The organism is Microbulbifer sp. HZ11 (assembly GCF_000708675.1).
In the GTDB taxonomy this organism is placed as follows: domain Bacteria; phylum Pseudomonadota; class Gammaproteobacteria; order Pseudomonadales; family Cellvibrionaceae; genus Microbulbifer.
This window is the reverse complement of record NZ_JELR01000002.1, coordinates 402,545-460,215: the sequence shown is the minus strand read 5'-3', so window position 1 is coordinate 460,215 and position 57,671 is coordinate 402,545. Positions and strand designations below refer to the sequence as shown.

The following is a 57,671-nucleotide window of genomic DNA, read 5'->3' as shown; positions in this document are numbered from 1 at the left end:
CAATCTCGCGCTGCTGCGGCATCTGCCGGAGCTGGCTCCGCAAGGGGTACCCATTCTGGTGGGCATGTCGCGCAAATCCATGATTGGTCGCCTGCTCGGGCGTGAAGTGGATGAGCGCCTGCCCGGCAGCCTGGCGTTGGCCATGCTGTCTGCCCAGCGCGGTGCCGCCATAATCCGCGTGCACGACGTCGCGGCCACTGCCGATGTGCTGAAATTACAACAGCTAGTCGACACCGCCCTATAGGAGTAGGAGCCTGCCCTGCAAGCCGGTGTCTCAGAGCGCAGCAACCCAGACCAAAATTAGCGATTAGAGAAAGAGAAGTAAGATTACGATGACCAGAAAATATTTCGGCACAGACGGCATCCGCGGCCTGGTCGGCGAAGGCGCCATCACCCCAGACTTTATGCTGCGCCTCGGCTACGCCGCCGGCAAAGTGCTCGGTGCCAACCCGAAAGGCAAAGGCCGCAGTCGTATCCTGATCGGCAAGGACACCCGCGTATCCGGCTACATGTTTGAAGCCGCTCTGGAAGCGGGGCTCATCAACGCCGGTGTCGACGTGGGCCTGTTGGGCCCCATGCCCACCCCCGCTATCGCCTATCTCACCCGCACCTTTCACGCCCAGGCGGGAATCGTGATCAGTGCCTCCCACAATCCCTATCAAGATAACGGCATCAAGTTCTTCAGCGCCGATGGCAGCAAACTGCCGGATGACGTCGAGGCGCAGATTGAAGCCGCTCTGGACCTGCCCATGGAAACCGCCACGGACCTGGGCAAGGCCTGGCGTATCGATGACGCCGTGGGCCGCTATATCGAGTTCTGTAAAGCCAGCACCCCCTGGGCCTATTCTCTGCAGGGCCTGAACATCGTGCTGGATTGCGCCAACGGCGCCACCTACCACATCGCGCCCAAGGTATTCCGCGAGCTGGGTGCCGAAGTACACGCCATCGGAGTACAGCCGGACGGTCTCAATATCAATCTGGAGTGCGGTTCCACCAAGCCGGAACAGCTGCAGAAAGCCGTGGTCGAACGCGGCGCTGACCTGGGTATCGCCTTTGACGGTGACGGCGACCGGGTGATGTTTGTGGATAAAGACGGCAATCTGGTGGATGGGGATCAGCTGCTGTTCCTGATCGCTATCCATCGTCAGCAGTTCCTCGGCGGCTGTACCGGCGTGGTGGGCACTCAGATGAGCAACTTCGGCTTCGAGCTGGCCCTCAAGGAACGCAAAATTCCCTTCGCCCGCGCCAAGGTCGGCGACCGCTATGTGCTGGAACTGATGCACAAAAACGATTGGACCCTGGGTGGCGAATCCTCCGGGCATATCGTCTGTACCGACGTCACTACCACCGGCGATGGCATCATCTCTGCATTGCAGGTATTGCGCGCAGTCAGCGATTTTGGGGAATCTCTCGATCAGCTCACCCGCAGAATGGAAATGCTGCCGCAACATATGATCAATGTACGCCTCGCCAGCCGCGACGGCGTGCTGGAGCACGGTGATGTAAAGGCTGCGGTGACCCAGGCGGAATCCACCCTCGCCGACACCGGCCGGGTACTGTTGCGCCCATCCGGGACTGAGCCGCTGATACGGGTCATGGTTGAGGGTAAGGACCCGTCGCTCGTTCAACAGCTGGCGGGTGACATCGCCCAGGTGGTCGAACGGGTCGGTAACGCCTGATTGCACCAACGCCGGCACCGCCAACCGGAAGCCATTGAAAAGCAATGGAAAAACCAATAAATATCCGGAATCGCTGGTTGTATGTTACCGGCAATACCGCTAAGATTTGCGCCCCTTGGAGGAGCACCCATGCGTAAAACCCTGGTCGCTGCCAACTGGAAAATGCACGGCACCAAAGCATTTGCCGAGCAGCTGTTGGCGGAGTTGAATAGCGGACTCGAGTCTGGCAGCTGCTCCTCTCAGGTAGTGATCTGTCCGCCGTTCCCATATCTGGGTGTGGTTGCAGACAAGATCGGGCAGGCACAGCTGGGGGCACAGAATCTCAGCGAGCAGCCTTCCGGCGCATTCACCGGAGAAGTTTCCGCGGAGATGCTGAAGGACTGCGGCGCGCACTACGTCATCGTAGGGCACTCGGAGCGCCGAAGCCTGTACGGCGAAAGCAGCCAGCTGGTTGCGGCCAAGTTTGCCGCCGCCAAATCGGCCGGCCTGATTCCAATGCTGTGTGTGGGCGAGTCCCTCGAGCAGCGCGAATCCGGCAACACCCTGGAAGTGGTTGCCAAACAGATTCAGGCGGTTGTTGCACTGGGTCTGGAAGATTGCTGGGAAAGCGCGGTTATCGCCTACGAGCCCGTATGGGCCATCGGCACCGGCAAGACCGCCACCCCGGAACAGGCGCAGGAAGTGCACCAGTTTATCCGCCAGCAGCTGGGCGAAGACGGTGACAAGGTTCAGATCCTCTACGGCGGCAGCGTAAAAGCCGGCAACGCCGCAGAATTGTTTGCCAAGCCCGATATCGACGGTGCACTGGTAGGCGGAGCCTCACTGAAGGCCGAAGAGTTTATACAGATTTGCCGCGCCGCCGACTGAGCGCAGCAAGAAATTTTTGAGCAAGGGCCCGAGCCCAACAGCAGGTTTTCTGGACAATGGAAAAACTGGTATTAATCGTACACATCCTTACCGCTCTGGCCATCATTGGCCTGATCCTGATTCAGCAGGGTAAGGGTGCAGAAGCCGGCGCCTCTTTCGGTGCGGGTGCTTCCCAGACCGTATTCGGCAGCCAGGGCAGCGGAAATTTCTTTTCCCGCTTGACTGCAATTATGGCGACGGTATTCTTCGTCACCAGCTTCGGCCTGGCCTACCTCGCCAGCAACAACGAAGCACCGGAAGTTGACGGTATCCCACAGGTACCCGCAGCGATTGAATCCCGCGAACAGCAGGACGAAATCCCCGCAGTGATCGAGAGCGACATCCCTGAAGTTCAGGACGAAGCCCCGGCCACTGACGACCTGCCCTCCGCAGAAGAAGCCCCCCAGGCCGAACTGCCGGAAGCAGGAACTGAGGAACAGCCTCAGTAAGCCGAAAGGCGAAATCAAAAACTGCTAAGTTTTTGCCCAGGTGGTGGAATTGGTAGACACGCTATCTTGAGGGGGTAGTGAGCTATGCTCGTGCGGGTTCAAGTCCCGCCCTGGGCACCACATTGAAAGCCGGACTTTTCATGGGTTCGGTATCCTTCCGAAAGCCCCGCATTGCGGGGCTTTTTCGTATTTACAAGTTGTTGGCTAGGCTCTGTGCTTCAGGCTGGGCGGTTTAAAGCTTTATCCTACCGCTATATATTAGCTTTGGCTTATCGAAAGGGGTGAAGTTCGTCCGCCCCTAATGCCTGAGTATTTCTAGTTCCAGCACTCTACATGGGGCGTGAAATTGTGGCCGAAATGAAAGTTCGCGGGGAAAAGCTCTGAATTCTTCTGTCCACCCCACCCTCGTAGGCCGTTAATGGAAAGTCAAAAAAAATGAGATTGAGCAGTGGTTACGCAATGGCGGAGCAAGTGACACGAGGGGCGACAATGGCAAAAAATCATAAGCCGCTAGCCCGGTTCGGGTTTCGTTTCGAGCGGGGAGGAGTACACAGCGCCCGAACCATGATGCTCGACGAGCTGGCAGCGCTCCTTAGCTATGTCGACCGCAAAGATGCCCCGAAAGGCGACTACCTGCGAGCTGTCGAAGAGGACAACTGCCTCGCCAAACGCTCTGGAAAAACCCGTAGGTTGACCTACCGTCACCTGGCGGAGCTCTATTCTCTGGATACCGCCCACATCCTGTTTCGCTCCCTCCTGCATTTTTGGAAGCGAGATGAAGCGGGGCGACCACTGCTGGCCGCGCTGTGCGCCTATGCTCGTGACTCCATCTTTCGCTCCACGGCACCCTTTATCTTGAAATGTCCCGAAGGGACAGTGATTAACAGGGAGTTCCTGGAAGAATTTATCGATAGCCAGGAACCTGGCCGCTTCAGCAAGGCAACCCTGAAATCGACGGCGCAGAACATCAACTCAAGCTGGACCAAGTCTGGCCACTTGAACGGTAAGGTGAAAAAAATTCGCGCCCATCCCACACCAACCTCGGGGAGTGTTTCATACGCACTTTTGCTCGGATACCTGACCGGAGCCAGAGGGCAGGAACTCTTTCGCACCGAATATATAAAACTGCTCGACTGCCCACGCGATAAAGCCATCGAGCTCGCGGAGGGCGCCTCACGCAAAGGCTGGATAACCTTCAAGCGGGTAGGGGATGTGATCGAGGTGCTTTTCCCCGGCCTTATCAACCAGCAGGAACAGGAGTGGCTGCGTGAGCAGGGTTAAACGGTTAGTACATTCCTACAGCAGGCATATATCCATCCCCTGGCGGGACGATGCGGCTGCCGCACAGCGCGTCATTTTATGCGTGTACAACGAGAACGAGGAGCGCTGGCTCCGGGCCCGGGTCGATGAGTTTGAAATTGTCACCAAACAGGCCGGCCATGACTGGGCGCTGTTCGATTTGACCAACACCTTTGCGGCCTGGCTCAGTAGCCAGCGCTATGCCAAGAGCTACTTCCAGAAGCCGCATTTACTCGCCACTGTGCTGCCCAAGTATCTTGATTACATCGTGGACGAATTCGAGCGCTTTCTGGACAGCCGCAATATTGATGAGAACGCCGTGGTGGCAATCCAGGGCGTTGGGTCACTGTTCGGCTTCCTCAAGGTGAAGGATGTGGTCGACAAGCTTGCCCCTCGGGTACCCGGGCGGTTGCTGGTGTTTTTCCCTGGAAGCTACGAAAACAACAACTACCGACTGCTGGACGGTTACGACGGGTGGAACTATCTCGCCATGCCCATCACGGCGGATAAGGATTACTGAATAAGAGGTTGTTAATGAAGAATCGTGACATTTATCAGAAGGATCCAACCACCCGGAAGCTGGTCAACGAAGGGGTGGCAAGCGTCAACGACGAAACCACCAGCCATGCCCTGGCGGTTCTTCGTTACGAACTGGAAACGTTCGTTTGCGATGGTCAGTACGAAAAAGGGATGTCACACATCCTCGAAACCTACCTCAAGAATATCGACCAGGCCCAGCAGCCGGCAGTGTGGGTGAGTGGGTTCTATGGGTCCGGTAAATCCCACCTCGTCAAAATGCTGCGGGCACTGTGGGTGGATACCGTCTTCGAAGACGGAGCCACGGCCCGGGGAATCGCCAAATTGCCCCAGGGCATCAGCGACCACCTGAGAGAACTCAGCACTCAAGCCAAGCGTCATGGCGGCCTGCATGCCGCTTCCGGCACCCTGGGTTCCGGTGCCAGCGGCAGCGTGCGCCTCGCCCTTCTCAGAATTCTGTTTAAGTCTGTGGACCTGCCGGAGCAGTACCCGGTTGCCCGCTTCGTCATGTGGCTCAGGCACGAGGGCATCTATGACCAGGTGCGCAATCAGGTGGAAGCCAACGGCTTCGACTGGAATGAAGAGCTGGATAATTTCTACGTAGCTGAGGGTCTGCACGATGCCCTGGTACAGGCCAAGCCAGCCCTGTTTACCACACCAGCGTCTTGCGTCGAAACCCTGAACAACCTGTATCCGTACGTTCAAGACATCTCCAGTGACGATATGCTCAAGGCCATTCGCCAGGCTTTGACACAAGAGGGCAAATTCCCGCTGACGTTGGTCGTTCTGGACGAAGTTCAGCAGTTCATTGGCGAGGACAGCCAGCGCTCCATCGCCGTACAGGAAGTGGTGGAAGCATGCTGCAAGAACTTTGCTGGCAAGCTTCTGTTCATTGGTACCGGTCAGACCGCCGTTACCGGCACCAGTAACCTGAAAAAGCTCGAGGGCCGTTTCACGATCCGCGTTGAGCTCTCGGACGCCGATGTGGATGCCGTGATCCGCCAAGTCATCCTGGCCAAGAAGCCGGAAGCCAAGTCCCCCATTGAGCAGATCATGCAAACCAACCTGGGGGAAATCTCCAGGCACTTGACCGGGACCACCCTCGGCCACCGTCAGGATGACTTGCCCTACTTCCCGCAGGACTACCCCATCTTGCCGGTTCGCAGACGTTTCTGGGAGAACACCCTTCGCGTGCTGGATCAAACGGGCACCGACAGCCAGTTGCGCAACCAGCTCAGCATGGTGCACAAGGTCATTCAGACCAACCTTGAGGATCCGCTGGGTTATGTAGTGCCAGGGGATTACCTGTACTTCGATTCCGCCGACAAACTACTCCAGTCGCGCATTCTGCCCCGCAAGGTTCATGAAAAAACCATGAGCTGGATCAAGGGCTCGGACGACGAACGCCTGATGGCTCGTGCCTGTGGCCTGGTGTTCCTGATCAACAAGCTGGGCGGTCAGAACAACGAAGTCGGCATTCGTGCCACGGTGGATTCCCTGGCGGACTTGCTTGTCGAGGACCTGTCCAGCGGGAGTAGCAGCCTGCGCAGCAAACTTCCGGGATTGCTGGATCGCTGCGAGCTGCTGATGAAAGTCGGCGATGAGTACCGCATCCAGACCGAAGAGAGCGCCGCCTGGACGGATGAATTTCTCAGCCAACGCGCGGCCCTATCCAGCGAGGCGCATCGCATCCATGCCGAGCGCGATGACCGTATCCGCCGCACCTTTGGCGAGGCGGCCCGTAAACTGTCGCTGGTTCAGGGCGATGCAAAAGTCACCCGCGATATCTACCCGGTATTCGACGCACAGTTGCCAGACGATGCCGGCCAACGCATTTGCGTCTGGGTTCGGGATGGGTGGAGCGGCGACGAGAACTCCGTACGCGCCGATGCCCGGCAAGCCGGTAATCAATCGCCCACCGTATTCGTGTTCATCCCCAAGCGCTCTGCGGATGACCTGCGGCACCATTTGATCGACTACAAGGCCGCCAGTGCCACCCTGGACAAGCGAGGCGTGCCCAACACCCCGGAGGGCACAGAGGCACGGGCTGCCATGGAAACCACCAAGCAGACTGCTGAGGGCAAGATCCGGGAATTACTAAACGAAGCCTTCTCCGGAGCCCGTGTTTTCCAGGGGGGCGGTAACGAGATTCTGGGCAACGATCTCCAGGAAATGATCCTGGAAGCCGCCAACAACGCCCTGCAACGGCTTTACCCTCACTTCCATACCGCTGACCATGCCGGCTGGTCCAAGGTTTACGAAAAGGCCCAGAAAGGTGCCCCAGACGCCCTCAAGGCCGTGGGAGATGATGGCGAGCCGGCCAAGAACCCAGTGTGCAAAGCCATTCTGGCAGCCATTGCCGGCGGCAAAAAAGGCGTGGATATTCGCACCCATTTTGAGTCCTCTCCCTATGGCTGGTCCCGCGACGCCGTGGACGGTGGCCTTCAGGCCCTGTTGGTGGCTGGCCTTATCCGCGCCCAGGACGAACGCGGCCAACCTCTTGAACCGTCCAGCCTGGAGCGCAAGAGCATTGGCAAAACCCTGTTCAAAGTAGAGTCCGCCACCGTCACTACCCCCCAGCGTATCCAGATCCGTAAGCTGCTGCAGAAGGTGGGCTTGTCCGCCAAGCAGGGTGAGGAGCTGGCGTATGTGCCTCAATTCCTGCAGAAGCTTTCCGGTCTGGCTGACGAGGCCGGCGGAGAAGCGCCCAAACCGGAGCGCCCGGACACCAGCTTTCTTGACGATATTCGCCTCACCGCCGGCAATGAGCAATTGGTGGCGCTCTATAACCGACGCGAAGAGCTGGTCTCCAGCATCGAGGCCTGGGAGCACCTCTCGGAGCGCATTCACCAGCGCTGGCCCAACTGGGTGATATTGAAGCGATTGATGTCCCACGCAGGCGGGCTCGACGATGCCGATGTCTTCCGGGCTCAGGTGGAAACCATTGAACAGCAGCGACAGTTGCTGACCGACCCCGACCCGGTGGCCCCGCTGATTACCAGCCTGACACAGGCGCTCCGGGATGTACTGAATCGACTGGACCAGGATTACCAGAAACGCCACGAGCAAGGCATGGCTCGCCTGGCCGATGACAGCAACTGGCAGCAACTGGAGCCCGAACAGCGAAACCAGCTGTTGGCAGACCAGCGCCTGACCCTGGCGGATCAGCCCGAGGTCGCGGTTCAATCCACCCAAGAGGTGTTGAACACGCTGGATCAGTGCGCTCTGGCCATGTTTGCTGATCGCGTCGCCGCACTTCCCAGCCGCTTTGACAATGTGGCCGTGGCGGCAGCCGAGCTGTGCGAGCCGGAGATCCAGTTTATCCATGTGCCCCGCCGCACGCTGAAGTCTGACGAAGACATCGATGCCTGGGCCGAGGAAGTGAAGCAACAACTCAAGGCAGCGCTGCCAGACGGGCCCATTTCAGTCAAATAAAGAGCCCGTCAAATAAAGAGCCAGTCAAATAAGGGGAATGACTTCATCCATGAGGACTGCCGCTAACATAGAGTCCCTGCTTCCGGAGCTGGAGCACTGCATAGCCGACGACCTGGAAGACCAGGACCTCGACTTCAAGCAGTGGGACACGCAAAGCCGCGACAAAGCGGTGAGAACCGTGGTCCAGATGGCCGTATGCATGGCCAATGGCGGCGGCGGTACCGTGGTGTTTGGGGTGGCCGACCGGTCCCAGGGGCGTGGGAGCGCCATTATCGGCGTTCCGCCGGAAATCGACATCAACCTGCTGAAAAAGGCGGTTTACGACCAGACGGATCCGAAAATAACCCCGGTATTCGAAGAGCTGGCCGTACCGGAAGGCACCGGTCGCCTGCTGCTTATGCAGATCTACCCCGGTATGCCGCCCTACACCGACAGCGCTGGCCGGGGCACCATCCGTGTAGGCAAGGATTGCCAGCCGCTCACTGGCACCTTGCGTCGCAAAATCGGCGTGGAAACGGGCGAGACCGATTACACTGGCGAAGCCGTCTCCCCCGTGGACAACCAGTTACTATCCGCCACCGCCCTCGAGTCCCTACGCAATCAGGCCCGCAAGGAGCGGGCGCCGGAGGACCTGCTACGCCTGACCGATGTCGAGCTGCTGTCCACCTTGGGCCTGATCAAACACGGCAAACTGACTCGCGCGGCGCTGTTGCTGGCCGGTACCGAAGCCGCCATCCGGGAACACCTCCCCGGCCACAACTGGACCTTCCTGCAAATGACTTCGGATACCGAGTACGGCATCCGTGAGGATCGGGTGAGTGCCTTGCCATTGTCCGTTCAGCGCATTGAAGAACTGCTGGTCCCCTTCAACCCCATCACCACCTATCAGCAGGGCCTGTTCCACTACGAATACCGCACCTGGCCGGAAATCGCCGTGCGCGAGGCGTTGATGAACGCCTTCTGCCATGCGGATCTGCGCATCGCCGGGCCGGTGATGGTCAAGCTTTACCCGGACCGGCTGGAAATCAGCAACAACGGGGGCTTCATTGCCGGCATTACTCCCAACAATATCCTCCATCACCAGCCCGCCGCCCGAAATCCGCTGCTGGTGGAGGCGCTGACTCGCTTACGCCTGGTCAACCGCAGCAACCTGGGAATAAACCGCATGTTTTCCGCCTTGCTCATTGAGGGCAAGGAACCACCGCAGATCCGCGAGATCGGCGAATCCGTGCTGGTGAGTTTCCCCAAGCGGGACCTGAATGCCGCCTTCCGTCTGTTCGTGGCCGAGGAGAGCGAGCATGGCCGCAACCTGGGCGTGGACGAGCTTCTGCTGCTGCAATACCTACTGCAGCACCCGGAGTTGGATACCGGCGCCGCCTCCGCCCTGTGCCAGCGCAGCGAGTCGGAAATCCGCGAGCGGCTCTCGGCCATGGAGTCAGCCGGCTACATCGAGCATGGCGGCACTGGCCGGGGGGCCTATTGGTGCGTTCACCCGGACCTCTATAACCGTCTGGCCGAAGACGGCCAAGGCGAGGCCCGCCGCCGCATCGACTGGGAGGCCGCCAAAACCCGCGTGCTCAGCATCTTGATGGAGCGCGCACGCCGCAACGAGCCGGGCCTGAGCAACAAGGAGATCCGGCAAATCACGCGCTTTGACCGCAACCAGGCCCGGCGCCTGATGCAGGAGCTGATGCAGGAGAACACCGGCCTCCAGCAGGTGGGTGAGCGGCGCTGGGCGCGCTATGAGTACAGCAATGCGCGCCAGCATTGAAATGCGCATAGGTAAAAATCTATGCGCAAGCTATGCGATTATTGGTAAAATTGCGCATATCAAGTCGCACCGATGCGACAGGAAAAAGTGCTCTCACGGTACCAACGCCGTAGCCGTGGCATCACTTTCAGGATTGGGGAAGTAAAAGAACATGCAGCCACTCGACAAGACTCTGAGAAGCCAGTTGGAGCGCGCCGTCAAGGCCGCCCGGGACACCGCCGAAACCGGTGCCCGCGCCGCCCTGGAGCAGCTCGGCGTTGGCGACCCGGCACCGGCTTCGCACTTGAGCGAGACCGACCGGGAGCTGCGCCGCAAGCTACGCGCCCATGGCCGCCAACTGGGCGACGCCCTCAACGGCGGCGGTAACGGCGCAAAAGCCCAGACCATGGACCGCCTGGTGGAGGAGGTTGCCTACGAGCACTGGCACCGCATGCTCTTTGCCCGCTTCCTGGCCGAAAACGACCTGCTGATGTACCCGGACCCGGACGAACCAGTGGCCATCACCCTGGAAGAGTGTGAAGACCTGGCTGCCGATGAAGGCGCCGCCAACGGCTGGGAACTGGCCGCCCGCTATGCGGCCCGTATGCTGCCGCAGATTTTCCGGCTGGACTCTCCGGTCTTCCAGCTCAGCCTGCCACCGGAGCACCAACAGGCCCTGGAACGCCAGGTCGCGGGCCTGCCGCTGGAGGTGTTTACCGCCTCCGACAGCCTGGGCTGGGTTTACCAGTTCTGGCAGGCCAAAAAGAAGGAACAGGTCAACCAGTCCGAAGTGAAGATCGGCGCCCGGGAGCTCCCCGCCGTCACCCAGCTCTTCACCGAGCCCTACATGGTGAGTTTCCTGCTCGACAACTCTCTGGGCGCCTGGTGGGCGGCCCGGCAGCTGAGTGAAAGCGACCTGAAGCACGCCGAAAGCGAAGACGAACTACGCCACAAGGCAGCCATCCCTGGTGTGCCGTTGGAGTACCTGCGGTTTGTGAAACAGGAAGATGGGGCTGGTAACAAGAGATGGACACCGGCTGCCGGCACCTTCGATGCCTGGCCGGAACAACTGGCCGACCTGAAAACCCTGGACCCCTGCTGCGGCTCCGGCCACTTTCTGGTGGCCGCCTTCCTGATGCTGGTACCCATGCGCATGGAACTGGAAGGCCTGTCCCCCCGGGATGCCGTGGACGCGGTATTGCGGGAAAACCTTCACGGCCTGGAGCTGGACCAGCGCTGTGTGGAACTGGCCGCCTTTGCGCTGGCGTTGACCGCCTGGAAATACCCCGGCGCCGGCGGCTACCGGCCATTGCCGGAGCTGAATGTTGCCTGCTCTGGCTTGTCGATCAGCGCAAAGAAGGAGGAATGGTTGGCGTTGGCCGGAGACAGCAATGATCTGCGGCTTGCACTCGAAGAGCTATACAAACAATTCAAGGACGCTCCCATACTTGGCAGCCTGATCAATCCCGAAGTAAGCCTGGGCAAGGGGGCGTTGTTTGAATTGCAGTGGGAAGAAGTGGGGCCACTTCTGTCGCAAGCATTGTCTGAGCTAAAAGATGTTGAGAAAAGTGAGCTTGGCGTGGTTGCAAAGGGCACCGCTAACGCTGCCAAGATTCTTGCAGAAAAATTTCAATGGGTAATCACAAATGTTCCATTCAAGGAGTCAAAGCAGCTAGTTGAGGCAAGCCAAGATTATATTGAGAAAAACTTTGCAGCTGGAAAATCGAATTTAGCAACTGCTTTTATATTGCGGATAAAGGATATTCTTGCCTTAGGTGGAAATGCATCGGTGGTCACCCCTCACGAATGGCTGTTTCTGAAGTCATATGACAAAGTGCGTGAGCGCCTGTTGAAGGAGGCTGCTTGGAATAGTTTGATCGACCTTGGGGAGCATGCGTTTGAAAGCCCGCAGGCTGCCGGGGCCTTTGCTGCTTTAATTTCTTTCACAAAGGGCGAACCAAGGCCGGAAAATTGCTATCTCGGCATCAATGCAACCGTTCAAAAAGGAGCGTCACAAAAAAACCTGTATATCCAAAATGCGGTCGCAGAAAGATATTCTCAGAGTCAACAGCTGTCTAATCCCGATTTCAGAATTGGCCTTTTCGAGGCATCTGAAAACCCGCTACTTTCCACTATCGCGGGATCTTACGTTGGGCTTCAAAATGGCGATGCGCCTAGATACTTATATCAGTTTTGGGAGATCCTAGACCACAAGAACCAAACTACTTGGTCCTTTTTCCAGTTACCGTGTGATGTAATAAAGCTCTTCAATGGAAGGGATGGTATTGTCCGGTGGGAGGATGGAAGTGGCAGCCTTAGTTCCTCAAGCCAAGCGCGAATTCAAGGTGTTGAAGCATGGGGGAATACTGGTATTGCCGTGCGACAGACAAGAGCTCTGCCGGCTACGCTCTATTCTGGTAATATCTATGATCAATCAAGTGCTGCGATAGTTCCTTTTAAAGAGGATCATTTACCTGCCATTTGGTGTTTCTGTTCAAGCCAAGAATTTCATGATGAAGTCAGAAAAATTGATAAGAAAAAGAACGTAACTAATGCGACTCTGGTAAAGATTCCCTTTGACATCGATCGCTGGAAAAAAGTCGCCGAAACGAAATATCCCAATGGTTTACCCAAGCCCTACACCGACGATCCGACCCAATGGATCTTCCACGGCCACCCTTGCGGCTCAGTCGTTTGGGAAGAACAACAAAAGTGGACAGCCGAAGGCCCACTTCGTACGGACGACACAGTCCTGCAGGTCGCCGTTGCCCGCCTGCTCGGCTACCGCTGGCCCGCCGAACTGGATACCGACATGGAGTTGGCCGATGAGCAGCGTGAATGGGTGAAGCGCTGCGAGGCATTGCTGCCCTTCGCCGATGACGACGGCATCGTCTGTATTCCTCCGGTGCGCGGAGAAGCCTCCGCTGCCGACCGTCTGTTGAACCTGCTGGCCGCTGCCTACGGCGACGCCTGGTCTAACGATGTTCTAGCTGAACTTCTGAACAATGCCGACCACGCCGGCAAGACCCTGGAAACCTGGCTGCGCGACAAGTTCTTCACGCAACACTGCAAACTCTTCCAGCACCGCCCCTTTATCTGGCACCTCTGGGATGGCCTGCCCGACGGCTTCGCCGCCCTGGTCAACTACCACAAACTTGACCGCAAGAATCTGGAAACCCTGATCTACACCTACCTGGGCGATTGGATCAGCCGCCAGAAGCAGGACCAGTCCAGCGGTGTAGACGGCGCCGAGGAGCGCCTGGCCGCCGCTGAATCCCTGAAAAAGAAGCTGGAGCAAATCCTCGAAGGCGAAGCCCCCTACGACATATTCGTCCGCTGGAAGCCCATCGAACAACAACCCATAGGCTGGGACCCGGACCTCAACGACGGCGTCCGCCTGAATATACGCCCCTTCATGACCGTAGGCGACGTCAAAAAGAAAGGCGCCGGCATCCTGCGCGACAAACCCAACATCAAATGGACCAAAGACCGTGGCAAGGATGTTGAGTCAGCGCCCTGGTATCAAACCTTTGGTGGCGAGCGGATTAATGATCATCATCTGACCCTGGCAGAGAAACAGGTTGCGCGAGAACAAACCAACAAAGCGAAGGTAGTCTGACATGGCGAAAAAGATCAGTGGCGCTGAGTATCCGTTGGCTAAAATTTTCAGCTCAGAGTTCGAGTATGTCATCCCTTCCTACCAGCGCCCGTATGCCTGGACAGTAGATCAGGCATCAGAGTTATTCGATGACTTGTATGACTTCTACCGCTCTGAACTGGATGAGGGCTACTTTCTCGGTAGCATCGTACTGATCAAGGAGGAGGGGAAGCCTGCGGCTGAAGTCATTGACGGTCAACAGCGACTGACAACCCTCACTGTTTTGCTTGCCGCATTGGCTGCACGCTCGGCCCCAGACGATAGAGCCTTGCTTAAAAACTACATTGTCGAAGCCGGGAACAAATTTGAGCAGTTAGCCGCAAAACCTCGTCTCACGCTTCGTGAGCGGGATAAAGAGTTTTTTGCGAAGTACGTGCAAACGCTTCAGTTTGATGAGTTGCTGGGTCTCAATACTGAGTCACTTCAGAACGAATCCCGAAAAAACATTCAGGCCAACGCCCGCCTTCTGCTGAGCCGGATAGATCGCTCCTTTGGTGACGATGCGACTTCACTTGAGGGGTTTGTCGGTTTCCTGCTGCAGCGCTGCTTTCTGGTGGCAGTTTCCACGCCCAGCCAGCAGTCCGCATTTCGGGTTTTCTCTGTGATGAACAGTCGTGGTCTTGATTTGCAGCCTACCGATATCATCAAGGCCGACATTATTGGCGCGATTGAATCATCGGAGGAACAGGAGCTCTACAACGAGAAATGGGAAGACATGGAGGTTGAGCTTGGCCGTGCCGGCTTTAATAACTTGTTCGCCTACGTTCGAATGGTTTACGCCCGCGAAAAAGCCAAGAAAGCTCTGTTGGAGGAGTTTCGGCAGCATGTTCTATCCAATGTGTCTTCGCCAAAAGCTTTGGTGGATGATGTATTGGAACCCTATGCGGAAGCCTTATCGATCCTGCGCTCTGCAAGCTATCAGGCCGAGGTGGATGCTCAAAAGATTAATACCTACCTGCGTTGGCTAAACCGAATCGACAACTCTGATTGGGTACCGCCGGCAATGCTTTTCTTGTCCCAACAGAAGAACAGACCTGATTACGTTCTCTGGTTTATGGAAAAACTTGAGCGGCTTGCTGCGTGCCTGCATCTGACGGCAAAGAACGTCAATGAGAGGATTGAACGGTACTCCAAGGTGATCTCGGAGTTGATGGGTGCTCACAGTGCCGATAACCCAGTGCAAGCGGTTTTGCTAACCGAGGACGAAAAGCAGGCAATGAAGAAAGTCCTGGATGGCGGTATCTACACACTGACAGCTCGAAGGAGAAATTACCTGATTCTCCGGTTGGACTCGTTTCTGTCGGATGGGGCAGCCAGTTACGATGCGAGCCTGCTAACCATTGAGCACGTTTTGCCACAAACGGTAAGCGAAGAGAGCCAGTGGGAAACAGATTGGCCAGACGCTCAGGCAAGGGAAGTCTGGGTTCACCGCTTGGCGAATCTCGTCCCTTTGAACAAGCGGCGCAACTCTCAGGCTCAAAATTATGACTTTGACCGCAAGAAAGATGCCTATTTCCGGGGCAGATCAGGCGTTAGCTCTTACACGCTTACGACTCAAGTTCTCAATGAGCAGGAATGGACGCCGGACATTGTAGCGAGAAGGCAAAGTGAGCTGTTAGACCTATTGGTTGAGAAGTGGGATCTGAAAGCATGCTGATCGGAAGCTTTTTTTATTTTAGGGCCACAAGACAGGGAATCGTATGAAAGCGCTCGATTGTCTGCTGACGGCCATTCGCGATGCGGGGGGTTATAACCCGGATATCCAGGTTGCCCCTGCCTGCCTCCTCTGGCCAGACCGTGACCGGCAATGGGAAGCGGTTATTCCAGTCCTTCAGGCGGAACTGCCGGAGCTTCTGGTGCTGGGTGACTATGCCCCCGAAAAACGCACCGGCCCAGCGATCTGGCTGCGCTGCGTGATCGCCGGCTTGGTGGATGATGTGTCCCGGCCAGATGGGACGATCCCCATTCTCTACTTGCCCGGCGTCAGCCGTCAGGATCTGCGGGCGGTGGAAGGTTGCCCGGACTTGCTCAAGCCGCTGGCTGAGTTGCAATACCGTGGCGTGATCTGGTCCCAGGTGAATGCCAAGGACTGGACCATCCTTGCTTATCTCAAGTCGGACCAGGGTGGTCTTGGCCTTGATGTAGCGCAGGACAGCGAAACCCGACACGCCATGCAACTGGCGCTGTACCGACTGCTCGACGAAGACGTGGATTTGCTCAAAGGTAAGCGCCTGGATAAGGACTACTTCAATACCCTGTTAACCGGCGGTGATCCCACCCGGGATCTGCTGCTATGGCTGGACCAGGGCGATGCGTTCCAGGCCGCGAGGGGTGAGAACGAATGGCAGGCTTTCGTGGCGGTATGCACCTCCCAGTTGGCTTTCAACCCACAGCATGAGGGGGTGCTGGCAGGATGTGCCAAGCTTGCGGCCCACGAGGGGCCTTGGCAGGCGGTTTGGCAACGTTTCTGCGAGGCGCCCCACCGCTACCCCCATATCCCGGCCCAAATTCGCAAATGCCAACCGCCGGCCTTTGATCTGTTTGCCGATGAAACCGTAGCGGGCGGCTGGCCTCAGTGGAACCAGGGCCAGGAAGACCACCTGCGCCGTGACTTGCTGGCTCTGGCCCAGGCTCCTGCGCACCAGGCACGGGCCAGAATACTGGAGCTCGAACAGATACACGGCGGCAGGCGATCCTTGGTATGGGCGGAGCTAGGGGAAGCTCCGCTGGCGTGTGCACTGGAACACTTGGCCGCCATGGCCAACTATGCAAAATCGTCTCTGGCGGCGGGCTCTGTGGATGATCTGACAGACGGGTATACCAACGCCGGCTGGAAAGTGGATGACGGCGTAATGCGCGCCTTGGCCCAGGTGGAGAGTACGTCTGACTTTGAGGCTGTCACAACGGCAGTCCGGGCGGTTTACCTTCCGTGGCTGGAAGAATCCGCCCGCTACTTGCAGAAGATCGTTGATGGCGCATCCTACCCGGGTGGCTCCTGCATAACAGCGCCCCCCTTTCCGGCCAGTCCCGGGGATTGTGTGCTGTTTGTCGATGGGCTGCGCTTTGATACGGGCAAGCGGCTGGCAGAGATGCTAGAAGCTTCAGGGCTGGATGTGGACGAGGCGCCCACCTGGGCCGCTTTGCCCAGCGTCACCGCCACTGGCAAGGCGGCGGTGGCGCCAGTCCGGGATAAAATTCGGGGGGACGATGGCAGCGCGGATTTCGAGCCCGCCGTGGCGGCGACCGGCCAGTCCCTCAAGGGTGGCTATCACCTCAAGAAACTGCTGAAGGACGCCGGCTGGACGCTGCTGGATCGAACAGAGGACGGCCAGGGGGAAGGTTTCGCCTGGTGTGAGTTTGGCGACATCGACCATGAAGGTCACGACCGTGGCTGGAAGCTGGCCAAACACTTGGAAAGCCTTTTGAATGAAGTGCAGAACCGCATTACTGAGCTGTTGGCGGCGGGCTGGAAGCGTGTGCGTGTCGTCACCGATCACGGCTGGCTGCTTCTGCCCGGGGGGCTACCCAAAATTGATTTGCCCAGCGTACTGGCTGAGAGCAAATGGGGGCGCTGTGCCGCGCTGAAGGCTGGTGCGGAAACCCAGGAGCGACTCTTCCCCTGGTACTGGAACCCTAGCCACTACTTTGCCCTGGCCGATGGCGTCAGTTGTTTCAAGAAGGGCGAGGATTATGCTCACGGCGGCCTAAGCCTACAAGAGTGCCTGACACTCCAGTTGGTGGTGACTGGCGGCGCCTCCGCCCAAGGGGCTATCGAGTTTACCGACCTGGTGTGGAAGGGGTTGCGCTGTACGGTGGCGGTAGCCGGTGACTATTCAGGGCTCACGCTGGATATCCGTACCCGCGCGGGTGAAGCGGCCAGCAGTGTGGTGGTTGGCTCGAAGCCGCTCAAGGCCAATGGCACCGCTTCCGTGGTTGTCGAAAATGAAGATCTGGAAGGGCAGAAAGCGGTGGTTGTTCTGCTCGACGAAAATGGTTCTCTGGTTGCCCAGACGGGCACCGTGATTGGTGGGGCTCTTTCTTAAGAGGCAAATGTGATGGAATTGGACGAAATCGACAGAAAGGCCGCAACGGCCCTGGATGGCTACCTGGTGCGAAAGGACCTGGTACGAACCTTCAGCCGCCAATTCCCGGTACCCACCTATGTAGTTGAGTTCCTGCTCGGGCGATATTGCGCAAGCACCGACCAGGAAGAGATCAACGAAGGCCTGGAGATCGTGCAGCGGCAGCTCAAGTCTCGCACCGTCAAGGCCGGTGAGGAGGAGCTGTTCAAAGCCCGGGCCAGGGAGAACGGTGAAGTTAAAATCATCGACCTGATTACCGCCCGCCTGGATGCGAAAACAGACTCCTATATCGCGTCCCTCCCCAGCCTCCGCCTGAACGACGTGCGGATCTCACCGTCTTTGGTAAACGAGCATGAGCGGATGCTGACCGGCGGTTTCTATGCCGAGGTAACGCTCAATTACGATGCTGCCATTGCCCAGGAAAGTAATGGTCGCCCCTTCGGTGTCGAAGCCCTGCGGGAGATCCAGCTCTCCAAGCGCGACGTTTTGGATACCCTTGCAGAGGCCCGGAAGGAATTTACGACGCAGGAGTGGAAAGAGCTGCTGCTAAGGTCCACGGGGATTGAGGCCAGCGGCTTGTCGGAGCGGCAAAAGGACGCAATTTTGTTGCGTATGGTGCCCTTTGTTGAGCGTAACTATAACTTGGTGGAGCTCGGCCCCAGGGGTACCGGTAAGAGCCATTTGTTCCAGCAGGTGTCACCCTACGCCCACCTGATTTCCGGTGGGAAAGCCACCGTGGCCAAGATGTTCGTCAACAACGCCAGCGGCCAGCGGGGTTTGGTCTGTCAGTACGACGTGGTCTGCTTCGATGAGGTCTCGGGTATTTCCTTCGACCAGAAGGACGGCGTGAACATCATGAAGGGCTACATGGAGTCGGGTGAGTTCAGCCGTGGCAAGGAAAACATTCGAGCCGATGGCAGCATCGTACTGGTGGGCAACTTTGACGTGGATGTGGAACATCAGCAGCGGATAGGCCACCTGTTCGGCCCCATGCCCCCGGAAATGAAGGATGATACGGCTTTCATGGACCGTATCCACGCCTTCTTGCCAGGCTGGGACGTGCCGAAAATCAGTAAGGAGCTATTAACCGACCATTTCGGCCTGGTCAGCGACTTCCTGTCGGAGTGCTGGAGCCAGTTGCGCAATCAGAGCCGGGTCAGCCTGATTCAGAACCGGGTGTTTTTTGGTGGCGCGCTGTCTGGGCGGGATACCAATGCGGTGAACAAAACGGTCAGCGGCCTGCTCAAGCTGCTTTATCCCGGTGACGATGAGGTCTCGGACGAAGATATCGAATGGGCCGTTCGCATTGCCATGGAAGCCCGGCGTCGGGTGAAGGAACAGCAGAAGCGGATTGGTGCGGCAGAATTCAGGAATACCCATTTCAGCTATGTCATGGGCGCCGACGGTGTCGAGAAGTTTGTTTCCACCCCGGAGCTTCAGAGCGAGAACAGCATTGGTGACGATCCCCTGGAGCCTGGCCAGGTATGGACCATCTCTCCGGGAGGCGGTGAGGAACATCCCGGCCTGTACCGGATTGAGGTGAACGAGGGTCCAGGGTCCGGCGTCAAGGTCCTGAACAAGCCAGTACCGCCCGCGTTCAAGGAGAGCATCGGTTATGCGGAGCAGAACCTGTACGCCCGGTCTGCGCAGTTGGTGGGAGACAAGGATCCGCGCCACCACGAGTTTACGGTTCAGTTGCGAGCATTCGACGCCTCCAAATCGGGTGCCAAGCTCGGCATGGCGTCTCTGGTCGCATTGAGCACGGCGCTACTTAAGAAAAGCGTGCGCGGCGGTTTGATCATTGTGGGTGAGATTAATCTGGGAGGCTCCGTGGAGCCGATCCACAATCCGGTGACGATTGCGGAAATCGCCGTGGAAAAGGGCGCGACTGCACTGCTGATGCCCGTTGCCTGCCGCCGGCAGTTATTTGACCTGTCGGATGACATGGCGACCAAGATTGATATTCAATTTTATTCTGATGGGCGGGACGTGCTCTTAAAAGCAATTGTGGAGTAGGTATCAGAAATAAATCAGTGATGTAGCGCCGGATCCTATAAGATTTCTAAAAGCACTGGTCCAAACTAGATTTTGGGCCAGTGCTTAAATGAATTCAGTGTTTATTCGCGATGCAATTGAGGGCAGCTCAAACATTCTCCACATTGTGATAAACCGCCTGCACATCCTCCAGATCCTCAAGCATATTCAAGAACTTCTCAAACAGCGCCACGTCATCTCCGCTGACCTGGGTATAGGTCTGCGGCACAAACTGGATCTCATCCACATCAAAATCAATCTCGCCAAAGGCTTCGGTCAAGGCCTGTTTGGCCTTGGCGTAGTCCGTATGCGGGGCGAAGACGGTGAGTTTGCCGTCTTCGTTTTCGATGTCTGTGACGTCCACATCCGCTTCCATCAGGGCTTCCAGCACCGCCTCTTCGTCGTCGTGTTTGAAAGCGAGGATCGCGAGGTGGTCGAAGCTATGGCTGACGGAGCCTTCGGTACCGATTTTGGTTTTGGTTTTGGTGAAGGCCTGACGCACATCGCCAAAGGTGCGGTTGGGGTTGTCAGTGAGACATTCGATGATGGCCATGCAGCCGCCGGGGCCGAAGCCTTCGTAGCGGGCGCGGGAGAAGTCTTCACCGGCGCCGCCTTTGGCCTTGTCGATGGCCTTCTCAATGACGTGGGAGGGTACCTGGTCTTTCTTGGCGCGGTCGATCAGGCTGCGCAGGGCCAGGTTACCGTTCGGGTCGACACCGCCAGACTTTGCAGTCACGTAGATCTCGCGGCCATAACGGCTGTAGACCCTGGCCTTCATGTTCGAGGTCTTGGCCATGGATTCTTTGCGGTTCTGGTAGGCTCGGCCCATGGGGAGGTGCTCCGGTATCGATGCTGACAAATTAAGAGGGCGGATTTTACTGGCACCCTCTCGGTAAGAGAAGTTATCCAGCCGAAAGGATTTTCCGTGGCATACCGGTGTGGCCGCCTGATGAGGGCTATGGGCGAAGTGTGTAATCACTTGTAATTGCGCTCAGGGTCCGGTTTGGCGTAATTTACGTGGTTGCTTTTCTTGGGGGATTCCATGCCAGTTGTACGGTTTTGGGGGCCTTTTGTGCAAAAAACGTACTTCGATTCTGGTTGGGGCGATGATAATCAAAACAAAAACGATCTTTTCTCGCGGCCTGTTGCTGCTATCTGTGGGACTGCTGGCTGCCTGTGGCGGGGGCGGCGGGGGCGGCAGCTCCTCTGGCGACCCTTCTGGGCCGGGCACCAATCCACCTCCGCCCACAGCAGAGCCTGTAATCCTGAATGGTCATGCGATCAAGGGCCCTCTCAGTGACGCAGAAGTCAGTGTTTATACCCTGCTCAATAGTGGTGGAAGCCTCAAGGGTGATCTACTTGCCAGTGGCAGTACCGGGGGCACCGGCGCATTTGACGGTGTCAAATTCGAGCTGGACGGTAGTGACTACTTCCTGGTAGAGGTTGCCGCAGACGTCGACACCATCGACATTTCTACCGGGCAGGCTCCGGTGATCAGTACTCTGATTACACTCGCTTCCCGCGAGGCCCTGGAAAGCGCTGAACCCGTCTATGCCACGATCAGCACCACGCTGGTGCTTGAGATGATGCGGCTGCATGGCGCACAGGGCAATTCACAACCGGTTACGGATAGTCTGCAACAGTTCTCTACTACCGTTGCTGCCGCCTTGGGATTCGGGCAGCTGGAAGGCATTGATCTGTTTGCCCAGCAACCTCTGCCTATTTCCGGAATACCGGTTACTCAGGAGGTGCTTGATTACCGCACGGCAATGGAAGCGCAGGTTGCTCTGATCTGGGCCGTCGCACAGGAGCTGGGGCTGCCGGTCACTCAGGTAATCGAATGGATCGCTGCTGATCTGCTCGACGGCCAGTATGACGGAAACAGTCCGCTGCCAGGACAAGAAGCAAAGGACGGAAGCCAGCAGGTGTTCGCAGTAGCGGCGCGACAGGTGGTTGGTGAGTTGCCTGTTCCCGGTACTGGCGCTTTGCGGGGTGAGGACGATTACCTGGCCGGTGAGACTGCACAGATCCTGTTGAATGAAGCCGCGGATATTGCACCTTCGACCAATGTGGATGTGTTGGTGGAAGCTCCCTCTGTAGCTGTTCTGGCCGCATTGGGCCCGGATATGGACAGTGATGGCCGGCCAGATGTGGTGGATGAGGATATTGATGGGGACGGCATCCTGAATGTAGCGGACGCTTTCCCGCGCGACCCGGCAGAGTCGCTCGATAGCGACGACGATGGTGTCGGTGACAATGGCGATGCCTATCCGCTCGATGGCAGCTGCAGTGACGCGGCGCATGGTAATGGCAGCCAGTGTTACCTGACCGCGCTTGCCGATTACGAGGTGACGCAGGGTATTACCGGTGCCGATGACAGTGTACTGCTGGTGGCCCGGGATGACACCGAGCTGACCATGTTCCGCTATGTCCTCGCGTCCGGCGGAATTGAAGAGAAAATCGATCTCGCTGTGGATGGGGTATCCCCCAACGCCGTTCTCGCCCACGAGGATCACGGCAGAACCTATATCGCGTATCCGGATGGGGCTATCCGCTATCTGCATGAAAACTCGCTGCAGTTACTGGCCAGGCTTGGCTTTCCCGCGGTCAATCTCGCGGCGGCCGGCGACTACCTTTTTGTTACAGGTGAAGATGGCAAAGGTAAAACACACCTGACGCTGTCCAAGTCCGGGCAGCTGATGCACCGGATGGATTACCAGTCTGAAATTCTCGCTTCTGCCTGGTCGGATTCACAGGATCGGTTGTATTTCCGTTATGGCTATTCTACGCCCTATCGCCTGGCCTATTACGCAATCAACTCGAGTTCGGGGCATTTCGATAGTGCCTTTGTTTATTCCTACGATTGGGAGTATTTCCCTGACGGCCCATTGCTCGTGCTCGACAACGTCAATCAGGTTGTTTCCGGCTCGGGCGTGCAATATGACATGTTCAGTCACAAGCGTTCCGATCGGATGGTGAACGCCTTTGCCAGCGGAGTGTATAACGGCAGTGATCTGGTGACGGTGGCTACCAATGGGCAGGGCGCCACTACGGTGAGTGCGTATACATCGCACAGCGCGCTCTACCAGACGCAAACGTTTAATGGCGCTGCCAATACACTGTTGGATCGGGGTACGGATTACTTTCTTGTTACTCGCGAAGCGTCTGGCAACTACCTCTTCCATACCTTTACTACCGATCGTGATGAAGATGGCGATGGAGTGGAGAATCTCGCAGACCATTTCCCGCTGGACCCTGCCGCCTCACTGGACTCGGACGGTGACGGCTGGCCGGATAGCTGGAACACTGGCTACAGTGGATCCGACTCGACGAGCGGGCTGTCTCTGGATGCCTATCCGCAAGATTCGGCGTGCCAGGAAGCGTCCCAGGGCAGTGGTTCCATTTGCGATGTTGCCAGTGCTCTGGTTATCGGTGAGATAGAGCAATCAGTCTTACACGAGAATATCGTTTACGCATTTTCTGCCGATGACCAGTCAATTTACCGTTGGGATGTGAGTACTGATGCACTCCTGAATCCGATCCCACTTTCCCGTGTGCTGGGTGGTGTGCGCGCTATATCTGCAGTGGTGACGGATGCGGGCGATATCCTGATTGCCGATATCGAGGGCGGGGTTCACCGGGTTGTCAGCGTGTTACCCCTGTCGACAGAACGCGTATTCCGCGCAAGTGGAACGGTCCTTGGGCTGATTAGTGCCGGTCCGCATCTTCTGGTGACGGAATCCACCCCCTATGGGGACCGCAAGTTCAATGTGCTTGATTCAATGTTTGACAAGCTCGGTGATTTCTCGCTCTATGGCGAGGCAGTCGAGCCTGAATATCATCATGAAAGCGGCCGTATATTCTGGAACCGATACAGTCTAGGCGGCCAATTAAATAGCGGAATTATTGATCCGCAAGGCGGGTATCTCAGAGGTACCCAAAGCGCGCGTTTTGACAGCCCAGGCTTACCTGCATTTGTTGCAGTATCTCCGGATGAATCCCGTATTCTCGCAGGCGGCAACACGGTGGTACGTGATTTGTATGGCTTGCCTTACGTGCAGCAGTTACCCGTTTCCGAATCCTGGCCAGCGCTGAGTAGCGCGTTTTATCCCGTAGAGGGGTTCTGGTGGCAGGACCTGGCTGTGATTCTGTTTCAGAACGAGGGCGACCTGTGGTTGGTGGCATACGATGCTGACTTGAAAGCACCCTTGCTTACCCTGGAATTAGGAGAAGTGGATGCCCGGCAGGTCCAGCAATACGACGAAGGTCTTGTCTACCTGCAAGAGGACGCTACCCGCGGAATGGTATTCGAAAAAATACCACTTTTGGGCGATGCGGATGAGGACGGGCTTCCCTACTGGTGGGAGCTTCAATATGGCTTGAGTGATGAGGATGCCTCAGATGCTGCGCTGGACCCGGATGACGATGGCCTGGTGAATCTGGATGAGTTCGCTGCGTCTACCTCCGCAACGGAAGCCGATTCTGATGCGGATGGCCTGAGTGATGGCGATGAAGTGCTTGTTGTCGGTAGTGATCCGAATGCGCAGGACTCGGATGGCGACCTCATGTCCGATGCATGGGAGCTGGCTGCCGGTTTGGATCCGACCAGTGCCGACGATATGGAAGGCGATCTGGATGGGGATGGCGTTGCCAACTATATCGAGTACATCAACGGGACTGATGCAGCGGACATCAATTCGTTACCTGAAGTCGTAGAAGATGCGTACTTCTCGTTCGAGGATGGCACTGTACCGCCGGAGTTGGCGGTGGCCTCGGCGCCGGGCAGCATGTCCGTGGTGCAAGGTACGGCGAGTCATGGTGACTACGCGCTTTCCTTTGGTGGCGATGCCTCCATCACCTGGCAGCGAACCTTTGCTCCGGTGGAGGTCCGTTTCGATATGGTCTCTGATTGCTACAACTACTACGACAAAAATGTGTCTATCCGGGTGGATGGTGAGCAGGTCTTTAGTGGTTACCCTCCGCAGTCAATCTGGCAGACCCAGAAACTGTCGTTGGCAGCCGGCAACAGAGAGCTGACAATTTCCATCACCAGTAGCAGTGATGACTGTTCGGTGTATCTGGATAATTTCGTTGTGGCACCGCTGGACAACGTATTTGAAATGGGGGCGAGCTTTGTCGCGTCCAATGACAACAAAATTCAGTTCTACGATTACGACGCCACACTTCTGAAGGAGGTGGAGGTTGCTGGTCAGGGTGCTTACATCGAAGAGGCGCGGGATATCGCGGTTCTCGCTGATGGCCGTGTGGCCGTCTTCAATGGCACCTTCGAACCGAAGCTCAGTATTTATTCGCCCAGGGATCACGAGTGGGAGCATTACACCGCACCGGGATGGTCCACCATCAACAACGGTACCTACGGAGGGATCGATGCGATCGGAGAACGGGTATTCGTCACCAATATGGCGACCTCGGGAAGCCCCAATCAGGGCATTGTTGAGTTTGACCTGGGTGACGGCTCGTTCAATTTTGTCAGTGGCAATGGTTATATCGACCTGACCGTTGGCGAAGACGGATATCTTTATGGTTTTACCGGGCGAGTCATCGATAAGTTCGACCCGGACACCATGACGTTAGTATCGGAGCTCACGGTGGATGAGGGCCGTTCTATTGCCGTCAATAGCGCTGGCGAGCTGTTTATTGCGGACTGGAGCGGGGATGTCCACAAGTACGACTCCTTCGGAAATCATCAGGCTGAGCTGGAGGTGGGCGGTAGCTTCTATGACATCTCCCTGCGGAGCAACGGTGATCTGCTGTTGTCTTCCCGCTTCGAGAATGTGGTACTGGTGAATGGAGATCTCATCGGGTTCTCCCGCCTGTCGGTCTTTGCCGAGTTTGTCGATTTCACCCCGCACCTGGATAGCGATAGCGATGGCCTGCCGGATTGGTGGGAGGCCGCCAATGGGCTTGATGCCAACAACCCCGCGGATGCGTCATCGGACTATGATCTGGACAATCTGACCGCCCTGGAGGAGTTCTCCCTGGGCACCCGTGCGGACAAGACAGACACAGATGGAGATACCGTCAGCGATGGGGATGAAGTACTGGTGCATGGCACGGATCCGTTGCACCCGGATTCCGATGGGGATGGTTTGACCGACGACAAAGAGCTGGCCGCCGGTACCGACCCTAATCTCACGGATTCCGATGGTGATGGTGTTGGCGACCAGGAGGAGTTGGAGGTTCATGGTTCTGATCCCCTGGCCAGTGATTCCGACCAGGACGGCATGGGCGACCTTTACGAGGTTACCCACGGTCTGAATGTGCTGGTAAATGACGCCGCTGATGATGCCGATGACGATGGGCTGACCAACCTCGAGGAATCCGTACTCGGAACCTCACCGATCCTGGCGGATACCGATGGTGATGGCCTGACGGATTACGATGAATACGTCGTGCATGCTTCGTCACCGCTGCTGAAAGACACCGATGGCGACATCATGCCGGACAGTTGGGAGGTCGAGTTTGCGCTGGATCCGAACGCGCCGGAAGACGCGGCGGGAGATCTCGATTCGGATACCTTTACCAATCTCGAGGAGTATGTCGCGCATACGTCACCGACGGATGAGCTGGACTTCCCGATGCCGGTGGTCTGGGGGAGCGCCCAGGGGGGAGCAGATCATACCGGCTATACACCGTGGGATCTGGACGAGGCTGATTTCACCTTGCGCTGGAGCAAGAGCTTTCCGGATGTTTCCAGGCTTCACTCCGTGGCCGCGGGCGATGGTCGGGTTTTTGTCTCCAGTGACAGCTACTTCAGTAATCAACGGATATACGGACTGAATGCGGAAACCGGTGAAATACGCTGGGAAAAAGCCTACGACGATATCAACAGCCTGAATCCCCCGGCGTATGCTGATGGCCGCGTGTACGTTCAGAGCGGGGGCCACGGGGATTCCTTTATCCGTGGTCTAGATGCCGAGACCGGGGCTTTACACTTTGCTACCGCGTACAGAAATCAGTGGTCCAGCTACCTGGCTCCCACACCTTTCGCGGGGCAGCTGTACATCGCGGGTGGGTATTACGGGGGCATGTATTCCCACAATGCAGCAACCGGCAGCGAAAACTGGTTTGCCAATACGGCGCAATATGACGGCTTTACTCCCGCGGTGGATGATCAGTATGTGTATGCGTTCATCACGGATTTTGCCGCCTACGACCGGCTGACCGGTGAGCTCGCCTATCGCATTGATTTCCCCAGCTTCGATTGGGGTGGCTATGACGTGGGGATGGCGACGGTGCTGACCGGGATTGGAAACTCGGTAGCAATCCAGCGCGGTACTCTGGTGGTGTTTGATCTGGAGCAGAGAGCCATTCTGTGGGAGCGTTCGGGGAACTATACCGGGCAGCCCTCATCACATCTGGGCCAGATCTTTGCCATTGAATCCGGAATACTGAAGGTCATTGACGAGTCGACGGGCACGGTCTTGTGGAATTACGAGGCAAGCGAATCCCTGACGTCAAATATCGTGGTTACCCGTACGCACGTGTTTGTGGGGGGCGCCACCACAACCTACGCCATTGATCTGCAGAACCGGGACGCCGTGTGGTCCTACGCGGCCTCCGGTGCACTCAGTCTCAGCGACGAGGGGGTATTGTATGTCTCCGGCTCGGCATTGACCGCCATCGACTTGTTGGCAGACTGAATAAATATCACAGCAAAGACCGGCCAATTGGCCGGTCTTTTTGTTAGGCCTCATTTTTGCCACTGCTCACAAACTGCACTATTGTCAAACAAGTGTAAAAAACCCGCAGTGGATCCATGTCCCGCTCATCCGACCCGTCTTTCCGCGTTACTCCAGGTGGTGCTAAGCCCGCGCCCGCGCCTGCAAAGCGCGCTGGCAAGATTCGAGAGCGCAACCGCGAGCTGATCCTGGCGGCAGCGGAGGAAGAGTTTGCGCGCCACGGTTTTCGCGGCGCCACGATCCAGCGGATCGCGGAGCGTGCGGCGCTTCCCAAGTCCAATGTGCTCTACTATTTCAGCAACAAGCAGCGTCTGTATATCGCACTGTTCGAGTCGATCATCGAGCGCTGGAATGCGATGCTCGCGTCTATCAGACCAGAAGATGACCCCGCCATGACACTGGCGCGTTTTATTCGCGTCAAGGTGGAAATGTCCCGCACCCACCCACAGGCGTCGCGCCTGTTTGCTCTGGAGGTCATCAAAGGGGCGCCGATACTTAAGGAGCATATCTGCTCGGGGCTGCGGGACTGGGTGCGCGACCGCGCCGGGGTGATTCAGCAATGGGTCGACGATGGGCAGATGGCGCCCGTTGACCCGGTGCAGTTGATCCTGCTGATCTGGTCTTCCACGCAATACTATGCAGACTTCCAGACGCAGATTCTGGTGATCGAGGCCAAGGCCGAGTATACCCAGGAAGACTTTGACCATGCGGCAAGGTTCCTGATCGAGGTGATACTGCGAGGCTGCGGTCTCGACGTACCGCCGTTTGAATCGGTACCCCAGGATGGGCTCAATCAGGAGCCGGAGCCAGAACAGGAATGACAGACCGGAACAGACAGTCGGTCAGCGACGCCGTTGAGCACAGAGCCTGCTCTGAGGAATAGCGAACGATACTGACATCATCATTCACTGAAACGCCGGGCACCGGGGCGTTTCCAGAACCGGCCGAACCACTCGGCAAAGAGCGCTGTGAATTTAGAGAGCAACGGTTTTCTCGACCGCCTTTTCAGGCTGCGTGAGCACAAGACGTCGGTAAAGACCGAGCTGGTCGCGGGTGTCACCACCTTCGTTACCATGGCTTACGTGATATTCGTGAACCCCAATATCATGGCGGAGGCCGGTGTGGATCACGGGGCTGCGTTTGTCGCGACCTGTATCGGCGCCGCCCTGGCCTGTTTTCTGATGGGTTTTTACGCCAACTGGCCGGTGGGGCTGGCGCCGGGGATGGGGCTCAATGCCTTTTTTACCTATACCGTGGTCGGCGAGATGGGGTACAGCTGGCAGATTGCGCTGGGCGCGGTATTTATTTCCGGTGTGCTCTTTATGATCATGAGCCTGTCGCGAATCCGCGAGTGGCTGCTCAACAGTATCCCCATGAGCCTGCGCTTCGCTATGGGGGCCGGCGTAGGTCTGTTTCTGGGGCTGATTGGCCTCAAGACCGCGGGAATCGTTGTGGATAACCCGGCGACACTACTGTCAATGGGCAGCTTCAAGGAGCCCTCGGTACTGCTCGCCGCGCTCTGCTTTCTGCTGATAGCGATCCTCAGTTACCGCCGGATGTTTGGTGCGATCCTGTTCAGTATGCTGGGGGTGACAGCCATTGGCTGGGCCTTCGGACTGGTCGAATACCAGGGACTGGTGTCTGCACCGCCGAGCCTGGCGCCGACCTGGCTGGCGATGGATGTCAGTGGTGCTTTCAATGTGGGAATGATCAGTGTCATTCTCGCCTTTCTGTTTGTGAACATGTTCGACACCGCAGGCACTCTGATGGGGGTGGCCCATCGCGCGCACCTGGTGGACGAACACGGGCAGATCAAAAACCTGCCGCGCGCACTGAAGGCGGATTCCACCTCCAGTGTCATGGGCGCTTTTGTCGGTTGCCCGCCGGTCACCAGTTACGTGGAGAGCGCTTCCGGGGTTGCCGCGGGCGGTCGCACCGGTCTTACTGCGGTAACCGTCGGGCTGCTGTTTCTGCTGGCGGTGTTTTTTGCTCCCCTCGCAGGCATGATTCCCGCTTATGCCACCGCCGGAGCGCTGATATACGTAGCCATGCTGATGATGGGCGGCCTCGCCCATATCAATTGGGATGACCATTCCGATAGCATTCCCGCCATCGTCACCGCGGTCATGATGCCGCTTACCTTTTCCATCGCCAATGGAATCGCTCTGGGCTTTGTGACCTACACCGCGATGAAGCTTTTCACCGGCCAGCACGAGAAGATCTCGGTCAGTCTGTATGTGCTGAGCGCCATTTTTATCGCCAAGTTCGCGTTTCTGTAACTTGGCGTGCGCACGTATCGGAACCGTTTTTGCATCATTGCCGGTGAAGAGGAATTGGCTGCCCGCTGCCGGTACCGCATTCTCCTCACCGGTCATTGTGCACCTTGCACTACACTCTCCACGAGGGTCCGGCGAGCGCGTTATCGGATAAATGCCCCTGTTGATTGCAAGTTGCCGGGTAGGCCATGGATGAAACGATAATTAGATAACAAGCTTGAGGCCCGCATCGATGAACAGACTCCCCCCGTTATCGACTCTAAAATGTCCACAAGACTTTACCACCTGGCTGCGTGCGCTATCGGATCTAGCTATTGCCTCGGTGCACCCTGACAGTTTGATTCCCGCTCATTTACCGGAACCACCCTCGGGCCGCACCGTTGTGATAGGGGCGGGTAAGGCCGCCGCAGCTATGGCCGCGGCTCTGGAAAAGGCCTGGTCCGGTAAATACCCGGGTGCGGAAATCGAGGGGCTGGTGGTTACCCGTTACGGGCACGGAGCCCACTGCCAATCCATTGAGGTGCTCGAAGCCTCCCACCCGATGCCCGACAATATGGGAGAGGTGGCAGCCAGGCGGATGTTGGCTGCGGTCAGCGACCTCGGTGAGGACGATCTCGTGATCGCGCTGATCTCTGGGGGGGGATCGGCGCTGATGACACTGCCGGCAGCGGGCCTCAAGCTCGAACAGAAACAGGCGGTTAACAGGGCGCTGTTGCGCAGCGGGGCGCCTATCCGGGAAATCAACACCGTGCGGCGCCACCTGTCTGCCATTAAAGGTGGGCGTCTTGCCGCCGCGGCGCATCCGGCACCGGTGGTGACCTATCTGATTTCCGATGTTCCCGGAGATGAGCCCACCCTGATTGCCTCCGGCCCCACCCTGCCCGATAACTCCACGCCAAAAGACGCCCTGGAAATTCTGCAGCGCTACGATATCGAGACCGACGACAGCCTGCGCAGGCACCTGCAGAACGACGGTAATGCACCAAAACCCGACGATGCCACTTTCGCGCGGGATACCGCGGTGTTGCTTGCAAAGGCCAGCGATGCCCTGGAAGCAGCCCGCAGTGCTGCGGTTGTCGCCGGTGTTGAGGTGCGTGTGCTAGGTGACAACCTCGAGGGAGAGGCGAGAACACTGGGCCAGGAGCACGGCCAATTGGCTCTGGCCGCGCAAGCTGACAGCACCGTGCCGCTGCTGATTCTCTCTGGCGGTGAAACCAGTGTCACGGTCATCGGCAATGGCCGCGGCGGGCGCAACGTGGAATATCTGTTAGGGTTGTTTGCCAGCCTCGCCGGTGCCGAGGGTATCTATGGCCTGGCGGTGGACACCGATGGTATAGACGGTTCCGAGGACAACGCCGGTGCTTTTTTTGCTCCCGGTGACTGGGCGCGTATGCAGCGGCAGGGGTTGGACCCCACTGTTTACCTGGCCAACAACGATGCTTACAGCTTTTTTGCCGAGCTGGAAAATTTGATTGTCACCGGCCCCACGCGCACCAACGTCAATGATTTCCGCGCGATCCTGATTTTGCCGCCAACGAAATAACTGGGGCGATGCTATGAAAGTTGCCGATAAGGTGATGGTCCACCCGGTAGCGGCACCGTCCGGTGCTTTGATAAGTAGCGATAAATGTAAGAGGTCCTGATGAGCCAGAAACCCGCCAACCAGCGCACCGCCAACCCCGTCCGCCGCACCAAGATTGTCGCCACCCTGGGCCCGGCCAGTGACAAGCCCGGCGTGCTAGAGAAAATGCTCAAGGCCGGTGTGGACGTAGTGCGACTGAATTTTTCCCACGGCACCGCCGACGACCACCGTCGCCGACTGCAGCAGGTGCGGGAAATCGCCGATCGTCTCGGCAAAACCGTCGCCGCGCTCGGCGATCTACAGGGCCCGAAAATCCGTATCGCGCGCTTTCGCGATAACGCCATCAATCTGCAGGAGGGGCAGCTGTTTGTACTGGATATGGCCCTGGACGCCAACGAGGGCGACGAAAAGCGGGTGGGATGTGACTACAAGGATCTGATTCGGGATGTCTCTGCCGGGGATGTGCTGCTGCTGGATGACGGCCGTGTGGTGCTGGAGGTCAATCGTGTCAGTGACCGCGAGGTACACACCACCGTGGTGGTAGGGGGCAAACTGTCCAATAACAAAGGCATCAACAAACAGGGGGGCGGCCTCTCCGCTGCGGCCCTGACCGACAAAGACAAGGCCGACCTGAAAACCGCCATCGATATCGGTGTGGATTATCTCGCTGTTTCCTTCCCGCGCACTGCCGCAGATATGCAGGAAGCGCGCGCGTTACTCGGTGAGGCGGGTAAACATATCGGCCTGGTGGCCAAGGTGGAACGGGCGGAAGCCGTGGCGGATGAGGAAACCCTCGACGATATCATTCGCGCCTCGGAAGCGGTAATGGTGGCCCGGGGCGATCTGGGGGTGGAGATTGGCGATGCCGCGCTGATCGGCGTGCAGAAACGCATGATTCTACGCGCCCGTCAGCTGAATCGCGCGGTGATCACCGCCACCCAGATGCTGGAAACCATGATTACCGCACCGCTACCCACCCGCGCAGAAGTGTTCGACGTGGCGAATGCGGTGCTCGACGGGACCGACGCGGTCATGCTGTCTGCGGAAACTGCCGCCGGCGACTACCCGGTGGAGGCGGTAGAGGCCATGACCCGCCTGTGCCTCGGCGCGGAACGGGAGCGCTCGGCGCAAGAGTCCGGGCACCGTATGCACCAGGACTTCAATCGCATCGACGAAACCATCTCCCTGTCTGCCATGTATGCCGCCAACCATCTGGCCGGCGTAACCGCCATCGCCTGTATGACCCAGACCGGCTATACCCCGTTGATCGCCTCGCGCATCCGCTCCGGCCTGCCCATCGTCGGTCTCGCCCACGACCCAGTGGCCCAGCGCCGTATGGCACTGTATCGTGGCGTCATCTCGGTGCTGTTTGTGCCGGGAGAGAAGGAAGGGGATCGGGAATTGAACCAGCGGGCCCTGGATACACTCAAAGCCAGAGAAATCGTAAAGCCGGGCGACCAGGTCATACTGATTCGCGGGGATCTCATGCAGTCCCACGGTGGCACCAATACCCTGAAGATACTGGAGGTCGACTAGTCTCGGTAATTGCAGCGCCTGGCCGCTAAATTGCATATCATGAAGTGAACGAAAACACCGAGCCTGCTCCCCTAAGTCACCGATACGGGGTTCAGGCCGCGGGCGGCAATGCCAGCCCGCCAGGGTCGCGAGGGAAACCGAACGGCCTCCCGCATTTGGAAAGGTGATGAAACAGAACGAAACCCTGGAGGACGGTCACGGCCGTCGCTTCTATTACTTGCGCCTGTCCGTAACAGACGTCTGCAACTTCCGTTGTGACTACTGTCTGCCCGACGGCTATCAGGCCACCCGAAAGGCCCCCGACCTCAGTGTCGCGGAAGCCGGTACCGTTATGCGTGCCTTTGCCATGTTAGGCACAAGGAAAGTGCGCCTGAGCGGCGGCGAGCCGTCCCTGCGCAAAGACCTGCCGGAGCTTATCCAGGCTGCCAGTGCTACCCCCGGCATCCAGCGCGTCGCCGTCACCAGTAACGGCTACAGGCTCCCCAGTGTCATCGACACCTGGCACCGCAGCGGCCTCCACCAGCTCAATATCAGCATCGACAGCCTCGATAATGCGGAATTCGCCCACATTACCGGCCACGACTGCCTGCCCAAAATCCGTACCGGCATCGACCGCGCACTGGAATTGGGCATCCAGACCAAGGTCAACGCCGTCCTGCTCTCCGATGGTGCTCAAGCCCGACTGCATCAATTCCTCGACTGGCTAAAAACCACCCCCGTCACCCTGCGCTTTATCGAACTCATGCAGACCGGCGACAACCGCGACTACTTCGCCAGCAACCATGTGCGCGGCAGCGACATCGAGCAACAACTGATAGAAAGCGGCTGGCAGCTTCTCCCCAGAGCCCTAGACGCCGGCCCCGCCCGCGAATACGTCCACCCTGACTATGCAGGCCGCATCGGCCTCATCACCCCCTATAGCAAAGACTTCTGCAACAGCTGCAACCGCCTGCGCATCTCCGCCCAGGGGAAACTGCACCTGTGTCTGTTCAGCGATGCAGGCCTCGACCTGCGCGAAACCATCCGTACAGGCGACGCCGACGCACTGGCCGAAAAAGTGCGGGCACTGATTGGCAATAAAGAAGTCAGTCACTATCTGCAGCAAGGGAATACCGGCGGAACTCAGAACCTTTCGATCATCGGTGGTTGAGCTTTTAGGCTTACGAAGTACATAAATCAGAATTGAAGAGCGGGCGTCGGGTGAAAGGTTTCAGGAGCGTCGCAAACAGGATGTTTGCGCCGCAGCGCCCAGGGATGGGTCTACAGCGGTCCTGAAACCTTTCACCCGATGACCGCTCGCCTCAGAACTTTAGTCAGAGCAAAAAAGCTACGGAGCACAAAAAGCCAATGAGCCACGCCCCAACAAACCCAGATCAAAAACTCAATATCGCCATCCTCACCGTCTCAGACACAAGAACCGAAGAAAACGACACCTCCGGCAACTACCTCGTAGAAGCCCTGAAAGCAGACGGCCACAACCTCGCCGACAAAGCCATCGTCATCGACGACAAATATCTCCTGCGCGCCAAAGTCAGCCAATGGATCGCCGATCCGGAAATCCAGGTCATCATCTCCACCGGCGGCACCGGTTTCGCCGGCCGCGACTCCACCCCCGAAGCCCTCGCCCCCCTGCTCGACAAACACATCGACGGCTTCGGCGAAATGTTCCGCTCCATCAGCTATGAGGAAATCGGCTCCTCCACCATCCAGTCCCGCGCCCTCGCCGGCATCGCCAACCGCACATTGGTCGCCTGCCTCCCAGGCTCCACCGGCGCCTGCAAAACCGGCTGGACCAAACTGCTGCGCGAACAATTAACTGCAACCCACATGCCCTGCAATTTCGTAGGCTATCTAACTAAATAATTCGCTCAATGCTGCCCAAGTAAGAACACCATGACCCTCACACACCTGAACCAACAGGGCGAAGCCAGCATGGTCGATGTCACCGACAAAGACATCACCGACCGCTCCGCCCGCGCCGAATCCGCCGTCGCCATGTCTGCCGAAGCCTTCGAACAGTTGAAAGCCGGCAACAACAAGAAAGGCGATGTGCTTGCCACCGCACGTATTGCCGGCATCCAGGCTGCTAAGAAAACCGCCGACCTGATTCCCCTGTGCCACCCACTGGCGCTTACCAAGGTGCAGGTGGACTTCACCCTGGATGAGGCCAGCCACACCGTCAATATTGAAACCTACTGCCGGCTCGCCGGTCGCACTGGCGTGGAAATGGAAGCGCTCACCGCCGCCAGCGTGGCCGCCCTTACCATCTATGACATGTGCAAAGCCGTCGATCCCGCCATGGTGATCGGCCCGACACGGTTGCAGGAAAAAGTTGGCGGCAAGCGCGGCCACTGGACACCTGAACAGAACCAGGGGGAGAAATCGTGATCAAGGTTTTGTTTTTCGCCAGCCTGCGGGAACAGCTGGAGCGCGAGGCGGTGGAAGTGGATGCAACCGGGCTTACCGATATCACCCAGTTGCGCAATAGGCTGGCGGAGCAGGGGGCTGTCTGGCAGAGCGCCCTCGGCAACGATCAACTGCAGGTTGCCCTCAATCAGCAGTTGTCGAGCATGGACGCTATTATCAGAGACGGCGATGAAGTTGCCTTTTTCCCACCGGTCACCGGAGGCTGAAAATGCCATTGGAAATCTCTATCTCCGTGCAGGCGGAAGGTTTCGATCCGGGTGCAGAGTACCAGTTATTACGCAGCGAAAATTCCGCGGACGGCGCTACGGCCATGTTTGTGGGTAATGTCAGAGACTTCTCACCAGGTGCTACCGGCGATCACCAGTCGGTAGCCGTGCTCGAGCTGGAGCATTATCCCGGTATGGCGGAGTCAGCACTTACCGACATCGCCCGGCAGGCTGCGGCACGATGGCCGCTGGGGCGGGTGCGTATCATCCACCGCTATGGCCCATTGGCTGCCGGTGAAGAAATCGTGTTTGTGGGCACTACTTCCGCTCACCGTCAGGCCGCACTGGATGCCTGTGCCTTTATCATGGACTTTCTGAAAAGCCGCGCGCCCTTCTGGAAAAAAGAGATCGCAACGGGCGCGGAAGAGGGGAGCTGGGTTGAGGCCCGGTCCAGCGATGCCGATGCATTAAAAAAGTGGTGATGTCCCAATAGCTGTTTAGTGAGTACTTGCTTGCGGTGTACCCCTTGCAACTTCTCAGAGGGTATTTTTTATTCTGCTTAAAGTTTGATCTGGTTCCGTTGATTCCGCGAAAAGTGTGATGTGGTGCACGTGAACACCTTTGTCAGTACTCGTGAAACCTGTCACATAATCGAGCTTTTTTCTCTTGTCCTTTGAATTTTAAGAAAAAATTCTTCTCTAACTCTCTGCGCGAGTTTTGAAGCGCCTCACATATCCCCCCCCGCCGGTTGCAATACAATCGCCCCGCTAAGTACTCGTATTCGACGTTAGTCGGACAAAAATCGGTCGAGTGATTACGACCAATAAAAAAGAGCCCGGATATCAGGGCAGGCTTCCAGGGTAGCCTCTCCAGGGTTAGTTTCGAGGTAAAAGGGATATGTGCAGAATTCTGTTGGCAACCGTTATGCTGATGCTTACGGTGATGACCAATGCGCAGGAAGTCAGCCGCGAAGAAATCCGTGGCCTGGATGAGCAGATCCAGGATGTGAAGAAGGATGTGATCAGTCTTACATCCGAGCTTAATCGCCTGGAAGAGAAGCTGTTGTTCCCCTCCAATACCCAGGTGGCGCTGTTTGTCTCATTACCTGATAGTGCCGAATTCAGCCTCGAGTCTGTCGAGGTGAAGCTCAACAATCAGGTGGTCGCACACCATCTGTACACTTACCGCGAAATCGAAGCGCTGCAGCTGGGTGGTGTACAGCGTATCCATACTGCCAATGTGCAGACCGGTACCCACCCCCTGGAAGTCACTTATTTCGGAAAGTCCAAGTCCGGCAAAGAATATCGTGCAACCGCCAGCTACAGTGTGGAAAAAGCGGTGGGTCCCAAATTTGTTGAGATCCAGATCGCCGGCAACCAGTCCGCCATCAACTTCAAGGACTGGTAAGCATGAATTCCCGTCTGGCCCGCGCGGTTGCTGGCGCAGCGCTGACTGTGCTGTGCGCCGTGCCTGTGCAGGCCAAAGTGCCCGAAGATCCTACCGCGCTGTATACCGATAACCTTCGCGACCTGTTTTTTGGCGAAGCGTTATTCAATGCGCACCAGGATAACTATTTCGACGCGATCACCGGGCTGGATACCGAGCTGCAACAGTTTCGCCTTCTGGATGACCCCGAGCTGGACCCGTTCTCCGTGCATTTCGGTCAGGCGGAATTTGCCGTAGGGGACCTGGAGCTGTCCTATCGCATGCACCGGGAAGCCGGTCGTGCCATGGAGCAGGTGCTGCGGGGTGATGTTCCCCAACCCATCAAGAACGAAGCGGCCTATCGGCTGGCAAAAATTCACTATCACAAACAACAGTTCGCCAGCGCGCTGCATGCTCTCGAGTTGATCGAGGGGCGTGTACCGGAGCGTGTGCGTGCCGAAGAGCAGTTCCTGCGCGCGCGCGTATACATGCAGCTGGGCCGTTTTGAGGAAGCGGTCGCACTGTTAAAAGAACTCAAAGGCGAAAAGTCGCTGGCGGGGTTCGTCGAGTACAACCTCGGTATTGCTCTGCTGAAAGCTGGGGAGACCGAGCGCGGTGTTCTGGAGTTGGACAGCCTCGGCCGCAATGCGGGCAGTGGCGCGGCCATGGGTGCGCTGCAGGACAAGACCAACCTGCTGCTTGGTTTTCAGTTGATGGAGGCCGAAGAGTACCAGCGCGCGCGCACCTACTTTGACCGTGTGCAGCTGAGTGGGCCTTTTTCGAATCAGGCGCTTTTGGGGGCCGGCTGGGTAGAGGCCAATGCAGGCCGATACGACCGTGCACTGGTGCCCTGGCAGTTGTTGACGCAGCGCAAATCCACCGATGCGGCGGTGCAGGAGGCCATGCTGGCCGTGCCCTATGCTTACGGCAAGCTTGAGGTGCACAGTACCGCGGCAGTGAACTACGGTCAGGCTCTGGACCTGTTTGGCAATCAGGTGGACGTGCTCACCCGGTCCATCAACAGTATTCGGGAAGGCAAGCTGCTTGAAGCACTGCGCCGCAAAGAGGCTAGCCAGGTGAAGAACTGGGTGGTAGAGCTGCGAAAACTTCCGGATGCACCAGAAACTCATTACCTGCTCGATCTGATGGCGTCCAACGATTATCAGGAATTTCTGCGTAATTATCAGGACCTGAATGATCTGCTCGAGCGCAATAAAGACTGGCTGCAAAGCCTTGATGCCTTTGATGAAATCATCGCCCTGCGCCGCAGTTATTACGAACCCATCCTTCCGGGGCTGGATGTACAGTTCCGGCAGATTGATGCGCGTATCAAGATGCGGCTGGAACAGCGTCAGCGCCTCGCCATGCGTATCGAAAACCTGCTGGTAAACCGCCGCCCCGAGCTTCTCGCGAAAAGCGACGAAACCGAATCCCGTCTGATTCTGCAACAGATTCGCGATATTCTCGAATACAACCCCAGCCTGCAGAGTGAAGAGACCGAAGATCGGATTGCGCGCCTTGAAGGTGTGCTGAAGTTTCGTCTGTCTCGCGAGTTCGATGATCGCCTTACCGAGGCTTACAAAAATCTGCAGGAGCTTGATGAGGTTATCGCTACCCTGCAGGAAAGCTACCAGCGCTATGTGCGTACCCGCCAGGCCGCTACCCACAGTTACGAAGGTTATACGGATCAGATCGTCAGTCTGCGCGCCGGCCTGAACCGCGCTCAGGAGCGCATCGATCAGTTGATGTCGCGCCAGGGGCGCATGCTGGAGCAGTTGGCTATCAGTGAGCTGGAAGAGCGTCGCGCGCAGCTCGAGAGTTACCAGATTAAAGCCCGCTTCGCGCTGGCCGATAGTTACGATCGGGCCAATGAGTTGCAGGAGCGCCGTGCGGATGCGCGCAAGGTTGAAGAGTATCAGCGGCAGGTGGAGCAGATGAAGCAGGCTGCTCCACAACCCCAGGAGGAGTCGCTGCCTACAGATAATCCGCCCGAGCTGGAAGCGCCGGCGTCAAACGGGGAGGGCGCGGATAATGAATAAAACGCGTTTCTCGGCCGTTTTCAGTCATCTGGGTCTGGCAACTGCGGCCTCTGCGGCGTTGTTGCTCAGCGCCTGTGCCAGCCACAGTGGCAAGACCATCGGTAGCCTGCAGCGCGTGGATATTGAAATTCAGGAAACCCATATCGAGGGCAGCCTGGAAAAGGCACTGGCGAGCTACCAGAAATACTTGCAGGAAACCCCGGAAACTGCACTGACGCCAGAAGCGATCCGTCGTATTGCGGATCTGAAAATCAAGCAGGCGCACCGCGCGGAAGAGGGGATTCTGCCAAGCAGTACCGAAACCCGAATTCTGTCGGCAGAAGAGATCGCTTCGGCTAACCTGAGTGCGAGTAAAAAGACTGCCGCGGCAATGGGTGCGCTGGATGCGCCGCAAGTGGCAGGGGTTCAAACTGGTACTGGTGCGACCGATGTTGCACTTGGCAGTGTCGCCGGCAGCAATGGCGAAAGCCAGAGCGACTTCGAGGCGCGCGCCAGTGGTGCTGTGGATCTCAGTGGCGTATCCAGCGAGGCAGAGATTTCCGTACCCGGTGACGACCCGGATGCACTGCTTGCCGCCAATGCCCGCGAGGCTATCGCACTCTACAGAAAGCTGTTGGTGCAGTACCCGCAGTATGAGCGCAACGACCAGGTTATGTACCAGCTTTCCCGCGCCTATGAAGAGACCGGCGAGGTGGATGAGGCCGTGGCTGTACTGCGCCAGCTGGTCACCAAGTATCCGGCCTCCCGCCACCTGGACGAAGCCTATTTCCGTCTGGGTGAATACTACTTCACCCGCAAGAAATTCCTCGACGCGGAAGAATCCTATGGTCGTGTGATCACCATGGGTGAAGTCTCCAGCTTTTACGAGCTGGCCCTGTACAAGCGGGGCTGGGCGCTGTTCAAGCAGGATATGTACGAAATGGCGCTGGACGATTTTGTCCGCATGCTGGATTACAAGGTTGAGCAGGGTTACGACTTTGAGCAGCAGACCAACGAGACAGAGCGCAAGCACATCGAGGACACCTTTCGTGTCGTCAGCCTGAGTTTCTCCTATCTCGGTGGTGCCGACTCCATTGTGGATTACTTCACCAATAAAGGTCCCCGTGGTTACGAGTCCTACGTCTACAGCCACCTGGGTGAATACTATCTGGATAAGCGGCGTTATCAGGATGCGGCCAAGTCTTACGATACCTTTGTGGAGCGCAACCCGCTGCACAAAGTGGCTCCGGATTTCTCCATTCGGGTAATCGAGATCTATCAAAAGGGTGGGTTCCCCAGGCTGGTGCTGGAAGCCAAGAAAGCATTCGCCAATACCTATGCGCTGGATGCCGAATACTGGACCGTGTTCGAGATTGCGGAATACGCCACCGTGGTGGAATTTCTGCAGACGAACCTGATTGATCTGGCGAGCCACTACCACGCGGCATACCAGAATGTTAAGCCGAAGGACAAAGAGTTCGCGAAGAAGCGCGGCGAAAACTATGTGGAGGCGATTCACTGGTATCGTCGCTACCTGTCGTCTTTTGCGGACAAGCCCAAGGCGCCGGAAATCAACTATCAGCTTGCTGGCCTGATGCTGGAAAATAAAGATTTCCTGAACGCCGCACGGGAGTATGAGCGCACCGCCTACCACTACCCGAATCACCCAGCGAATGAGAATACCAGTGAGGCCGGCTATGCCGCCGTCTTCGCCTACCGCGAGCATCTGGCAAAAGATCTCGCCAAGGGCAGTAACGCTGATAAAGTTGCGATTCAGAGGGAAATCATCAGGTCGTCCCTTACCTTCGCCGAGACATTCCCACAACACGGGAAGGCGCCTCAGATCTTGTTGGGCGCGGTGGACGACCTGTACAAACTGAAGAGCTTCCCGGAAGCCATTCAGAATGGTCGCCTGTTGCTGGAGAAATTCCCTGCTGCGGACCAGCAGATCCAGCGCTCTGCCTGGTTGTTGGTGGCTCACGCTTCTTTTGATACCGAGCTTTACGTAGATGCTGAGGCCGGTTATCGCGCAGCGCTGAATCTCACCGCGAGTGATGCCAAAGATCGTCCGGCACTGGTGGATAACCTGGCCGGGGCCATTTATCAGCAGGGCGATCAGGCCCGCAAGGCTGAAGACCACCTGGCGGCGGCCGAGCACTTTTTACGTATTCGCAATGCAGCTCCCGGGGCGACCATTCTCGCAACCGCAGAATATGACGCTGCGGCCTCTCTGATTCAGCTCGAAAACTGGGCCCGCGCTGCGGATGTGCTGAAGGCCTTCCGCAGCAATCACCCGGAGCATGAGTTGCAGAAGGAGGTGACCAAGAAGCTGGCGGTGGTTTATCAGGAAAGTGGACAGTTACTGTTGGCGGCAGCGGAGTTTGAGCGGATCGAGCGCGAATCCGACGATGACGATGTGCGCCGCGAGGCCCTGACTCAGGCGGCGGATCTTTACAGTGCGGCCAAGAGCTATGACAAGGCACTTGCGGCGCTTAATCGCTATGTCAAGCTGTTCCCCAATCCCATGGAGCCGGCACTGGAAACCCGCCAGAAAATTGCTGATATCTATCTCAATGTCGGGAACCAGAAAGCCTACTTCAATACTCTCGACGATATCGTTCGCATCGAATTGCGTGGCGGTAACGAGCGAAATGATCGCACGCGTTATCTGGGTGGTAATGCGGCGCTAAAACTGGCGGAGCCGAAGTTTGCTGCCTTTGCGGAGGTCGCCCTCGTGGCCCCGCTGGAGCGCAACCTCAATACCAAACGTACCCGCATGAAGGCGGCCACCGCGGCTTTCAGCGATCTGATCGACTACCAGGTGGCGGACGTGACGGCGGCAGCCACCTATTATCTGGGTGAAATCTATCTGCACTTCAGTCGCGCCCTGAAAGACTCTGAGCGCCCGACCAATCTCAGTGCGCTGGAGTTGGAAGAATACGAACTGGCTCTGGAGGAGCAGATCTATCCGTTCGAAGAGCGCGCCATTTCTGTTCACGAAAAGAATATCGACCTGATGGCTGCCGGTATCTACAACCAGTGGGTAGCGAAAAGTATTGGTCAGCTCGCCGGCCTGGTGCCCGCGCGCTATGAGCGCCCGGAAGATGCCGGCAATATCGTGATGACCATTGTTCCGGTGCCTGAGGCCCCAGAAGAACCTGCTGAAAATGCGGGCGAGGAAGTGGGTGATCCTGCGGAACCTGCCCCGCAGGAGGATTCCGAGTCTACCGTAGTCGCCGAAAATGACACTGAAGAAGAGGGGCAGGGCTGATGGAAACTGTCTGCAATATGCGCCGGGTTGTAGGAGCTGCGCTGTGTGGTGCCATGCTGCTACTCGGTGCCTGTGCCAGTGGTCCACAAACCTCCAGTCGGCCGGTGGACCCGATGAATGTAAAAGTCTCCGGCGGTGTCAATCGGGACTTTACCCAGGCCGTGGAGCTTCTGCAGGGCGAACGCTACCCTGAGGCCATCGAACTGTTGCAGTCGGTTGTCGAACGCGAACAGCGCCTGTCGGCCCCTTACGTCAACCTGGGCATTGCATACTTCAAAACCGGTGACGAAAAGCATGCGGAGGAATCTTTTCTCGAGGCCTTGCGTGTAGCACCGCTGGACCCCGTCGCCAGCAGTGAGCTGGGCGTGCTTTATCGACACCAGGGACGCTTTGATGAGGCGAAAAAAACTTACAGTGCTGCGCTGCAGGCGCACCCGGACAACCTGCCACTGATCAAGAATCTCGGCATACTGTGCGACCTCTATCTTCAGGATGTGAATTGTGCACTCGCACAATTCGAGCAGTACCTGAAATATGAGCCGGAAGATTCCAGGGTCGCGATTTGGGTGACTGATCTCAAGCGGAGAGCCAACTGATGGATTCCATACAGAAAACCCTGGTGATGGCTTGGCTGTTGCTCGGAGCCCTGAGTGTACAGGCGCAGGAAGAGGGTGAGAAAAAAGTGGATACCGAAGTGAAAGAGCTTTCCGGTATTTCGATTATTGGTAACGAAGAGGCGCCCAAGTCTCTGTATATCGTTCCCTGGAAAAGCTCCGAAGTCGGTGTAGAGAGTGGGCTGAATTCCAGTCTTCTGGATCCCCGTCTGCAACCACTGGATAAAGAAGTTTTCTCGCGGGAGCTCGAGTTCTACGAACTGAGCCTCCCAGAGGAATGAGTACTGCCGCAACGCAGCACTCGAAGACACACACGAAGTAAAAACCTGAAGGCAAAGCGGATGTAACCGCGGACCCGAGAAAGAAAACCAAGAGGATAAGTGATGGATTTCTTTAACAGCGTAATCGCGTTTTTTCAGACTGGTGGTGCATTCATGTACCCCATTCTGGTGGTATTCGCGCTCGGCGCCGCGGTAGCCATCGAGCGCTATATTCGCCTTATGTACGAGCGTCATACCAATCGTGCCGCCTGGGAAAAGCTCCAACCTGTACTCAAAACCGGAGACTTTGACCGCGCCCGCAACCTGGTCAAGGACGATAACACCGGTGTTGGTCGTCTGCTTGCCATGGGCCTCGAGCGTCAGGGCGCAGTGCGCCGCCGTGAGGATATCGAGATCGCCATGGAAGAGAGCATCATGGAGACTATCCCGCAGTTGGAGAAGCGTACTCCCTATGTTGCCCTCGGTTCCAACATCGCCACCCTGCTGGGGCTGCTCGGCACGATTATGGGTCTGATCGAAGCCTTTACCGCGGTGGCCAATGCCAACCCGGCAGAGAAGGCCGACCTTCTGTCCGCCAGTATTTCTGTTGCGATGAACACTACCGCCTTTGGTCTGATGGTCGGTATTGCACTACTGATCGTGCACGCACTGCTGAACTCGCTCACAGGCCAAATCGTCGACAGCCTTGAAATGGTGTCCGTCAAGGCGCTCAACATCATGTCTTCCGGCACTCGCCGTCGCAGCGAAGCCGCGAAAGACGTTGCCGCGGACAAGCCGGTAAACCGTGATATCGAGCAGACAAAGCAGGCGCAACAGGCCGAGGAGGCTGAAGCTGAAACCGAAGTCGACACAACTTCCGACAACAGTGCCAAACCGGAATCTGCGTAATGAGAAGCAGGCGTCACAGTAGAGCCAAAGAAGCGCCGGAACTGGACATCACCGCCTTCCTGAACTTGATGGTGGTGCTGGTACCCTTCCTGCTGGTTTCTGCGGTGTTTTCCCGAGTGACCATTCTTGAGCTGAATATGCCAACCGGGGCCGGCGGCGCGTCCGAGGATCCCGGTGTAACCCTCGAAGTGGTGGTTCGAAAAGAAGTGTTGGAAATCAGTGATGGCGAAAAGGTCATTGCGCGTTTCCCGAATCTGAACCAGCAGGAAGGTGAGACCACGCAGGCTGAAGGTGAGGTGCAGGTTCCAGTGGATGAGAATGGTCTTCCCATTATTCCTCCAACGGATGAGGTATACGACCTCGCGCAACTGCGCGAGTACCTGATACGTATCAAAGAGACCTATCCGGAGAAAACGGATTCCACATTGCTGATGGAACCCGATGTGGCCTACGAGCACCTGGTGGGGGTCATGGATACTGTGCGCAGTGCCGAGGTTATGCCCGTGCCGGAAGATGGCAGCATACCTGACCCTGAGGCAACACCTGAAAAAATGGAACTCTTCCCCGATATTTCCCTGGGAGATGCGCCGTGAAACGTGAAAGTAGACGCATGAAGCGCATGGCTCGAAGCCATAAGCGCAAAACACCGGGGATGAACCTGACCTCGCTGATGGACGTGTTTACGATCCTGGTGTTCTTTCTGTTGACCAACAGTTCCAGCAATGAGGCCATCGAGGCTCCCAAGGTAATCACCCTCCCGGACTCGGTGGTGGAGTCGAAGCCGCGGGAGACCGTCACTCTGATGGTGACCCACGACGAGGTTTTGATTGAGGCCAAGCCGGTGATGACTACGGAGGAATTGTTCCAGAGCGAACAGCTGGTCATTGAAGCGATTCAGCAGGCAATGATTGCCGAAGTGGGTAAAGCCATGACCATGGCTGACAGTGAACTGGAAGAGGCAAAAGCCGCGCTGGCCGAGCGCGCCGCCGCCGGTGAGGACGTTACCGCCGAAGCCGCGGAACTGCTGGCCGAGCCGCCGGAAGTGAATATCCTGGCGGACCGCACTGTGCCGTTCAGCATTCTGAAAAAAGTCATGTCCAGCTGTACCAACGCCGGATACACGCGAATTTCCCTGGCGGTCATTCAAAAAGCATCTCAGAGTTAGTGAGCGTTTGTGAATAATTTTCATCAACAAAAACAGGCACTGACCGCAAAGCAGGAAGCGGTTCGCCAGCAGCTGGAGGCGCTTCAGGCGGAGTGCGACCAGGTTGATGGCAAGCTGGAAGCGCTGCACCGGGATGAAGCCAAGCACCAGTTGCTGGATGAGATTTCGGATCGCCTCGGCAAGCTGGAAGAGGCCGGTGCCGGCGACCTGTTCTGGGCGGAGCACTACAAGCAGGACGCCTCCAAGGCGCTGATTCATCGCCTGCAGAAAACTGTCAGTATCTATCACGCCAACCTGAACCTGTTGCACGAGCGCAAGCAAAAGCTGCAGGAACAGATTGAAGACTGTCGTGACGACCTGTTTGACCTGGATGCCGAGTTCCGTGAGATTCGCCAGGCCGAAGAGGATGTCCATTACGAGTACGAAGTCACCCGGGAGCTGGAGCAGTCCGCCTTCCGTGATGGCACCATGCCCTGGAATACCAGTGGTGAGGATGAGCGTCGCTTCCGTATCAGCCTGCTTGCGTGTTTGCTGCTGGCTTTCTTCCTTGGTTTTGGTGTGCATATCTGGCAGCTGCCGGAGCCTGATGAGAACGAGGTGGTAGAAGTTCCCGAGCGTCTGGCCAAGCTTGTGTTGGAGAAGAAAAAACCCAAGCCCAAGCCGCCCGAGCAGGTGGTGAAGAAGCCGGAAGAGAAAAAGAAAGAGCCTGAGAAGCCCAAGCAAGAGGTGGCGAAGGAAGAGCCCAAGCCATCAAATGTGGAGAAAAAGCAGGTGCGTAAAAAAGTCGAGCGCGCAGGTCTGCTGGCGTTCAAGGACAACTTCCAGGATCTTATTGAGGATGATCTGGACAACCGGCTTGGTAAGCAGACGCAACTCAGTACTGCCGGCAAACAGGAAAGCCGTAGTCAGCGTTCACTGATTACCTCTGCGGCAAAATCCGGCTCCGATGGTATTAACACCGCGGCCCTTAGCCGGGATGCCGGTGGTGTGGGTACCGCACTGGACGGTGTCAGCTTCTCGCGGGTATCCAGTGGTATCGGTACCGAAGGTGATTTCGCCGGCGAAGAGCGCCCGCTCAGCGAAGGTGTTGGCCCATCTCGTACCGACGAAGAGATCCAGATCGTATTCGACCGTTACAAGTCGGCGCTCTATCGGATCTACAACCGCGAACTGCGTAATAACCCGGCGCTGCAGGGCAAAATGGTGCTGAAAATCACCATCGAACCGGACGGCACCGTATCTCTGGCCTCTGTCGAGAGCAGCGATATGGACTCGCCCACCCTCGATAGCAAAATTGTTGCGCGCGTGAAGCGCTTCAACTTCGGACCCAAGGAAGGTGTACCCACCATCACCATCCTGTACCCGATCGACTTCCTGCCGGCGGCGTAGAAAGTGGATCAAAAAACAGTCATCCGGATATCACTCCGGGTGGCTGTTTTCCTTTATCCACAGCAACTTGTTCTGCCTCTTAAGAAACTACGTGAGCTTTACTTGAGAACTGTTTGGCAAACGTAGAAAAAGTTCCCCTCCTGGCGCAGCAATTTTGACTTGCTTCACGGTGCCGACTCTTCCCTTCCAATAAAGTTCCGCGACCGGCCCCTTCCCCGGTGCTGTCGCCTGTGCGGCAGTTGGCAAAAATAAAACTGACTGGCAGCGGAAAGCAATGAAGTCTGAAGTAACAGGGCGAAACACTTTCAAAAATGCAATTGCGGCAATCGCGCAATCCGTGCGGCTGTGGCTGTCAGTTTTGCTACTGGCTTCAATTTCCGGCGAGGTGTGGGCGGCGCCGACCAATTATTGTGTGGCGAACCCCGGTGCACCCGAGCAGTTGGTGAATATCCAGCGAGGAAGGGGCAATACCTACTGCGATCTCTGTGGTTACGGTTTTATCGAGGTGGACATCACCAACCCCTACCGTGCCGGTAATGATGACTTTGCGTATAACACGTCCGGGCTCCAACAGACTCGGGAGGAGGAGCAAAGAGGGTCCTGGTTTGATCGTGAGTATCGTCGCCGCTCCGGTAACTATTACACCTATTCCAGTAATGGGGATTATGGCTCCGCCAATCCCAATATGGACTTCGACAACAGCAATGGTCTGGTTGTCCGTATCCCAGTTGATGCCGGTATACGGCTGTACACCGGTGTCAATGTCACGGTCACCGGGGCGGTAAGCAGTGGTAATGTTGGCAGCGTGAGCGAATCCCAGGTCGGGGGTAGCTGGGAGATCCGGATCGGTGGGCTGCCCACCCTGCCGGACGGCAATAGCCCCACCATGACGGTGCGAATCCCCATCCATCGTCCTCTCGTTTCCCCCACTAATGGCCCGGAGCAACTGGATGATGAAGGGGATTTTATCGGCGGTGTTACCGCCGAGCTGAATTATGTAACCACGGATAGCTGTACCTCGGGTGGGCAGGCAAAACGCGCTCCGACCAATAGCGGTAGTTGCCCGATAAACTGGGGTAGTGGTTGGACTGACTGGGAGCGCCCGGCACCGTCATATCCGGCCTACCCGGGAACGGCCATCGACTGTACTCCTGAAACTCCGGACGAAATCAGCAACTTCAACCGAAATCTGGCCAGCACCGACCGGATCTATATCAACAAGCCATTCGTGCAGGTTGACAAGCAGGGCTGGAACTACGACGCCGGCCAGCGCGAGAACACGCGCAGCGACACCGTTTATGGCCACAGCGATGACGATATCGTGTGGCGCCTCAATATCACCAATAACGGCACCAATGCCCGTGCGCCTTTACAGGACCTGCGAATCGACGATGTGCTGTCTCGTGCGGATGTCGCCAACGTGCATTACGTCTGCCCCAGTGTCTCAGAGGCCAACGACATCGCAGCCAATGACGGTGTGCCGAGCGGCCCCACAAGCTGTATTGCCACCGATAACCTGACCGGTAGAGTACTCGATAACTGGGATGTGGCACCGCCATTTGGCGAAGGTGACAATATTCCTTCGCCCTATGCGGGAACCGTGGAGGCGGAAACACCGGGGTCGTCCAGTGGCACCATCGATATTGCCGAAGACGACTCGATCAATCTTTATCTGGTGGGCAAGCTACAGGGGGATGCGTCCTGTAGCAGCGGTACACCGCTGATCAATAGCCTTGAAAACGTTCAGTTCGGCTGTGCGGTACAGACGCCTCCGGGCGGTATCGATCCTGGCCTGGATGACGAGACGTCGGAAATCCGCACCTGGTACGGCCAGGGCTCCGTTGCCGGTGGCGCAACCGCGCTGGAGGTAGAGCGCACGCTGACCGGTATCGACGGTAGTGCCACCGTGGGTATGCGCGGCCTGATGACCATCACTCTGTCCAACCAGAGTGGTGGTACCGTCTGGTTTGACAATGGCATGGCCTATCATATTCGCGACCAGCTGCCGGAAGGTTACGTACTGGACCCGAGTTATGCGCCGCAATTACTCCGTCCCACAGGGAATAACGGTTATACACAGGGTTCACTGTACGGACAGTATGACGGCCGGGTGGATCGCCTGGAGTGGGTCAACCCGGCAAACGGTGTCGATACCGTTGATACCGGCAATCATACCGACTATCTGTTGAATACCGCCCCGGAATTCAAGCTCTCCAGTTCGACCCAATATACGGAGAGCAATCCTGCCGGTGACTATAACGGCGGTAAAACCTATCGCGATCTGATGCGCCACGGTGACGTGGTGGTGATCCGCTTTGCCATTATTCACAAAGATCCCCAGCACTTTGACCGCGCTGCCGATCTGGATGTGGTTCCCGAGAGCTCCAGTGTAGACCTGTTCCAGCGCCCGGAACCCACCGACCCGCCCGCACTTTCCTCGAGCCTGCAGAACACTCTCGAGGTGGAATTCAAAACACTGTGTAACTCCCAGGGCGTTCAGGAATACAACCTTACCGGTAACGGTGTCAGCAGCAGTCCGGCGGATAATACCGCTGGCACAAGCATTGAGTTCAACCCGGAAGACATCGATGTCGAAATCCTCGATCAGTCATTTATTGTTACCAATGACCCGGAGCAGACTACACCGCTGCGTGTGCGCGCCACCAATAACGGTGGGGTAAACGCTCGTGATGCCAGTGTGTTCATCAGTTTTGGGCCCACCCTCGAAGTAGTGACGGTGGATGAGCAGAATGGCAATTGGCAGTGTGATATCACAAACGTCAGTGGCGCACCGGTACCCCAGCCTAACCCGTATAAAACCTGGGTGGTGAATCCACCGGGGGATCCAACCAAACTGCACTTGCCGCTGACCACCACCGGCACGGTCTACCGCTGCTACGCGGATCACAGTAACCCGCTGAATCGTGTACTCGCCCCCGGTGCTGGTAATGCGGTCGAGTTTCACTTCGAGGTGCGTAAGGCGTCAGACCCGGCGCGGATTTTAGAAGACGATGTCACCTTCCGTGTGGATGCCATCGGTGAGATCTGGACCGTGGGTAGCCTGGACCTGGCTGACCCCACCGTGAGCATGAGCAATTCCGGTGGTAACACCAATAACCGGGTTGTTCAGAGCTACACAACTACCAATACCCCAACAACAATCAACAATGATCAGCCCCTGTGGTTCCCGCAGCCGGGCAATGCCAGCCAGAACAATGCGCGCAGCGACGGCGAGGTAGATCGTGGCAATCTGTATTCTCTGGACGCCAACTGGTCCCGCGGTATTGGCTTTAACCTGCTGAAAGATCAGGTAGCCTGGAGTGCCACCGGCGGCGATATTTCTGCGCTGAATGGCGTGATACCCACACTGGGGGAATGTAACGAGGCCAGTCCGGCAACACGAAATGCGGCACTGCCGGATAGTGCCATGTCCGACGGCTACCCCAATTTTGCCCGCAAGCAGCGGGAGCTGGTGCAGATTGGTGAGGAATGTACCAATCGCATCCAGACCGGTGGCTGGTTTGGCTTCAAGTCCCGCGGCTTCTCGTTTATTGGTGTGAGCAAGGTTCTGGTAGAGGATGAGGTCGAAGACGGCCTCGCGTATATCTCCAATACCGAACCTCAGGTCGGCCTGCAGATTGCCGGTGCCACCTCGACACCCAATCAGCCCAATAAGGGCCCACTGGACGAAGGGATTTTTGGCTGGTACTTCAGCGGTAATCAGCCTGGTAGTGACGGACGCAATGATTACATTACCACCATCGACCAGTGGTTCCATGTCAACGCGACCACCCGGGTACAGAACAAGGCCATCAATGACCGCAACGCACCCAATGTGCAGGGCGCTGACCGCAACAACATCCTGAATTCCAGCTTCGAAGCGGCCTACCACAATGAGAATACCGGTGAGGACGAGTACTTCGATTTTGGCAGTAATATCGTAGGTTACCCCTGGGAGCGTATTCGTCGCGTCGATGTGGTGGTGACCGAGCCCGAAATCACCCCAACGAAGACCTATTGTGAAGCGGGCAGCTTCAATACGGCCACCGGCGACTGTTCCGGCGGCTGGCAGCAGGACCTGACCGGCGCGGATACATCCCGTGACTACATTGTGCGTCTGCGGCTGGTCAACGCCAATGAGACCAATGGCGAGCCGAATGCCCCGGCCTACGACTTTGTGGTGACCGATACTGTGCCGGACCTGCTGGTTGTAGTGGACCCCGCCAGCGATGGAATTGACAACGACGGCGATGGGCTGGTCGATGAAGATGACGAGCACCTGAGCCTGATTGAGAACACACCCAATGACGGTGTGGATGCAACCCTGGTGTTTTCCCATTCACACAGTGATACCGGCGCGCCTGTGGGTAGTGCGGCCAACAATGGTTTGCGCCGTCTGAATGGCGGTACAGGTAGCTCGGAAGATGATCGCAGCCTAAACCTGTACTACAAGGTCAATCCGGATGAGCGGATCGCGCCCAACCAGACACTGCAGAGCGGATACCTGATCGATTACGACACCCTCGAAGGTGGTGATGCGAGCGATCGCAATGAATTTGGTAATCAGACCGTAGAGCTGCGCGGAAATGGCGATATTGGCGGCGCCCGGGTGTACAGCGCCGGCCCCGCCGATGCGTCGATTACCTTTATCACGCCGGCGGTTGAGCCCAAAGAAATTACCGCGCTGTCCGAGACTACCCTCGGTGAAATGATTGGCGGTTATCAGGCGGTCAAAATTGGTGAGGAAATTGAATACACCCTCACCGGTCAGCTGCCTTATCAACAACTGCGCGGGCTGGTGGTGAGCGATACCTTGCCGACCGGTCTCACTTGTGTTGACGCTCCGGCAATCGATCTGAATGCACCGCCCTATGCGGCAGCGGGCTTCCGTCGCCCGGATCTCAGTCCGGTGCCGATTATTACCCCGGTGTGCAGTGGCACCCAGGTGTCCTGGGATTTTGGTGATGTCACGCTGACCACGCCGGGCTCCGAGTCACTGTTCAGCTTCCCGGTCAGTTTTATTGCCCGTGTGGATAACATTCCTTCCAACAATAATGGCGAAGGCAATAGTGGCACTGTGCTGGAAAATGGCAGCGGTGATTCCGCCTATCTGCGCTACGCCGATGCCATGGGTAACGAGACCGAACTCAGCTTTGGCAGCGTGGCGGTGCGGGTCACCGAGCCGGCGCTGCTACTGGATAAAAACTGGACCGATCCTCGGGATGCCGGTGACGAAGTGACCGTCACACTGAAGGCAACCAACAGTGGCTCCGCTGCACTTTACAACCTGCGCATTCTGGAAGATCTGGTCGATAGCGAGATGACCTTTATTGCCGGCAGTGTGACCGGCTCCGATCCTCCCCTGGTGGATACCGATGCGTTCGGAGAGAACCAGCCAGTATTTGTCTGGGAACCGGAAAACCCGCTGCTTCCCGGTGAAACCCTGGAATTTACCTTTCAGGTGCGGGTGGACGACAGTGCACAACCTCAACAGCAGCTGGAGAATACAGCGCACGCCGCCTGGACGTCGCTGCCCACACGCAGCACCGCACTGAACCCCATTGATCAGAACAGTGGCTCGGCGCGTACCGGCCAGATCGGTGCCAATGGTGCAGCGGACGGTATGCGTATTGGTGAACTGCCTCTGGAAACCGGTGCCGACGCAGTTAATGACTACAGCCTCGACAGTAATCAGGTCACTGCCGATCTCGACCCTGTCACTCTGGATAAGCAGGATCTGACCCCCGGTGTGCTGCCGGAGATCGGTGCACACAAGCAGTTCCAGATCACCGTTGACCTGCCGGAAGGCACCACCCACGACCTGCAGGTTCGCGACCTGCTGGATAGCGGCAGTGCAAGCTATGTACTGACCCGTGATGCCAATTACGATGTGAGTTACACCTTCACCGGAATTGTCAGTATCGACGGTAATACGGCGGTGGGCGAGAGTGCATTCCGCGCACCGGCACCGGTGGATGGAGCCAGTGGCGAAATTCTGTGGGATATCGGTACCGTGCTTACCGAGTCGGAAAGTGATTTGCCAACCGCAGGTGCCATCAATCCGCGAATCGTCATTACCTACTATGCGCGGATCAATAACGACACCGCTACCGGTACCGATAGCGGAGAAGGGAATAGCCTACAGAACGGTGCGGAACTGCGTTACCAGCACGGCGAATCTCTTACCACGGTCATAGAGACTGCCGATACACCGGCAATCACCGTAACGGAGTCGGCGCTCGATGCCACAAAAGACGTAACCCAGATTACCCCGGGGCAGCTGACCCGCGGCGCGGTGCTGGAATACGTGGTAACGCTGACCAATAACGGCAATGCCACCGCTTACGATCTAAATCTGGTGGACAGCCTGCCGGAGCAGCTGGACTGGGACAGCAGCTTTACCCCGACCGTTACCATCGGCGGTAGCCCTGTGGGTGGATTTGAAGCAACGCCGGATACCAGCACCGAAAATACTCTGATCTGGGGACGCGGCAACGCCGATGGCTCCCTGGATCTGCCTGCCGGTCAACAGCTGGTACTGACCTATCGGGCGACCGTGGCGGCCAACGGTGGCCCCTTCACCAACGAGATCACGGCGGACTGGACTTCCCTGCAGGACGACGTTGCGTCCAACAGTGACTACGAGCGTACCGGTGCAGACTGCCCGGCGGCGCCAAACGACTATTGCCTCACGGCCAGCGAAACCACGGACGCCGCTGCGGAAGACAATACCGCGCTGATCAAGGCGTTTGAGTCCGACAGTTGGGTGCTGCATGGCAGCGATGCGAGCGATGCCCAGCTTCGCGTGGGCGATACCGTGGACTATCGTCTGACCCTGACACTGAACGAAAGCGTCACGGCCAATGTGGCCATTGCCGATACGCTGCCTGTGGGGTTGGAGTTTGTCGAATTAGTCAGTGTCAACGGACAGACCAGCGCGCCGTTTGAAAATACCGGCGCTTTCAGTCACGGTCCCCTTGCCACCAGTTTGACCGGTGATGCGAGCGCAGGGCAGGTGCTGAACCTGGCACTCGGTGACGTGGACGCAGTCGATGGTGATGACAGCAACAATGATTTCGCTATCGTGTATCGCGCCCGTGTGGTGACCGATGTTTTAGCGCATCAGGATGTACTCGGTCCCCTGAACAACCAGGCGGAACTGAGTGTCGATGCCTATGATGGCTCTACCGTAACGCTGCCTGCGGCAAGCGCTGCGATTGCGGTGCATCAACCGGTGCTCAGCCCACTGGTAAAAATCGACACCCTGAGCGGGCGCGCCGGCACCGGTACCCAGACCGATCCCTATCTGGTCGTACTGTCCGCAGACACCATGCAGTTCCAGCTGCAGTCCTGTAACCAGGGCGATGCCCCTGCCTACAACGTGCAGCTCACCGACACCCTCGCTCCGCAACTGGATGAGACAGCATTGTCGGATGCCAGTGTCTTTACCGTGGCGATCGATGGTACGGCCACCAGTGAGTTCACTTTTAGCGGACAACCGGCTGTCGGTGGCAGCTTTACGCTCACCCTGAACGACGACGAACCGCTGCTGCCCGATCAGTGCCTGACGGTGGATTACAGTATCGGCTTCCATGCGGATACCGGCACCAGCGAGCTGTTTAACAACAGTGCCAGTGTCGATAGCTACTGGTCGCTGCCAGGAGCAGCGGGTCAGCAATATACCGACGATACGGTTGCGTCTGTGTGGATGCAGAATCCCAGCAACGCGATGCCGCCGGAAAAAGCGCTGGTCAGTGCCCCCACCGCCACCATCGGTGAAGAGGTGCGCTATCGCATCACCATCCCGGAAGACAATATCGCTCGCACGGACGTCACTCTGACGGATTCGTTGGCACCTCAGTTCGAGTTTGTCGGGGCCACACTGAGTATCAATGGCGGTACCGCCAGCGACCTGCTGAACGGTGGTGACGATACCGATCTGAGCTTCGATCTCGGAACACTCCAGGCCGGTGAAACCGCGCAGATCGAACTCCTGCTGCGTGTGACCAACAGCGCCGACAGCAATGCCGGGGATATTGTGATCAACCAGGCCAGCTACAGCACCGGCGGGGTTACCTACACCAGTGCGGCCACGGATCCACTAACGATTGTTGAACCACAGCTTGCACTGGAAAAAGAAGTGCTGTCTGCACCGGCAGATATCACCGCGGGTACGCTACTCGATTACCGCCTGACGATGACCGAGGACGGCAATGCGAATTCCGCAGCGGCCTACGACCTGGTGGTTACCGATGTACTGGACCCCGGGCTTGAGTATGTTGCGGGTTCCGCGAGTGCGGGAGAGCCGGTGATCAGTGGTGATGCCGCCAGTGGTTTTACCCTGCAGTGGAACCTTGCCAGCGTCGCGGTAGGCGATAGCCTGAACCTGGAATATCAGGCGGTAGTGGGGGACGACGCCCGCCCCGGCCAGGTGCTGAACAATAATGCGGAAGTGCGCTGGACCAGTGTGGCCGGTGATTCCGATTGGGAACGCGACGGCAGTGAAACCCCGGCGTACAACGACTATATCGACAGCGCCAGCGCGGCAGTGACGCTGTCTGACAACACCAGCCTGGAAAAACACCTGCTCAGCGATACGTTTGATGGAACCGGCAGTATTCGTGTCGGTGATCGCGCTCGCTTCACAGTCACGGCGACCCTGCAAAAAGGTACCTATCCGAGTGTTGTCATCACCGATACCCTGCCCACAGGTCTGGTGTTTGAGGAAGTAATCAGCGCAGACTTTTTCGGCACGGATGAATCCGCTTCGGTGGCGAGTGCGACGACGGTCAATGGCGCCGAGGTTGTGTTTAACCTGGGTGATGTGACCAACCCCGCGAGTGCGGCCAGTGACACCCTGCAGATCGTCTACGAAGTACGCGTGCAAAACGGCAGTGTACTGGCGCAATTACCCAGCAGGCAGGCACTGGAGAACGCGGTCGCGCTGGATTACGCATTGCCGTCCGGTCCGGCCAGTACAATCAATGCGCAGGCGACGGTTGAAGCGGTACAGCCGCTACTCGCAATCAGTCGCGTAGAGGTCACCACCGCGATCGGTGGCGATACGGAAATCACCGTGGGTGAGGAAGCGACCTTCACCGTTGAGATCACCAACAACGGTGAGGCGCCCGCGTACGACCTGCAGATTCAGGATCTATTGCCAGAGGGGCTGCGAAACGGCGGTGGTGTGACCACGCAAAGTATCGAGCTTCTCGGTAGTGGCAGCCTTCCGGTACGCATGCCGGTCTTTGATGCGACCACCGGCGTTGCACTCTGGGATCTCGACGACAGTGATGTCTACACCATTCCTGTGGGCGAAACACTGCGCCTGGTGTACACGGTGACTGCGGATGACACCCTCGGTGCCGGCCTTTCGCTGGGTAACGGTGTGACCCTGCCGGTTTACTATTCCTTTGATAATAATGCTGTACCGGCCAACGGTCTCGCCGAGGAGCGTCAGGACTATCGTCTCGATGAGGCGGTAAGCGTGGTGCTGACGAGCCCGTTACCGGCTGCACTGGATAAAAACATTACTCAGCCGGAAACGACGATTGGCGAGCAATTTGCGTATCGCATTACCGTGCCCGCGACGCCCGCCGACACTGCCCTCTACGGGGTACAGATCACCGATGATCTGACGGCCTCCGCTGCGGACTTGCGGTTTATTGCGGTGAACAAAATCAGCGGCACCGGCAGCTGGACACCGGAAAATATCGGCAGTGAAACCGAGCTGGAAATCGTCGATAGCGTTGATGGTATCGATATCCCGGCCGGTGAGCAGATCGAGCTGGAACTGATTGTCGAAGTGCTCGACAGCGCAACCAATGTCGCTGGTCTGGCATTTACCAATACCGCCAGTTACCGCTTCAGCACCTTTGATGGTGACCCTGCATTGCTCGCGGATACCTCTCCGGAGATGACTCTGGTTGAGCCGCAGCTCACTCTTGAAAAATCGGGTCCGGAAATTCTGCATGCAGGTATTGCCGGAGAATTTATTCTCAGCATTAACAATGTGGGTGACAGCACCGCCTGGGATACCACTGTTGTCGACCTGTTGCCGGATGTGGAGCAGGGCGGTATGTGTGCCCAGCCGCCGGAAGTGGACGCGATCCAGATATTCGATGCGGACACCGATACCCTGGTACGTGCGTTAGCGGCGGATACCGACTTCCAGTCCGTGTTTGACGATTGCACCCTCACGATTACTACGACGGGTGTCGCCATCGAGCCAAACCAGCGCATGCTGATCGAGTATCGCGCGTGGCTGGATGAGGACACCGCGGGGGATCAGACCCTGGTGAATGTGGCCGCTGCGCAGTGGTTCAGCCAGGGCGATGATCGTGAGAATCGTCGAACCTACGGTGCACCGCCCACCGACGGTACGCCGGATGTGCTCGACCATGAAGATGCGCACGCGCTGGTGACTCAGAGTGCCACGCTGAAGATGCTGAAAGAGGTCGTCAATATCACTACCGGCGAGGCGCCCGCTGAGAAAGCAAGCCCGGGGGACACCCTGCGCTATACCATCACCGTCAGCAATGTCAGCGAGATTCCTCTGGCGGAATTTGCCATTGAAGATGCGCTCGGCACTCTTAATACGCAGATGGTCTTTGCCCCGGGTACCTTGACGGTTATCGATATTCCGGTAGATGCCGTGGATAACAGCGATGCGACCGGCGGCGATGCAGCCAGTGGCTTGCTGCGTATCGATGGAATCAGCCTGGCTCAACAGGGAGAGACCGGTGACAGTGTTCGCGTAACTTTCGAGGTACAGCTGGCGAATGTGATCGACAGTGGCACCGCGGTTCTGAACCAGTCCCGGGTATTGGCTTACGGCCAGCAGCTGGCGGTGAGTGATGACCCGAATATCGATGGCGAGGCCGACCCGCAAGCACCGGGCGCTGAAAATCCCACTCAGGTCATCATCGAATCCGCTCCTGTCTTCAAGGTAGAGAAAATTTCCGAAGACATGACCGGCGAACCGGACAGCCTGGTGCCGGGCGACACATTGCGCTACACCCTGCGGGTAGAAAATATCGGTAACGAGAACATGGTAGAGGC

The 57,671-nt window shown here is 57.4% G+C and carries 33 protein-coding genes, 1 tRNA gene and 1 riboswitch (2 of these 35 running past the window's edge); of the genes, 33 read left to right on the top strand and 1 reads right to left on the bottom strand.

Annotated elements, in window-relative coordinates; genetic code table 11:
* The 13 genes from folP to brxL form a co-directional block, all read left to right on the top strand.
* Positions 1-244, top strand: the final stretch of a protein-coding gene (gene folP / locus AU11_RS09675) for a dihydropteroate synthase (protein ID WP_043320344.1). Its footprint begins 602 nt before the window's first position; the window shows 244 of its 846 coding nt (coding positions 603-846); the start codon falls outside the window, past its left edge; it ends in the stop codon at positions 242-244.
* 88 nt (positions 245-332) lie between these two features.
* Positions 333-1,679 (top strand): phosphoglucosamine mutase, encoded by a 1,347-nt coding sequence (gene glmM / locus AU11_RS09670; RefSeq protein ID WP_043319031.1) that lies wholly within the window; start codon positions 333-335, stop codon positions 1,677-1,679.
* A 129-nt stretch (positions 1,680-1,808) separates the two neighbouring features.
* Entirely contained in the window at positions 1,809-2,546 is a 738-nt protein-coding gene (gene tpiA, locus AU11_RS09665; RefSeq protein ID WP_043319029.1) for a triose-phosphate isomerase, read from the top strand.
* Positions 2,547-2,602: 56 nt separating this feature from the next.
* Positions 2,603-3,034 carry a preprotein translocase subunit SecG gene (gene secG / locus AU11_RS09660; RefSeq protein ID WP_043319027.1) on the top strand — a complete coding sequence of 144 codons (432 nt, stop codon included), beginning with the start codon at positions 2,603-2,605 and terminating at the stop codon, positions 3,032-3,034.
* 34 nt (positions 3,035-3,068) lie between these two features.
* Positions 3,069-3,154, top strand: a tRNA-Leu gene (locus tag AU11_RS09655).
* Between the two features lie 339 nt (positions 3,155-3,493).
* Complete coding sequence (locus AU11_RS09650) at positions 3,494-4,315, top strand: hypothetical protein (protein WP_231491808.1); 822 nt, start codon at positions 3,494-3,496, stop codon at positions 4,313-4,315.
* Positions 4,302-4,853, top strand: coding sequence for a BREX protein BrxB domain-containing protein (locus tag AU11_RS09645; protein ID WP_043319023.1), 552 nt, complete (start codon positions 4,302-4,304; stop codon positions 4,851-4,853). The genes AU11_RS09650 and AU11_RS09645 overlap by 14 nt, the downstream gene beginning before the upstream one ends.
* A gap of 14 nt (positions 4,854-4,867) precedes the next feature.
* On the top strand, positions 4,868-8,305 hold the full coding sequence (brxC, locus tag AU11_RS09640) for a BREX system P-loop protein BrxC (RefSeq protein WP_043319021.1): 3,438 nt from the start codon (positions 4,868-4,870) through the stop codon (positions 8,303-8,305).
* 49 nt (positions 8,306-8,354) lie between these two features.
* Entirely contained in the window at positions 8,355-10,076 is a 1,722-nt protein-coding gene (locus AU11_RS09635) for an ATP-binding protein (protein WP_043319018.1), read from the top strand.
* A gap of 151 nt (positions 10,077-10,227) precedes the next feature.
* Positions 10,228-13,674: an N-6 DNA methylase gene (locus tag AU11_RS09630; RefSeq protein WP_043319016.1), complete on the top strand. Its 3,447-nt coding sequence runs from the start codon at positions 10,228-10,230 to the stop codon at positions 13,672-13,674.
* Position 13,675: 1 nt separating this feature from the next.
* Complete coding sequence (locus tag AU11_RS09625; RefSeq protein ID WP_043319014.1) at positions 13,676-15,370, top strand: DUF262 domain-containing protein; 1,695 nt, start codon at positions 13,676-13,678, stop codon at positions 15,368-15,370.
* A gap of 43 nt (positions 15,371-15,413) precedes the next feature.
* Positions 15,414-17,756 (top strand): BREX-1 system phosphatase PglZ type B, encoded by a 2,343-nt coding sequence (gene pglZ / locus AU11_RS09620; protein WP_043319012.1) that lies wholly within the window; start codon positions 15,414-15,416, stop codon positions 17,754-17,756.
* Between the two features lie 12 nt (positions 17,757-17,768).
* Positions 17,769-19,811, top strand: coding sequence for a BREX system Lon protease-like protein BrxL (brxL, locus tag AU11_RS09615; protein ID WP_043319010.1), 2,043 nt, complete (start codon positions 17,769-17,771; stop codon positions 19,809-19,811).
* A 127-nt stretch (positions 19,812-19,938) separates the two neighbouring features.
* Here the strand turns inward: brxL and AU11_RS09610 are convergent, their stop codons facing one another.
* A complete protein-coding gene (locus AU11_RS09610; protein ID WP_043319008.1) occupies positions 19,939-20,658 on the bottom strand; it encodes a YebC/PmpR family DNA-binding transcriptional regulator in 720 nt (239 codons plus the stop codon).
* Positions 20,659-20,935: 277 nt separating this feature from the next.
* Here AU11_RS09610 and AU11_RS09605 point away from each other — a divergent pair, with 277 nt between their 5' ends.
* The 20 genes from AU11_RS09605 to AU11_RS09510 form a co-directional block, all read left to right on the top strand.
* Complete coding sequence (locus tag AU11_RS09605) at positions 20,936-27,493, top strand: PQQ-binding-like beta-propeller repeat protein (protein ID WP_043319006.1); 6,558 nt, start codon at positions 20,936-20,938, stop codon at positions 27,491-27,493.
* Positions 27,494-27,609: 116 nt separating this feature from the next.
* Positions 27,610-28,353 carry a TetR/AcrR family transcriptional regulator gene (locus AU11_RS09600; protein ID WP_051687139.1) on the top strand — a complete coding sequence of 248 codons (744 nt, stop codon included), beginning with the start codon at positions 27,610-27,612 and terminating at the stop codon, positions 28,351-28,353.
* A gap of 147 nt (positions 28,354-28,500) precedes the next feature.
* Positions 28,501-29,811 (top strand): NCS2 family permease, encoded by a 1,311-nt coding sequence (locus AU11_RS09595; RefSeq protein WP_043319004.1) that lies wholly within the window; start codon positions 28,501-28,503, stop codon positions 29,809-29,811.
* A 229-nt stretch (positions 29,812-30,040) separates the two neighbouring features.
* Positions 30,041-31,351: a glycerate kinase gene (locus AU11_RS09590; RefSeq protein ID WP_043319002.1), complete on the top strand. Its 1,311-nt coding sequence runs from the start codon at positions 30,041-30,043 to the stop codon at positions 31,349-31,351.
* A gap of 99 nt (positions 31,352-31,450) precedes the next feature.
* Positions 31,451-32,926, top strand: coding sequence for a pyruvate kinase (gene pyk / locus AU11_RS09585; RefSeq protein ID WP_043319000.1), 1,476 nt, complete (start codon positions 31,451-31,453; stop codon positions 32,924-32,926).
* Between the two features lie 43 nt (positions 32,927-32,969).
* A riboswitch (molybdenum cofactor riboswitch) is annotated at positions 32,970-33,108 on the top strand.
* Positions 33,093-34,076: a GTP 3',8-cyclase MoaA gene (moaA, locus tag AU11_RS09580; RefSeq protein ID WP_043318998.1), complete on the top strand. Its 984-nt coding sequence runs from the start codon at positions 33,093-33,095 to the stop codon at positions 34,074-34,076. It overlaps the preceding riboswitch by 16 nt.
* 197 nt (positions 34,077-34,273) lie before the next feature.
* A complete protein-coding gene (gene moaB / locus AU11_RS09575) occupies positions 34,274-34,789 on the top strand; it encodes a molybdenum cofactor biosynthesis protein B (protein ID WP_043318997.1) in 516 nt (171 codons plus the stop codon).
* A gap of 30 nt (positions 34,790-34,819) precedes the next feature.
* Positions 34,820-35,314, top strand: a complete 495-nt coding sequence (gene moaC, locus AU11_RS09570; protein ID WP_043318995.1) for a cyclic pyranopterin monophosphate synthase MoaC — start codon at positions 34,820-34,822, stop codon at positions 35,312-35,314.
* Positions 35,311-35,559: a molybdopterin converting factor subunit 1 gene (moaD, locus tag AU11_RS09565; RefSeq protein WP_043318994.1), complete on the top strand. Its 249-nt coding sequence runs from the start codon at positions 35,311-35,313 to the stop codon at positions 35,557-35,559. Before moaC ends, moaD begins: the two co-directional genes overlap by 4 nt.
* 2 nt (positions 35,560-35,561) lie before the next feature.
* A complete protein-coding gene (locus AU11_RS09560; RefSeq protein WP_043318993.1) occupies positions 35,562-36,041 on the top strand; it encodes a molybdenum cofactor biosynthesis protein MoaE in 480 nt (159 codons plus the stop codon).
* A gap of 415 nt (positions 36,042-36,456) precedes the next feature.
* Positions 36,457-36,966 carry a hypothetical protein gene (locus AU11_RS09555; RefSeq protein WP_043318992.1) on the top strand — a complete coding sequence of 170 codons (510 nt, stop codon included), beginning with the start codon at positions 36,457-36,459 and terminating at the stop codon, positions 36,964-36,966.
* Between the two features lie 2 nt (positions 36,967-36,968).
* Positions 36,969-39,023: a lipopolysaccharide assembly protein LapB gene (locus AU11_RS09550; protein ID WP_043318991.1), complete on the top strand. Its 2,055-nt coding sequence runs from the start codon at positions 36,969-36,971 to the stop codon at positions 39,021-39,023.
* Entirely contained in the window at positions 39,016-42,273 is a 3,258-nt protein-coding gene (locus AU11_RS09545) for a tetratricopeptide repeat protein (protein ID WP_043318990.1), read from the top strand. The genes AU11_RS09550 and AU11_RS09545 overlap by 8 nt, the downstream gene beginning before the upstream one ends.
* The gene (locus AU11_RS09540) at positions 42,273-42,869 is read left to right on the top strand and encodes a tetratricopeptide repeat protein (RefSeq protein ID WP_051687138.1); all 597 of its coding nucleotides are present in this window, start codon (positions 42,273-42,275) and stop codon (positions 42,867-42,869) included. The genes AU11_RS09545 and AU11_RS09540 overlap by 1 nt, the downstream gene beginning before the upstream one ends.
* Positions 42,869-43,168 (top strand): hypothetical protein, encoded by a 300-nt coding sequence (locus tag AU11_RS09535; protein WP_043318988.1) that lies wholly within the window; start codon positions 42,869-42,871, stop codon positions 43,166-43,168. The genes AU11_RS09540 and AU11_RS09535 overlap by 1 nt, the downstream gene beginning before the upstream one ends.
* Before the next feature lie 102 nt (positions 43,169-43,270).
* Positions 43,271-44,056 carry a MotA/TolQ/ExbB proton channel family protein gene (locus tag AU11_RS09530; RefSeq protein WP_043318986.1) on the top strand — a complete coding sequence of 262 codons (786 nt, stop codon included), beginning with the start codon at positions 43,271-43,273 and terminating at the stop codon, positions 44,054-44,056.
* Complete coding sequence (locus AU11_RS09525) at positions 44,056-44,649, top strand: biopolymer transporter ExbD (RefSeq protein WP_043318983.1); 594 nt, start codon at positions 44,056-44,058, stop codon at positions 44,647-44,649. Before AU11_RS09530 ends, AU11_RS09525 begins: the two co-directional genes overlap by 1 nt.
* Positions 44,646-45,221, top strand: a complete 576-nt coding sequence (locus tag AU11_RS09520) for a biopolymer transporter ExbD (protein ID WP_231491805.1) — start codon at positions 44,646-44,648, stop codon at positions 45,219-45,221. The genes AU11_RS09525 and AU11_RS09520 overlap by 4 nt, the downstream gene beginning before the upstream one ends.
* Positions 45,222-45,230: 9 nt before the next feature.
* Positions 45,231-46,610, top strand: coding sequence for a TonB family protein (locus AU11_RS09515; RefSeq protein ID WP_051687137.1), 1,380 nt, complete (start codon positions 45,231-45,233; stop codon positions 46,608-46,610).
* 274 nt (positions 46,611-46,884) lie between these two features.
* A protein-coding gene (locus tag AU11_RS09510) for an isopeptide-forming domain-containing fimbrial protein (RefSeq protein ID WP_043318980.1) crosses the window boundary here: on the top strand, positions 46,885-57,671 show its 5' portion. The gene runs 3,196 nt beyond the window's last position; 10,787 of the gene's 13,983 nt are visible here — the first part of the coding sequence; the start codon lies at positions 46,885-46,887; its stop codon lies beyond the right edge, outside the window.

What these genes read in the sequence shown, in the direction of transcription:
- AU11_RS09545 (WP_043318990.1), top strand. Translation starts at nt 39,016, where the DNA reads ATGAATAAAACGCGTTTCTCGGCCGTTTTCAGTCATCTGGGTCTGGCA.
- AU11_RS09535 (WP_043318988.1), top strand. Translation starts at nt 42,869, where the DNA reads ATGGATTCCATACAGAAAACCCTGGTGATGGCTTGGCTGTTGCTCGGA.
- pyk (WP_043319000.1), top strand. Translation starts at nt 31,451, where the DNA reads ATGAGCCAGAAACCCGCCAACCAGCGCACCGCCAACCCCGTCCGCCGC.
- AU11_RS09650 (WP_231491808.1), top strand. Translation starts at nt 3,494, where the DNA reads ATGGCGGAGCAAGTGACACGAGGGGCGACAATGGCAAAAAATCATAAG.
- AU11_RS09630 (WP_043319016.1), top strand. Translation starts at nt 10,228, where the DNA reads ATGCAGCCACTCGACAAGACTCTGAGAAGCCAGTTGGAGCGCGCCGTC.
- secG (WP_043319027.1), top strand. Translation starts at nt 2,603, where the DNA reads ATGGAAAAACTGGTATTAATCGTACACATCCTTACCGCTCTGGCCATC.
- brxL (WP_043319010.1), top strand. Translation starts at nt 17,769, where the DNA reads ATGGAATTGGACGAAATCGACAGAAAGGCCGCAACGGCCCTGGATGGC.
- AU11_RS09635 (WP_043319018.1), top strand. Translation starts at nt 8,355, where the DNA reads ATGAGGACTGCCGCTAACATAGAGTCCCTGCTTCCGGAGCTGGAGCAC.
- AU11_RS09590 (WP_043319002.1), top strand. Translation starts at nt 30,041, where the DNA reads ATGAACAGACTCCCCCCGTTATCGACTCTAAAATGTCCACAAGACTTT.
- moaB (WP_043318997.1), top strand. Translation starts at nt 34,274, where the DNA reads ATGAGCCACGCCCCAACAAACCCAGATCAAAAACTCAATATCGCCATC.
- AU11_RS09540 (WP_051687138.1), top strand. Translation starts at nt 42,273, where the DNA reads ATGGAAACTGTCTGCAATATGCGCCGGGTTGTAGGAGCTGCGCTGTGT.
- AU11_RS09550 (WP_043318991.1), top strand. Translation starts at nt 36,969, where the DNA reads ATGAATTCCCGTCTGGCCCGCGCGGTTGCTGGCGCAGCGCTGACTGTG.
- AU11_RS09605 (WP_043319006.1), top strand. Translation starts at nt 20,936, where the DNA reads ATGATAATCAAAACAAAAACGATCTTTTCTCGCGGCCTGTTGCTGCTA.
- pglZ (WP_043319012.1), top strand. Translation starts at nt 15,414, where the DNA reads ATGAAAGCGCTCGATTGTCTGCTGACGGCCATTCGCGATGCGGGGGGT.
- AU11_RS09525 (WP_043318983.1), top strand. Translation starts at nt 44,056, where the DNA reads ATGAGAAGCAGGCGTCACAGTAGAGCCAAAGAAGCGCCGGAACTGGAC.
- AU11_RS09600 (WP_051687139.1), top strand. Translation starts at nt 27,610, where the DNA reads ATGTCCCGCTCATCCGACCCGTCTTTCCGCGTTACTCCAGGTGGTGCT.
- moaC (WP_043318995.1), top strand. Translation starts at nt 34,820, where the DNA reads ATGACCCTCACACACCTGAACCAACAGGGCGAAGCCAGCATGGTCGAT.
- AU11_RS09560 (WP_043318993.1), top strand. Translation starts at nt 35,562, where the DNA reads ATGCCATTGGAAATCTCTATCTCCGTGCAGGCGGAAGGTTTCGATCCG.
- moaA (WP_043318998.1), top strand. Translation starts at nt 33,093, where the DNA reads ATGAAACAGAACGAAACCCTGGAGGACGGTCACGGCCGTCGCTTCTAT.
- tpiA (WP_043319029.1), top strand. Translation starts at nt 1,809, where the DNA reads ATGCGTAAAACCCTGGTCGCTGCCAACTGGAAAATGCACGGCACCAAA.
- glmM (WP_043319031.1), top strand. Translation starts at nt 333, where the DNA reads ATGACCAGAAAATATTTCGGCACAGACGGCATCCGCGGCCTGGTCGGC.
- brxC (WP_043319021.1), top strand. Translation starts at nt 4,868, where the DNA reads ATGAAGAATCGTGACATTTATCAGAAGGATCCAACCACCCGGAAGCTG.
- AU11_RS09625 (WP_043319014.1), top strand. Translation starts at nt 13,676, where the DNA reads ATGGCGAAAAAGATCAGTGGCGCTGAGTATCCGTTGGCTAAAATTTTC.
- AU11_RS09555 (WP_043318992.1), top strand. Translation starts at nt 36,457, where the DNA reads ATGTGCAGAATTCTGTTGGCAACCGTTATGCTGATGCTTACGGTGATG.
- AU11_RS09530 (WP_043318986.1), top strand. Translation starts at nt 43,271, where the DNA reads ATGGATTTCTTTAACAGCGTAATCGCGTTTTTTCAGACTGGTGGTGCA.
- AU11_RS09610 (WP_043319008.1), bottom strand. Translation starts at nt 20,658, where the DNA reads ATGGGCCGAGCCTACCAGAACCGCAAAGAATCCATGGCCAAGACCTCG.